Below are 56395 nucleotides of genomic sequence, written 5' to 3'. Positions count from 1 at the left end.
GGGCGGCACGGGCCCGGAGGGCCGGGGGCCCGGGTCCGGCGGCACGGGCGACCCGTTCCCGAGTCTGCGGGCGACCCGTGCCCGGGCCGCCGGTCCGGCCCGGGGCCGGTCAGATCGCGCGGGCCGCGGCCCGGCCCGCCGTACGGCCGGAGAAGAGGCAGCCGCCGAGGAAGGTGCCCTCCAGGGAGCGGTAGCCGTGCATTCCGCCGCCGCCGAACCCGGCGGCCTCCCCCGCCGCGTACAGCCCGGCGAGCGGCGCGCCGTCCGCGTCCAGCACCCGGGAGGACAGATCGGTCTCCAGCCCGCCGAGCGACTTGCGGGTGAGGATGTTCAGCCGTACGGCGATCAGCGGCCCGGCCGCCGGATCCAGGATCCGGTGCGGGGCGGCGGTGCGGATCATCCGGTCGCCGAGATAGCCGCGGGCCCCCCGGACGGCTGTGATCTGGAGGTCCTTGGTGAAGGGATTCCGGATCTCCCGGTCCCGGGCGACGATCTCGCGGCGCAGCTCCGCCTCCTCGATCAGCGGCTCCCCGGTGAGCGCGTTCATGCCCCGGACCAGCGCGGCGAGATCCCGCTCGACGACGAAGTCCGCGCCCCGGTCCATGAACGCCTGGACCGGTCCCGGCACCCCGGCGCGGGCCCGGCCGAGCACCCCGCGGACGGACTTGCCGGTGAGATCGGGATTCTGCTCGGAGCCGGAGAGGGCGAACTCCTTGCCGATGATGCGCCGGTCGAGCACGAACCAGGTGTGCTCGTGGCCGGAACGCAGGATGTGTTCGAGGGTGCCGAGGGTGTCGAAGCCGGGGAAGAGGGGGACGGGGAGCCGCCGGCCGCGCGCGTCGAGCCAGAGCGAGGAGGGCCCGGGCAGGATCCGGATGCCGTGCCGGGCCCAGATCGGGTTCCAGTTCTCGATGCCCTCGGTGTAGTGCCACATCCGGTCGCGGTTGATGTGGCTGGCGCCCGCGCGCTCCGCGATGCCGAGCATGAGCCCGTCGACATGGGCGGGGACGCCGGAGAGCAGCTTGCCGGGCGGGGAGCCGAGGCGCTCGGGCCAGTGGGCGCGGACGAGGTCGTGATTGCCGCCGATGCCCCCGGAGGTGACGATCACCGCCTGGGCGCGCAGTTCGAAGGCCCCGGCGACCTCCCGCCCGCTGGCCGCGCCGCGCGGCGCGGCGGAGGGTTCGAGCACCTCGCCGCTGACGGTGTCGAGCACGCCCGAGGTGCGGCCGAGGCCGGTGACCCGGTGCCGGAACCGGAGCTGGACCAGCCCCCGGGCGACTCCCTCGGCGACCTTGCGGGCGAAGGGGGCGACGACGCCGGGGCCGGTGCCCCAGGTGATGTGGAAGCGGGGGACGGAGTTGCCCTGGCCGCGGGCGTCGTGGCCGCCGCGCTCGGCCCAGCCGACGACGGGGAAGAACCGTATGCCCATCGCGTGCAGCCAGGCCCGTTTCTCCCCGGAGGCGAAGTCGACGTACGCGTTCGCCCAGCGGCGGGGCCAGCCGTCCTCCTCGCGGTCGAAGCCGGCCGTGCCCAGCCAGTCCTGGAGCGCGAGGTCGTGGCTGTCGCGGATCCGCAGCCGGCGCTGCTCGGGCGAGTCGACGAGGAAGAGACCGCCGAAGGACCAGTGGGCCTGGCCGCCCATGGAGTGCTCCGGCTCCTGGTCGACCAGGATGACCCTGCGCCCGGCGGCGACCAGCTCCGCCGTGGCCGCGAGTCCCGCCAGGCCTGCCCCGATCACGATCACGTCAGCGTCGTACGCCATGCCTTGTTCCATCCTTGTCCGGCGGGGTCGGTGGGGGCCGGGCGGGCGCGTGACGGTGCGACTCCGGCCGGTCCGGCGGTCCGATCTTCCGTACGCGGCGGTAACCCGTCAACGGTCCGGACGGACGGAGCCCGCTTCCGTCCCGGCCGGGCCTGATGGAATGGCGTGATGAGCGCCGACGAGATTCTCGATGTCGTGGACGAGCTGGACCGGGTCGTGGGCCGGGCCCCCCGGGGCGAGGTCTATGCCCGCGGGCTGCGCCACCGCTGTGTGTTCGTGCTGGCCAGGGATGGGCTGGGCCGGGTCTTCGTCCATCGCAGAACGGCGTCCAAGCCGGTCTTCCCCTCGCTGTACGACATGTTCGTCGGCGGGGTCGTGGGGGCGGGCGAGAGCTATGACGCGGCGGCGCTGCGGGAGGCGGAGGAGGAGCTGGGCGTCTCGGGCCTCCCCCGGCCGACGCCGCTGTTCCGTTTTCTGTACGAGGAGGCCGGGGCGGACGGCGGGGCCGCGCGCTCCTGGTGGTCCGCGGTGTACGAGGTCCGCTGCGAGACGCCGGTGAACCCCCAGACGGAGGAGGTCGCCTGGCACTCCTTCGTCCCGGAGGCGGAGCTGGAGCGGCGGCTGGAGGAGTGGGAGTGGGCGCCGGACGGGCTGGCCGCGTACCGCCGTATGAGGGACTTCCGTCCCTGATCCTATGATCGTTTCGCGGGTAGGGTGCGAAAGGTGAAGGAGATCGCACGGAGCCTGCGACTGTGGTTCGCGCCCCAGCGGGTGCGCGAGGAGGGCGAGACGCCCGACTACCGGTTCTCGCTGGCCAATGAGCGGACCTTCCTGGCCTGGCTGCGTACGGCGCTGGCGCTCATCGGCGGCGGTTTCGCCGTGGACCAGTTTCTGCCGGACCTGCGGTGGGGCGTACGGGCCGGAATGGCGCTCGGGCTGCTGGCGGCGGGTGTGCTGTGCGCGCTGCGGGCGGTCAACCACTGGGTGCGGTGCGAGCGGGCGATGCGGCGGGGCGAGGATCTGCCGGTGTCCCGTTTTCCGACCCTGTTGAGCCTGGTGATCGCGGCGGTGGCGCTGGCGATGGTGGTCGTGGTGCTCTTCGGCTGGGAGGGCGGCCGGTGACACCGCCGGCGGCCGCGGCCCCCGCGCGGGACCCGGGGCTCCAGCCGGAGCGGACCCGGCTGGCGTGGCGCAGGACGACGCTGACCTTCACGGTGGCGGCCGTGCTCGCGGGCCGCCAGGCGCTGAGCGGGCCGATGGACGCCGTGGCGACGGTCGCGGTGGCGCTGAGCGCGCTGGTGTGGCTGGGGTTCCTCCTGGTGGCGCATCGACGGGTACGGGCCCTGGGGGCCGCCGCCGAGCCCGGGGTGCTGCCGGAGCGGGTGGCGCTCGCGGCGACGCTGTGCACGGTGGGGCTGGCGGCGTTCGCGGTGGCGGCGCTGGTGTGAGTCCGTGCAGGTCTCCCGCACGTCTCGGGGCCGGTACGGGACCGAGCCGCACCGGGCGTGGGGGGCGGTGCGGGACCGAGCCGCACCGGGTGTGGGCGGCGGTGCGGGCTCCGAGCGGTACCGGGCGTGGGCGGTGCGGGGCCTCGGCGCTTCCCGGCCCGCCCTGCCGCGGGCCCGCGCTACCGCAGGCCCACCGGGCCGCCGGGCCGCCGCGGGCTAGCCTGGAAGTACAGATCCCCACACACCCGACATAAGGCGTACGCCATGTCCTCAGCCCTCCATCAGACCCACGCCCCGCACCACCACACCCACGGCCCGGACTGCGGCCACACCGGCGTCCCGCACGGCGACCACGTCGACTACGCGCACCACGGCCATCTCCACCGCGAGCACTCCGGCCACTGGGACGAGTGCGAGCCGGGCGGACATCTCACGCACAGCGGCCACGCCCATGAGCACGGGCCGGGCTGCGGCCATCCGGCGGTGGAGCACGGCGACCACGTCGACTACGTCCACGACGGCCACCGGCACGCCGCCCACGGGGGCCACTGGGACGACCACTGAGCCCGGCCCCGCGCGGCTCGGGGCGAACGGACGTGCCGTCGGGGTCGTTCCGTCCGGCGGTCGGGCGCGCTAGCGTGCGTGGCCATGACAGACGGTCCGTACCGAGGGAGCCCGATGAGCCTGTCCAGACGGGGACTGCTGGCCGCCACCGGAGCCGCGGGGGCGCTGGTCACGGGCGCCGCGCCGGGCGCGGCGGCCGGAACGGGCCGGCGCGGCCGGGTCCGCACCGGCTTCGACCGGCTCGCCGCGGGCGGCTACGCCCAGCTGGCCGGGCAGCGCGTCGGCGTGGTCACCAACCCGACGGGGATCACCTCCGACGTCCGCCATGTGGTGGATGTGATGCACGCCGACCCGAGGGCCGATCTGATCGCCGTCTTCGGCCCCGAGCACGGATTCCGCGGCACGGCCCAGGCGGGCGGCTCCGAGGGCCGGTACGACGACCCCGCGACCGGACTGCCGGTGTACGACACCTATCTGAAGAGCGGTCAGCCGCTCGCCGATGTCTTCACCGCGTCCGGCGTGGACACGGTCGTCTTCGACATCCAGGACGCCGGGGCCCGCTTCTACACCTACATCTGGACGCTGTACGACTGCATGAAGGCGGCGGCGCTCGCGGGGAAACGATTCGTCGTGCTGGACCGGCCCAATCCGGTGACCGGCCGGGCCGCCCTCGGGCCGGTGCTGGAGCGACCCTTCGCGACCTTCGTGGGCCGCGAGCCCATCGCGCAGGCCCATGGGATGACGGTGGCCGAGCTGGCGCGGCTCTTCAACGCCGAGTTCCTCGCCGACCGTCCGGTGGAGCTGGAGACCGTACGGATGTCGGGGTGGCGGCGCTCGGACTTCTTCGACGAGACGGGGCTGCCGTGGGTGCCGCCGAGCCCCAACATGCCCACGCCCGAGACCGCGCTCGTCTACGCGGGCACCTGTCTCTTCGAGGGCACCAATCTCTCGGAGGGCCGGGGGACGACCCGCCCCTTCGAACTGCTGGGCGCGGAGGGCGTGGACCGGCGCTGGGCCCTGGCGGCGAACGCCGAGGAGCTGCCGGGGGTGCGCTTCCGGGAGGCGTACTTCACCCCGACGTTCTCCAAGTTCCAGGGCAGGACGGTCGGCGGGGTGCAGCTGCACGTCCACGACCGGGACGCGTTCGACCCGGTGCGCACCGCCGTCGCCCTGCTGGTGACGGCCAAACGCTCCTGGAGCGGCTTCGCCTGGCGCTCCGACCACTGGATCGACAAGCTCACCGGCTCGGTGAAGGTCCGCACCCTGATCGACGCGGGGGCCGGGACGGACGACGTGGTGGGGGCGTGGCGGGACGAGCTGGCGGCGTTCCGCGCCGTACGGAAGCGGTATCTGCGCTACTGACGCGCCCGGCACGGGAGCGATGCCCGCGCCGCCGACGCCTCACGGGAAAGCGGTGCGCCCGCGCCGCCGACGCCTCACGGGGAAGCCGTGCGCCCGCGCCGCCGACGCCTCACGGGGAAGCCGTGCGCCCGCGCCGCCGACGCCTCGTACGGAGGAGTCCCCGGGGGAGAGCCCGACCTCCGGAGCGGGGGCGGACGCCACCGCGCGCACGGGCGGCAGCCGGATGGCCCGGTCCCCGCCGGGCCGACAGCCTTGATCCCATGGACCTCTCACCGGACACCCCCCGCCCGCCGCGCCGTCGGACCCTGCTGACCGCGCTCGCGGTCGGCTCCCTCACGGCGGCCGGGGCGGCGGGACCGGCCGCCGCCGCGCCCGCCGCGCGTACCGCGCGCACCGCCGACCCGGTGCGCGCGCTGGCGCGGGCCGCCCGCCCGCTCGCCGGTCTCCGCCCGCTGGAGCGGATGATCGGCGACGCGACGATCGCCGGTTTCGGCGAGGCCACCCACAGCTCCCGCGAGTTCTTCCGCGTCAAGAGCCGGATCTTCCGGCACCTGGTGGAGCGCAAGGGCTTCACCGCCTTCGCCCTGGAGGCCCCCTGGAGCGCCGGGCTGCGGCTGAACGACTATGTGCTGCACGGCAGGGGCGATGTCCGGCGCGTCATGCGGGAGGAGTTCCAGAACTCCTATCTCCTGTGGCACACCCGGGAGTATCTGGATCTGCTCCGCTGGATGCGGCGGTACAACCAGGGCCGGCCCGAGCGGCCGGTGCGGTTCCTCGGCAACGACCTGGCCCACGCCGGGCCGGAGCTGTTCGACACCGTGACGGGGTACGTCGCCGAGCGGCGTCCTGAGCTGCTCCCCCGGGTGCGGGAGCTGTACCGGGCGTCGCGGCCGACGGGCTCGGTGGACGAGACCATGACGCACAACCTCACCCGGCCGCTCGCCGAGCGGCGGGCGATGGCGGCCGACACGGCGGCGGCGCTCGAACTGCTGGAGCGGCTGCGGCCGGGGCCCGACCGGGAGCGGCACGCCTGGATGCTCCAGCACGCCCGCTCGATCGCGCAGGTCGGCGCGGGCTGGGCCTTCGACTTCTTCGATCAGGACCAGCTCGGGCAGGCGATGCTCTACCGGGACCGGGTCATGGCCGAGAACACGGTGTGGTGGCAGCGGCAGACCGGCGACAAGGTGCTGCTCTCCGCGCACAACGGACATGTGGGATACGAGACGACCGACCCCGTCCACTATCCGAAGCTTCAGGGCGCGTTCATCCGGGACATGATCGGGGACGCCTATGTGAGCGCCGGATTCACCTTCGGCCGGGGCTCGTTCAACGCCAAGGACCTCGGCGACCCGCCGGCGGAGCCGGTCCGCGAGTTCTCGGTGGGCCCGCCGGAGCCCGGCGGCAATGAGGAGACGCTGGAGCGGGTGGCGCGCGAGGACTACTTCCTGGATATGCGCACCGCTCCCCGGGCCGCCCGGGAATGGCTGAATGTGGCCAGGACGACCCGGAACATCGGCAATGCCTGGCCCGCCGATCCGGAGCAGGTCCGGCTCGGTACGAGCTATGACGTACTGATCCATCTGCACCGCGTCACCGCCGCCGACCGGCTCTGACCGCGCCCGCCGGGCGCTCCCGGCGGACGGCTCGCGAGCGCCGCCGGGCCCGATCGCCCACGTCACGGGTCTGGCCGTGCCCGCCTCGACACCGGATCCTGGAGACAGAGGCGGATGTGTCGGGGAGGGGCAGTCATGCCGGACATGAGCGCGGGACCGTACCGGGACATCCGCTTCGGCGAGGACGGCGATCTCGACGGCGCGGGGCTGGACCCGCTGCTGCGGCTGGACGTCACCGATCTGGTGATGTTCGCCCATGGCTGGAACAACTCCCCCGCCACGGCCGCCCGGCTGCACGCGGCCTTCTTCGCGCCCTTCCCGTCACTGGTGTCGCCCCGGGTGCGGCTGGGGTACGCGGGGATCCGCTGGCCCTCGATGCGCTTCCCGGACGAGCCCGCGCCGGGATTCGGCCCGCCGGAGCCCGCGCCCCCCGGCCGCGCACCGGAGCCGGGGCAGGGGCTGGACCTCGCGACCCGGTCGGCGCTGAACGGGCTCTTCCCCGGGCACCGGGCCACCGTGGCGCGGCTCTCCCTCCTGCTGGGGACGCGGCCGGAGTCGCCGGGGGCGTTCACCGAGTTCGGCCGGCTGGCCCGGCAGCTGGCCCAGGCCCCGGCGGGCGGACTGGAGGCCTGCTTCACCGACGATCTGCCCCGGGACGAGCAGGGGCCGCCCGCGCTGCTGTACGAGGACGCGCTGACGCTGTGCCGGGCCTTCACGGCGGCGCTGGAGCGGACCGAACCGCCCTCGCCGCCCGGACCCCCGGGGCTGAACGGGGTGTGGCGGGGGGCCAGGGAGCTGCTGCGCCAGACCACGTACTACGCGCTCAAACGCCGGGCGGGGGCCGTCGGGGAGCTGGGGCTCGGACCGCTGCTGGGCCGGCTGGCCCGCGGCCGCCCCGGGATACGGGTGCATCTCGTCGGCCACGGCCAGGGCGCCCGGCTGGTGGCCTTCGCGCTGCGCGGGCTGCCCGACGGGGTGCACAGCGTGAAGTCGGTGACGCTGCTCCAGGCGGCCTTCTCCCAGTACGCGTTCGCGCCCAGCCTGCCGCACGCCGCGCAGAACTCGGGCGCGCTGCGGGCGATGGAGCACCGGGTGGACGGTCCCGTGGTGGCCTGCTACTCCCGCCACGACAGCGCGCTCGGGGTGATCTATCCGCTGGCGTCCCGGCTCGCCGGGGACGACCGGCGTCCCGGCGGGCCCGATCCGCGCTGGTGGGCGGCGGGGCACGGCGGTCTGCGGTCGGCCGGGCCGCCGTCCGTCCGGCTGACGCTGGAGGAGGCGCTGACGCGGGGTCTGCCGCGCGCGGGGTGTGTGAGCCTGGACAGCGCGTCGGTGGTGCGGCGCGGCGGGCCGCCGACCGGGGCGCACAGCGACATCTGCCACCGGGAGCTGGCGCGGGTGGTGGTGGCCGCGGGCCGCATCGGACGCTGATCCGGTCGGCCCCGGCCGGTCGCCGGCATCTGACGCACCCTTGTGACCTGCGATGTTCCAAGGAACATGCCGTAGTCCCGCGAAGGGCATTTTCAATGGAGCCGGATCGGGCAGTCGTACGTCCAAACACCAACGCTCGATGGACGAGCGACGGAGGTGGCAGTGCGATGGCCGGTTTCCGGAGTCTTGCGAGACAGGTGCGCGACGCGCGGTGTGATCTGGCGCTGAGGCGTTACTCCCTGCGCAAGTGCTTGGAGAGATTCGCCCCTTACGGACATAGGGCGACCTGGGATCACCTGTGTGTGCGGCACGGGATCGAACCCGAGGACAGGGCGCCCGATCCGGCGCGGCTGGTGGCCGCGCTGGAGGAACTGGAACGCGCGCGGGCCGTGTGGCTCGCGTACGAGGAGAGCTTCGCGGACCGCCGTAAACGCGAGAAGCACGACGGGCTGCGGCGGCCCGGGTCCGTCGACGACTGGCACCGGCGCACCTGGGGCGGGCACGGGGTGGCGCGCTGCGACCATCCGTCGTGCCACCCGGCGGCCCCGCTGGACGAGGTGCTGCGGCGGCTGATCGGCGCGCTGGAGGACGAACCGGGCGATTCCTGTCCGGTCTGCGAGGCCACCGGAATCGTGTGGCGACAGGATCTGACGAACGAGCCCTGGACCGGACCGGTGTGCACGGGCTGCGGCATCGTGGTGCCCCGGCCCGTACTGACCTCCCAGGCCGTGGCGTCGGCCAAGGAGGCGGGCCGCCGGGGGCTCGCGTCGGTGGCCTGAGCGGCCGCCGGGCGCGGCCCGGCGATACGAGGTGAGCACGGGCGCGAGGCCCGGGGCGGGGCGGCGCCGGAGAACCGGGAGTTCCAGGACCGGGGAGCCGGAGGAGGACCGCCACCCCAGGGGGGGCCGGGCGTCCGGGGTGGTCCCGGGTCCTGATTCGGGCCGGGATCCGGTACGGGGCCGACGCGGCGGGCGCCCGTACGCGGACGGGGTTCAGCCCCCGGCCGTACGGCGGACGGGCTCGGCCCGCGCTCGTACGGGGCGGACACGGTCGGCGGTCGTTCGGACGGGACGGACCCGGCGGCCGGACAGGCGCGATCGCCGCCCCTCACGGCGGGCGCGGTCAGCCGTCGTCCTTGTAGCGGACCGGCATCAGCCGGGAGCCGGCCATCTGGCGGCCGAAGGCGTCGTCGGGGTTGGAGAGCACGCAGGTCTCCAGCGAGAGACAGCCGCAGCCGATGCAGTCGGTGAGGTGGTCGCGCAGCCGCCCGAGCTGTTTGATCCGCTCGTCCAGTTCCTTGCGCCAGGCGTGGGAGAGCCGGGCCCAGTCGTCCCGGTCGGGGGTGCGCTCCTCGGGCAGTTCCGCGAGAGCGTCCCGGATCGTGGCGAGCGGGATGCCGACCCGCTGGGCGGCGCGGACGAAGGCCACCCGGCGCAGGGTGTCCCGGGAGTAGCGGCGCTGATTGCCGGTGGTCCTGCGGCTGGTGATGAGCCCTTTGGACTCGTAGAAGTGCAGGGCGGACACGGCCGCGCCGCTGCGCTCGGAGAGCTGACCGACGGTGAGCTCGTGAGTCTTCTCGGGAAACTGAGGCACCCCTCGAAGCCTAGCGGGTCCTCGTTGACAGAAACACGCCCGCCCAGCATGCTGAGCAAGCGCTTAGGCCCTGGCCGGGAGGCCGGGCCGGCCGGGACGCCGTACGCCGACGAGAGTCAGGGAGCAGGGAGATGGCCGAGCCGAGGATCTTCACCTCAGCCGAGGAACTGCGCGCCGCGGTCGGCGAACCGCTGGGCCCCGGCGACTGGCTGGAGATCGACCAGAAGCGGATCGACCTCTTCGCCGAGGCGACCGGCGACCGGCAGTGGATCCATGTGGACCCCGCGCGCGCGGCGGACGGCCCCTTCGGGACGACCGTCGCCCACGGCTATCTCACGCTCTCGCTGCTGCCGGTCCTGGTGCCCGGGGTGATGCGGGTCGAGGGAATGCGGATGGGCCTCAACTACGGCACCGACAAAGTCCGTTTCCCCGCGCCGGTGCCGGTCGGCTCCCGGCTGCGGGCCACGGCCGTACTGCGCGAGGTGACCGGGGCGGCGGACGGCGGGGTGCAGGTGGCGACCCGGGTCACGATCGAGCGGGAGGGTGGGCAGAAGCCGGTCTGCGTGGCCGACTCGCTGTCCCGCTACTACTTCTGAGCCTCCGCCGCCGTTCCCCCCGCGCGCGTCAGCGGGGGGCCGAGACCATCCGCAGCACGAGGTCGGCGTAGAGCGCGCCGACCTCTTCGGGGGTGCGGCGGCCCTGGACGTTGAACCAGCGCGCGACGTCGACGCAGAGCGAGAGCACGGCCAGGGTCGTCCCCGGCACATCGGGGACGTCGAACTCCCCGGCCTCCACGCCGTCGCGGAGGATCCCGCGCACCACGGCGTCGCTGCGGCGGCGCAGCGCCACGATCTCGGCCCGGTGCTCCTCGGAGAGCGCGTCGAGTTCGTACTGCACCACGCGCGCGGTGTCGTGGCGTCCCGCGTGCCAGCGGACGAAGGAGCGGACGGCCTCGGCGAGGCGCTCGCCGGGGGTGCCGCCGCTCTCGGAGGCGGCCGTCAGGATGCGCAGCGCGCGGTCGTGGCCGATCCGGCTGATGCGGTGGAGCAGCTCTTCCTTGGTCTTGTAGTGGATGTAGAGGGCGGCGGGGCTCATTCCGGCCCGGCCCGCGATGTCGCGGGTCGTGGTGGCGTGATAGCCCCGCTCGGCGAACGCCGCGACGGCGGCCACGAGCAGCTTTCTCGCCGCCTCGGGCGCGACCTCGCCCCACGGCGGGTTCTCGCCGTTCGTCTCCTCGGCCGCAGTCATGGCTCGCCTCTTCTCTTCCCAGCAGGAGGAACACCATACCCCGAAGGTGAGCAAGCGCTTAGCTCCTGGACGGCAAGCCGGGCCGGGGATCCTCGGCGGCGCCGGCGCTCCCCGGCCCGGGCCGCCGCCGGGACTCGCGGACTCGCGCGAGGACCCTCCGCCCGCCGGCCCGGCGTCAACCGACGTGACTCCGAGGCCCGTTGACGCCGACCGGGCGCGCGGCCGCGCATCGGCCGACCCCGCTGGTCCGGCCCTACGATGGGCTCCATGGCCCGACCGCGCAAGCCGCTTCTGAGCAGAGAACGCATCGTCGAGACGGCGGGCGCGCTGGTGGACGCGGAGGGGCTGGAGGCGGTCTCCACCCGGCGGCTCGCGGCCGAACTCGGGGTCAGCGGCCCCTCCCTCTACAACCATTTCCGCACCAAGGGCGAGATCCTCGACGCGGTCGCCGACCGGGTCAGCGCCCGGATCGATCTGTCGATGTTCGCGCCGGACGACGGCCGGGAGTGGGCCGCGGCCCTCCACGACTGGGCCCTCTCCTACCGGGCGGCGCTGACGGCCCATCCGCACATCGTCCCGGTCCTGGCCCGGGGCCCCGGCCGCCGCCCGGCGGGGCTGCGGGCGGCCGACGCGGTCTTCGACGCGATGGCCCGCGCGGGCTGGCCGCCCGCCGAGGCGGCCCGTATCGGCGCACTGCTGGGGTACTTCGTCACCGGCTCGGCCCTGGGGTCGGCCGCCGGCCCCGGCTCCGTGCCCGCCGAGGAGGCGTACGGCTCCCGTCCCGGCCGGGAGCGCCCGGAGGCGACCGACGAGGGGGCCTTCGCGACCGGCCTGCGGGCGATCCTCGACGGGCTGGCCGTGCGGTACGCCGCCGTACGCCGCTGACCGCGCCCCGGCGGTCCCGGGCGCGCGCCGGGGGCGGCCGGGGTCCGCGCGCTCCCGGCCGGAGGGTCCGGGCCGCCCCGGGCTCCCTCCTTCACGTATCGGGGCCGAGCAGCTCGGCGGGGGCGGGACAGACCCGCCGTCCGTGGCGGTCGAAGACATAGAGATGCGCCAGATCGACCAGCAGCGGCACCTGCGCGCCGCGCTGGAGCCAGAGGCTGGGAGGAGTCCGTACGACCAGCGCGCCCGCGCCGACGGGCTGGGGCGTCGGATCGTAGGAGGCGTACGGGTTGTAGGGGAGGCGCTGTGTGCCCCCGAGGCTGACGGTGGAGCCCGGCAGCTGTGCCACCGCGCGCTCCTTCAGCCGGTCGAGGACGCCCGGCCGGGGTCTGGCTCTTCGGCGGCGCGCGGGCCCGGCGGGCCGGGGTGACTCCAGATCGGTGACGGCGGCGGGACGGGAGCCGATGTCGACATAGACCAGCGCCTCGTGCCCCTGGTAGTCGGTGTGCCCGACGATCCCGGTCAGCGGGACCTCCCCGGGCCGGGCCTGGCTCGGCAGGGCGATCCTGGTGGCCTCGGAGCGCAGTCCGACGATGATCGGCCGCCCCTGCTGGATACGGAGCAGCTGATGGTCGACGCTGAGCGGTTCGGGCAGGGGGAGCCGCTGGCTGCCGAGGTCCAGGGACATCCCCTCCTGGGGCGGGGCGTGGACGACGGCCTGGATCAGATTGATCCGGGGGGTGCCGATGAACGCGGCGACGAAGATGTTCTCGGGGAGGGCGTAGATGTCGCGCGGCACGCCCACCTGCTGGAGCACTCCGCCGCGCATGACCGCGACCCGGTCGCCGAGCGACATGGCCTCGGCCTGGTCGTGGGTGACATAGACGGTGGTGACTCCCATCTCCCGGGTGAGCTGGGCGATTTCGGAGCGCAGCTGAATGCGTAACTTGGCGTCGATGTTGGAGAGCGGTTCGTCCATGAGAAAGACGGACGGCCGCCGGGAGATCGCCCGGCCCATGGCGACGCGTTGGCGCTCACCGCCGGAGAGCTGGCTGGGGTAGCGGTCCAGGACGTCCTCGATACCGAGCTTCCGGGCAGTGGCGTCGACCCGGGGGCCTCGGTCCTCTCGCGGGTTCTCCACCCGCAAGGGAAAGCCGATGTTGTCGCGATTGGTCATGTTCGGATAAAGGGCGAAGTTCTGGAAGACCATGGCCATGTCTCGATCACCGGGCGGCACGTCGTTGGCGGGCTGCCCGTCCAGGCGCAGTTCACCCTCGGTGATCGCCTCCAGCCCCGCGATCATGCGCAGGACGGTGGATTTTCCGCAGCCGGAGGGTCCGAGGAGCACCACGAATTCTCCGGGCTCGACCGCGAGGGAGAATCGATCGACGGCGCGTGGTGCCCGTCCGTAACGCTTGCTGACGTTGTGCAGGGAAATCGCGCGAGTCATGTGGGGGTCCCGCCGGGTCAGATGGGGATCGGCTGAGACGCTCGAAAATAGCTGATTATCTCCGGTCGGGGAATCGTCCCGGCGGATGTTTATCCCGACCTTTTTCCATTTCGTCGGTCAAAGTGCGGTTCTGGCACTGGCGATGATGAAAGCCTTCTAATTTGCCGTGAGTGATTTTGCCACGGCCCGGACCCGGTCACCGCACTGCGAAATACATCAAGCACGACAAAAGGGAGCCGCCCCCGGCTTGACGCCGGGGGCGGCGGTGGTGGTGCGCGGCGGGCGGGGCCGGCCGGACGGGCGCGCGCGGGTGCTCCCGGGTGCGTCCGGATGCCCGCGGGACGCCCGCGAGCGGGTCAGACGATGCCGAAGACGACCGAGGCGGCGAGCACCACGAGGGAGGTGAGCGCGGCCCATTTGACCGTGAAGCGGGTGTGGTCGCCGAACTCGACCTTGGCCATGCCCACGAGGACGTAGACGGCGGGGACGAGCGGGCTGGACATGTGGAGGGCCTGGCCGACGAGGGAGGCGCGGGCGATCTCCACCGGGGAGACTCCGTGGGCGGCGCCGGCCTCGGCGAGGACGGGCAGCACACCGAAGTAGAAGCCGTCGTTGGACATGAAGTAGGTGAGCGGGAGGCTCAGCAGACCGGTGACGATGGCCATGTGCGGGCCCATGCCCTCGGGGATGGCCCCGACGAGCCAGTCCGCCATGTGCTTGACCATGCCGGTGCCGGTGAGGACTCCGGTGAAGACGGCGGCGGCGAAGACCATGCCGGCGACGTTGAGGACGTTCTCGGCGTGTGCGCCGATCCGGGCCCGCTGGTCCGACATCTTGGGGTAGTTGACGGTGAGGGCGAGGGCCGCGCCGAGGATGAAGAGGACCGGGATGGGGAGCAGCTCCATGATCATCGCGGTGAGGAGGGCGATGGTGAGCCCGGCGTTGAACCAGTAGAGCTTGGGGCGGAGCGTCTCGCGGTTCGGGTCCAGGCCCTGGAACTCCTCGGTGTCGCCCGGACCGGCGGCCGCGCCGGAGCCGGAGCCCGAGGCGTCGGAGCCGGAGCCCGAGGCGTCGGAGCCGGAGCCCGAGGCCGAGCCGGAGGCCGTACCGGACGCGTCCTTCGCCCCGGAGCCGCCGGCCTTCACCAGCACGGTCTCGCTCTCCGGCTCCAGCGCCTCCTTGAGGGAGAGATAGCCGAGGCGCTTGCGCTCCCGCATGCCGAGCACGTACGAGAGGATGAAGACGAAGAGCAGGCCGACGGCGAGGGCCGGGATCATCGGCACGAAGATGTCGCCCGCGTCCAGCTTCAGCGCGGTGGCGGCACGGGCGGTGGGGCCGCCCCAGGGCAGGGTGTTCATGACGCCGTTGGCGGTGGCGGCGACACCGGTCATCACGACCAGGCTCATGCCGAGCCGCTTGTAGAGCGGATACATCGCCGAGACGGTGATCATGAAGGTGGTCGAGCCGTCGCCGTCGAGCGAGACGATCGCGGCGAGCAGCGCCGTACCGACCACGATCCGCATCGGGTCGGCCTTGCAGAAGCGCAGGATGCCCCGGACGATCGGGTCGAAGAGCCCGACGTCGATCATCACACCGAAGTAGACGATCGCGAACATCAGCATCGCGGCGGTGGGCGCGAGATTGCCGACGCCTTCGATGACGTAGTCCCCGAGATGCGCGCCCTTGCCGACGAGGACACAGAAGAGCGCGGGGACGAGGACCAGCGCCGCGATGGGCGACATCTTCTTCATCATGATCAGGACCAGGAAGGTCGCGATCATGGTGAAGCCGAGGATAGTCAGCATGGGCTACCTAACGTTCATCCTTGAACTCCCACCAGAGGCGGCGGTCCGGATGACGTTAGGTCCCGTCAAAAGCTGTTAACAAGATGTTGACGTGTGAGCAATACGAGCAAAACCCCAGGTCAACGTAGTAGTGCAGGTTTCGGGGGCCATCACTCCCCGACAGAGCCCCCGCGCGGCCCCGCCCGGCCCCCGGTCGCGCCCGGATCCGGGGGCCGGGACACGCCGCCCCGCGCCCGCCGTTTGGCGTTGACGGACCGCCCCCACAATCCTACGGTGACCCATAGGATTCCTTTCGGCTTTCAGTACCGGGAGCGGCGATGAGCGGCAGCGAGCAGCAGGCCATGGAGCGGGCGCGGAAGACGGCGGAGACCCTGGGGCACTCCCCCGGGTTCGGCAACGAGCACAGCTCGGAGGCCGTCCCCGGCGCGCTCCCCGTCGGCCGGAACACCCCCCAGCGGGCCCCGCTGGGGCTGTACGCGGAGCAGCTGAGCGGTTCCGCCTTCACCGAGCCCCGGGCCCGCAACCGCCGCACCTGGCTGTACCGGATCACGCCCTCGGCCGCCCATCCCCCCTACCGCCGCGCCGACAACGGCCGGCTGCGCACCGCGCCGTTCACCGAGACCGTCCCCGACCCCAACCGGCTGCGGTGGAATCCGCTCCCGGCGCCGGAGCCGGGCACCGACTGGCTGGCCGGGCTCTGGACGCTCGGCGGGAACGGGGACGCGACCCGGCGCACCGGCATGGCCGTGCACCTCTACCACGCCAACGCCTCCATGACCGACCGGGTGTTCGGCGACGCCGACGGCGAGCTGCTGATCGTCCCCGAGCTGGGCGGGCTGCTGCTCGTCACCGAGCTGGGGGTGCTCGCCGCCCGGCCGGGCGAGGTCGCGCTGATCCCCCGGGGCGTCCGCTTCCGGGTCGAGCTGCTGGACGAGCGGGCCCGCGGCTATGTCTGCGAGAACTACGGACAGCCCTTCGAGCTGCCGGACCTCGGCCCGATCGGCGCGAACGGCCTCGCCAACGCGCGGGACTTCCTCGCCCCGACCGCGGCGTACGAGGACCGCGCGGGGCCGGTGGAGGTGATCAGCAAGTTCTGCGGGAACCTCTGGGCCGCCGTCCACGACCACTCGCCGCTCGACGTGGTCGCCTGGCACGGCAGCCATGTCCCGTACGTCTACGATCTGCGCCGCTTCAATGTCATGGGCACCATCTCCTACGACCACCCCGACCCGTCGATCTTCACCGTGCTGACCTCCCCGACCGACACCCCCGGGCTCGCGAGCGTGGACTTCGTGGTCTTCGCGCCGCGCTGGCTGGTCGGCGAGGACACCTTCCGGCCGCCGTACTTCCACCGCAATGTGATGAGCGAGTACATGGGTCTGATCGAGGGCGCGTACGACGCCAAGGCCGAGGGATTCGTCCCCGGCGGCGGCTCGCTGCACAACATGATGTCGGCGCACGGGCCCGACCGCGAGACCTTCGAGCGGGCGAGCGCGGCCGAGCTGCGACCGCAGAAGATCGACGACGGCCTCGCCTTCATGTTCGAGACGCGCTGGCCGGTGACGGCCACCGCGCAGGCGGCCGGCGCAGACCATCTGCAGAGCGGCTACGACAACGTATGGCAGGGTCTTGAGCGTCATTTCACGCCGTGATGAGCCCTGACCCGGAGAGACGGAGCCCGCCGTGACCTCCTCCTTCGCCCCCGACTCGCTGGTCCTGAACCGCAAGCTGCCGCTGTGGTACCAGGTCTCGCAGTCGCTGCGCGCCTCGATACTCGGCCGCGCCCCCGACGCGTCGCTGCGACTGCCCACCGAGGAGCGGCTCGCCGCGCACTACGGCGTGAGCGTGCTGACCATGCGCCAGGCCCTGAAGGAGCTGGAGGAGGAGGGGCTGATCAGCCGCCACCGGCGGCGGGGCACCTTCATCGAACCGGGCGCGCGGCGCGGTGCGCCGAGGCGGCTGCTCGGCTCCATCGACGCCATCGTCGCCCAGCAGTCGGGCGAGCTGACGACGATCCTGGACCACGGCCCGGAGCCGGTGCCCGGGGAGCTGGCCGAGCACTTCCCCGATGTGCCGGAGATCGTCGCCTACCGCAGACTGCGCTCCGACGGCGAGAGCGGCGAGCCGACCAACTGGGCGGAGAACGCCGTCCGCCCGGACGTCGCGGAGCGGCTGGAGGTGGCGGATCTGGAGCGCTGGCCCATGACGAAGGTACTGCGGGACACGGCGGGCGTGCGGATCAGCAGGATCACCGACACCGTGGAGGCGCGGCTCGCGGACCCGCGGACGGCCGAGCTGCTGAAGGTGCCGCTGCTGAGCCCGATCCTGCACTACACGGGGGTGACCTACGACCGGGACGGGCGCGTGGTGGACGTGGCCCGGATCCGCTACCGGGGCGACCGGTTCGCGTTCTCGGTGACGGTCGAGGCGGAGTGAGCCGTCCGGCCCCGGCGCGGGCCGGCCAAGGTCTCCGTACCGGACGCGTCGGCCGAGTGGGCGGGCGGGGCGTCCGCCGCGCCGCCGGACGCGCGGCGGCGGGCCGCCGGCCGACAGGGGGGCGGTGGCCGGGACCGCCCGCGCACGGCCGGGCAAGGGTGGACACGGCTGGGCGTGGCGGCGGATGCGGCCGGGCATCCGCGGCTCGCGGCGTGTGACCGGTGGCGGGAGAGGGACTCACCGGCGGGATCGCCGAGGGCGCCGCCGCCCCCGATCACCCTGTCGGGCGGACCGGAGGCGCGCATGGGCGCGGCGCCCGCGCTGGGCGGGCACGCGAACGCGCCGCTGAGGTCGCCGGGAATGACGGACGGCGACGCGTCAGCCGCGCCGCGCCGGGACGGCGTGATCGCCTGAGCGCGGGGCCACGCAGGCGGTGACACGGGAGCGGGTGGGCGCTGCCCGCCGGGAGCGGGACTCCCGGGCGGGGGCGGGGATCAGTGGCGGCTGCCGAAGAGCGTGCGGCGCAGCCTCCGCAGCGGCGCGAAAAGCGAGACGCCGCCCTTGCCCCGGTCGCGGTCGTGCGTCACATCGCGCGAGGTCAGCTCACGCATCAGCGAGGTCGCCTCGACCGTCTCCCGCTGGGGCACGGCGGGACCGCCGAGCACCGACAGATGTCGGTCGAGGCGCGAGCTGGTCGCGCTGTTCCCGCAGACGATCGCGGGCACACGCGCCCTGCTGCGCACTGTTATCTGTTCCATGTCACTCCCCACCCGTACGACGCACCCGGCCCGGGCAGGTTAACCCTATCGCCCCACCAGGACACCCATGTATCCCACCCACAGGATTCACCGCACGCGTACGCGAGTTGACGTCGACGCTACGAATCCGGTCTTTTCCAGGGCGAGTTGGACAGATTCGAGTCTCCACCCACTCATTCTTCCCAGCGGCCCGGCGACGCACGCGCACCGTGCGGAACTCTTTGCTCACGCGTCCGTACTCACCGCTCACCGGCCGTCCGCGCGGCCGCCCGAAATGGCCGGGAAGCGACCGGCACGGGGTGGGCGCGACGGTCGTTCCCGGCCGGAATCAGCGGTGTGATCTCCGCCACCGGGCCCTTGGCCGCCGGTCGCGGCGGGCCCTTCCGCCGGGCCGCCGCCGCCCGCCGCGGCCCGGGTGCGCGCGGGGCGCGCGGACCGACGGCGGGCGGACCGACGGCGGGCGGACCGGCCGTCGCACCCGGACCGGCGACCCGCGCCAGGCGCCCGCGCGACCGACGACCCGCGACCGACGGGCGGGCCCGTGACCCGCGCCCGACGGGCGGCGACCGGCCGGCGACCCGCGCGATCCGCGCGCACCCGGGCCCGCAGCCGGGGGTGCTTCAGACCTGGGCGTTGAACGCGGCGAGGTACCCGCCGGACTGCCCGGCGGCCGTGGGGTGGTACGACTCGCCGATATTGGCCAGGTTGACGCTGTGCAGCCAGGACGCGCCGGAGCAGATCTCGTGCCCGGTGAAGGCCGGCCTGACATCCGCGAAGGCGAACCCGTGGTCGGCCGCGCGCTTGGCGAGGGCCGCGTTGAGATGGTCGGCCGCGCCATTGATCGCGGACCGCTCCCGCTCGGTCAGCCCCGCGACACAGGTGCCGCTGAGCTTGTAGAAGCGGGGATAGCCGAGGACGACGACCTCGGCGGCCGGGGCCCGCGCGTCGATCGCGTCGTACACGGTGTCGAGCCTGCCGGGGAGGGTGCTGTCGACGTACGCGCGGGCCTGGTTCACCCGGTTGACGCAGGCGCTTTCGGACTGGAGGACGCAGGTGGTCATGACATCGGCGAACCCTGCGTCATTGCCGCCCACGGAGAGGGAGACGAGGTCGGTGGAGGCGTTGAGCGGGGCGAGCTGGCCGGAGACGACATCACTCGTACGAGCGCCCGAGCACGCGGTGAACGCGAAGGAGGAGGGTGAGTTCGCGGCGGCCCAGAGCTTGGGGTAGGCCCGGTTGCTGCGCTTGCACGCGCCGGCGGCGCTGTCGTAGGAACCGGCGCCGAGGCCGGAGGAGTAGGAGTCGCCCAGCGCCACGTAGTCGAGGGCGGCGGCACGCTCCCCGGCCTGCGCCTGGCCCGCTCCGGTGAGAGCGAGCGCGGCGGCGAGAAGGAGTGAGGAGGACGTTGCCGCGAGTCGGGACAGTTTCATGGAACCTCCCTCTAGCAGGATCTCTGCCCCAACTTTCTTACCAGTCAGTAGACTTAACCGGAAGTGTCCATGCCAAATGTATTACCCATCGGCTTGACGGAGGCCCGGCCGCCGCACAGCATGAGTGGTCGGCAGCGGGCGCCCGAGGGATCGGATTCAGCCATGGAGAGCACGACGAGCCGGCCCTCCGGCATCCGGTCGGATCTGCTGTGGGCCCTCGCCGGGGCGGTGTTCGCGCTCGCGGCGACCGGATGCGCGCTGGCGATCACGGACGCGGACTCCTCGCTCCGCGCGCCCCTGGCGCTCCTCTTTCTCTTCACCGGCCCGGCGGGCGGTCTCTACGCGGTCACTCGGGGGCTCGATCCGGCCATTCGCGCGACCGCCGCCGGAACGGGCGCCACCGGGACCCTTCTGCTGGCCTCCTGGCTCCACACGGCCACCGGACCGGCGTCGGCCACCGGGGGAATCACCCTGGTCGCAGCCGTCACCGCACTGCTCTTCGCCGCGACGGCCGTCCGCCACAGGCGCGGCGAGCGGCCGAAGGGCGAGACCGATCGCACAGACGGCCGAGGGTGAACCCCTACCACCGGCTCTCTAACAGCTGACTGTTGAACAGTTATCAAATATGTAAAAACTAAGGGCAGTTACCCAGTCTTGCCCTAGAGTCACCGACATCAACACCGTCGTACACCCACCCGCAACGGTTCATCATGCAGGCGGCTCAAGGGGAGGGCTCAAGCGTCGCGATGAACTCCGCGCGCGCGTGGCAGGGGGGTGCCGTGGCCGGTTTTCGTGCTCATACCGAGCCGTAACACGGCGCGGCCAGTTCCGCTTCTCATCCGACCGGCCCGGAGGTTGTTCCGCCATGGGCGGGTGAGAGGCGAACCCCCTTTTCGAACCGGAAACTCATCCGGACCGCCCGGGGGCGGGCGGTCCACCGGTGGAGAGGGAAGAGAAACCCATGAGTTCAGTCCTGCACCCGGCCGCTCCGGGGCAAGATCCGTCGGTCCCGGCGCGAGCGTCGCTCGACGACACCGGTCGCACGGCGGCCGGCTACCGGCCCATCTCCTCGCATCTGGCGATCACCCCGCCCGTGAGCGTCGTGATCCCCGCCATGAACGAGGCCGCGAACCTGCCGCACGTCTTCAAGACGCTCCCCGACTGGATCCATGAAGTCGTCCTGGTCGACGGGAACTCCACGGACGACACCGTCGAGGTCGCCCGTGCGCTGTGGCCCGGCGTGAAGGTCGTCAGACAGGTGGGCAAGGGCAAGGGAGACGCCCTCATCAGCGGCTTCGAGGCCTGCACCGGCGAGATCATCGTCATGGTCGACGCCGACGGCTCGGCAGACGGCAACGAGATCGTCTCTTATGTCTCCGCCCTCGTCTCCGGCGCCGACTTCGCCAAGGGATCGCGCTTCGCCAACGGCGGCGGCACCGATGACATGACCTTCGTCCGCAAACTGGGCAACTCGGTCCTGTGCTCCATCGTGAACACCAAGTTCGGGGCCCGTTACACCGATCTCTGCTACGGATACAACGCCTTCTGGAAGCACTGCCTCGACAAGATCACCCTGGACTGCACGGGCTTCGAGATCGAGACCCTGATGAACATCCGCGTCGTCAAGGCCGGACTGCGCGTCCAGGAGGTCCCCAGCCACGAGTACAACCGGATCCACGGCGTCAGCAATCTCAGCGCGGTCCGCGACGGCATCCGGGTGCTCAAGGTGATCCTCCAGGAGAAGGGCGTCGGACGCGCCGAGCGCCGCCGCGGCGGGGCCTCGGCCGGCGTCCGCGTCCCCCGGGGAGAGATGTCTTGAGCGACCGCCGCTTCTCGGTGGTGATCTGCGTCTACACCGAGGACCGCTGGGACGACATCCTCGCGGCCGTCGCCTCGGTGCGCGACCAGTCGTCGCCGGCCCTGGAGACCCTTCTGGTGGTCGACCACAATCCGGCGCTGCTCGACCGGCTCGCCCGCCGGTACGCGGACCACGGCCCGGCGGTGCGGGTGCTCGCCAACGCGGGCCCCCGGGGGCTCTCCGCCGGACGCAACACCGGAATCGCCGCCGCCCGGGCCGAGTTCATCGCCTTCCTCGACGACGACGCCGTGGCCGAGACCGACTGGCTGCGCTGGTTCGCCGAGGGGTACGACGATCCGCGCGTGATGGCGGTCGGCGGCCGGACCGCCCCCGCCTGGGAGTCGGGGCGCAGGCCCGTCTGGTTCCCCGAGGAGTTCGACTGGGTCGTCGGCGCCTCCTACCGGGGCCAGCCCCCGGGCCGGGTGCGGGTCCGCAATGTGCTCGGCGGGAACGCCTCCTTCCGGCGCACCGCGTTCGACGCCTCGGGCGGCTTCGCCACCGGCATCGGGCGCGACGGCGACAAGCGCCCGCTGGGGTGCGAGGAGACCGAGCTGTGCATCCGGCTCGGCGCGGCGCTCCCCGACGCCGTGCTGCTGATCGACGACCGCGCGGTGATCCACCACAAGGTCCCGGCGGTGCGCGAGCGGTTCGCCTACTTCCGTACGCGCGCCTACGCCGAGGGGCTCTCCAAGGCGCTGGTGGCCAAGAGCGTGGGGGCGGGCAAGGGACTGGAGTCCGAGCGCCGCTACACCACGCGGGTGCTGCCGGCGGGAGTGGTGCGCGGGCTGCGGGACGCCGTGCTGGGACGGCCCGGCGGCGTGGGCCGCGCGGGCGCGATCCTCACCGGGGTCGCCGCGGCCGCCGGCGGCTATGCGATCGGGACCGCGCGGGCCCGCCGGGGCGCGGTGAGCTTCTCCTCCGGGCCCATCGCCCCGCTGCCGGCGGCGCACCCCGGAAACGGGAACGCCGGAGCCGCCGAGGCCGCCACCGGGCCCGGGACCACCGGGACCACCGGGACCACCGGGACCCCGAGCGGCACACCGGTCACACCCGACACGTCCGCCGCACCGGCCATATCCGTCACCCCGGCCACGTCGGTCACCCCGGTCGCCTCGGGGAGTGAGACCCGGTGAACGAGCCCGTACCCGTACTGATGTACCACGCCGTCGCTCATCAGCCGGCCCGGGCCACCCACGGTCTGTCGGTCTCCCCCGGCGCCTTCGCCGAGCAGATGGCGCTGCTGGACGAACGCGGTTTCACCCCCGTCACCACCGCCCGGCTGGGCGAGTGCTGGCGCTCCGGCGGAAGGACGCCGCTGCCGCGCAGACCGGTGCTGATCACCTTCGACGACGGTTACGAGGGTGTGCACCGGCACGCCCTGCCCGTCCTGGCCCAGCACGGCTTCGCCTCCACCCTCTTCGTCTCGACCGGCTGGCTGCGCGGCGCGCACGAGGAGGGCGGCGCGCTCGACACCATGCTCGACTGGGACCAGGTGCGGGAGCTGGCGGAGGCGGGCACGGAGATCGGCGGTCACACCCACAGCCATCCGCAGATGGACCAGCTGGACGACGAACGGCTGCGGTACGAGACGGTCCGCTGCCGCGACATCATCGCGGACGAGGTGGGCGAGCGGCCGCTCTCCTTCGCCTATCCCTTCGGCTACTCCAGCCGCCGGGTGCGCGAGACGGTCCGGGAGGCCGGCTTCGCCCAGTCCCTCGCGGTCGGCAACGCGCTCGCCCGGCCCGCCCAGGGCCCGTACGCCATCAACCGGGTGACCGTGCGGCGCGGCACCGGCGCCGAGGAGTTCGCACGGCTGGTGGAGGGCCGGGCGATCGGCCGCGCCTTCGCCCGGGACCGGGCCCTCACCAAGGGGTACGCCATGGTCCGGCGGACCCGGCGGGCGCTGACCGTGGTCCGGGGCGGCGTCCGCTGAACGAGCCGTCCGGTGGCGCGCCCCCGACCCGGGGCGCGCCACCGGGCAAAACTCCGTGCGCCCGAGGGGCCGGTGCCGGATCATGGCCCCCATGTCAGCCGTACAGCCTCAGATGGAGCGCATGTCTGCCGCAGCCGCACAGCCTCAGGACACCCTGCCGATCCGGCTCAACGTCGATGACAGCGACTCTCCGTCGGACGTCATCGACGCGCTCTTCCTCGGCCGCTTCGCGACCGGGGAGCAGCCCCACGCCCACGCCCATCAGATCGAGCGCGTCAAGCACGGCTTCGATCTGCTGCCCGAGGGGGCCAGGGTGCTGCGGTCCGCGCGCGACGACGACCGCCGCGCGGTGCTCGCCGAGGGCGACGGCTACACCGTGCTCGTCTCCCACTGGAATCGCGGCGCCGATGTCACGGTGACGGCGGTCAGCGCCGAGCTGGCCGAGCGGATCGTCAAGGAGTCGACCGCCGAGGCCGCCGACGATCCGGAGCCGCAGCCGGAGAATGTGACGATGGGCTTCTGGTACGTCTCCCCCCGGCGCGGCCCGCACCGCACCACGCGCCAGATCGGGGCCGGCACCTGGGAGGAGGTCCGGCCCAACTACACGGCCCCGGTGGCCGACGCCATGGACCGGCTGATGAAGGTCACCCCGGACGACATCTCGGGCCGGCTGCTGCTGCTCCACGGCCCGCCGGGGACCGGCAAGACCTCCGCGCTGCGCACGCTGGCCCGCTCCTGGCGGGACTGGTGCCAGGTGGACTGTGTGCTCGACCCGGAGCGGCTCTTCAACGACGTCGGCTATCTGATGGACATCGCCATCGGCGAGGACGAGGGGACCGCGAAGGGCCGCTGGCGGCTGCTGCTCCTGGAGGACTGCGACGAGCTGATCCGCGGCGAGGCCAAGCACACGGCGGGCCAGGCGCTCTCCCGGCTGCTGAATCTGACCGACGGGCTGCTGGGCCAGGGCCGCAATGTGCTGGTCGGGGTGACGACCAATGAGGATCTGGAGCGGCTCCACCCGGCGGTGGTGCGCCCGGGCCGCTGTCTGGCCAGGATCGAGGTCGGGCCGCTGACCCGTGAGGAGTCGGTGGGCTGGCTGGGCGCCGAGGAGGGCGTGGGCCGGAGCGGCTCGACGCTGGCGGAGCTGTTCGCGCTGCGCCGGGGCAGCGGCCCGGCCGCCATCCCCGACCAGCCCAGCGGGTCGGACGCGGGACTGTATCTCTGAATCCCCCGTCACCGTCCGGGAGCGGGCGCGCCGGTCGGCCGCCGTACGCGGGCGGGCCGGCGCGCGCACGGCGTCGTGCGCGGGGGCGCCCGGGGCCTTCGTACCCGTACGCGGAGATCAGCCGTCGTACGCCGCCCGGGCCGCGTCCCGGGCCGCCGACAGCGCCTCCTCGCGGGTGACGCCGAGCCGGTGCGCCCGCTCGGCGAACGTCCGCGCGGCCTGCGCGAGTTCCCGGGCGGCCGCGTCCGCCGCCGCGGCGACGAAGGTGCCGTTGCGGCCGCGGGTCTCGATCACACCGTCGGCCTCCAGCGCGCGATACGCCTTGGCCACCGTGTTCGCGGCCAGACCGAGTTCCTCCGCGAGGCCCCGGACGGTCGGCAGCCGGTAGCCCACCGGCAGCGCGCCGGAGCGCGCCTGTCCGGAGATCTGCGCGCGGAGCTGTTCGAAGGGGGCGTCGGCCGACGCGGCGTCGATGGCGATCTTCAGGGTCACCCGGCGATTCTCCCCCATCGGGCCCCGCGCGCCGCGGAGAAAACCCGGGGCGGCCCGGCCGGTCCGCCGCATACCGTCGTGACCATGACGGTTTCTGTGGAGATACGGCTGGTCAAGGCGGGTGTCACCAAGATCCGCTACCCGGCGGAGCTGGTGGCCGACGACGGCGTCCGCGCGGTGGTCCGCGCGCCCTGGGCGGGCGAGGGGGTGCGGGACTTCGGGTTCGTCCGCTTCGAACCGGGCGATGTGTTCACCGAGCACTACTGGCGGGACCGGTGGTACGCGGTGAAGGAGGTGCGCACCGGGGAGGGCGCGCTCAAGGGCTGGTACTGCGACATCGCCCGGCCGGCCCGGCTGACGGCCGGGGAGCTGAGCGTGGAGGACCTGGACCTGGATCTGTGGGTGTCGGCCGACGGCTCACGGGTGCTGCGGCTGGACGAGGACGAGTTCGCCGCGAGCGGGCTCCCCGAGCGGGACCCGGAGGCCGCCGCGCGGGCCGTGGCCGCCCTGGACGAGCTGGAGGCCCTCGCCCGGGGGCGGGGCCTGGCGGAACTGCTGCGGTAGCGCGAACAGACGGGCACCCTCCCCGCGGTCGGACCGGCGGGGAGGGTGCTCGGGGGTCACGCGGAGACGTTGCGGCGGCGGTCGATCGACTTCTTGATCAGGGGCCAGGCCAGCAGAATCGCGATGATCACGTAGATCGTCACCGAGAACGGCGTGTTGACCAGGCCGCTGACGCTGCCGTCGCTGATCTGGAGGGCACGGCGCAGCTGCTGTTCGGCGGCCGGGCCGAGGATCACACCGATGACGGCCGGCAGCACGGGCAGGCCGTAACGGCGCATCCCGAAGCCGAGCAGACCGATGATCAGCAGGATGACCAGGTCGAGGGCCTCGCCGCCGACCGCGTACGCGCCGACTCCGGCGAAGAAGAGGATTCCCGCGTACAGGTAGGGGCGGGGGATCTTCAGCAGCTTCGCCCACACCGGCGCGAGCGGCAGGTTCAGGGCGAGCAGCAGGACCATGCCGACGAACAGCGAGGCGATGAGGCCCCAGACCAGGTCCGGCTCGCGCTCGAAGAGCAGCGGTCCGGGCTGGATGCCGTACTGCTGGAAGGCGGCCAGCATGACGGCGGCCACGGCGGTGGTCGGCAGGCCGAGGGTCAGCATGGAGACCAGGGTGCCCGCGGCGGAGGCCGAGGCGGCCGACTCGGGTCCGGCGACGCCCTCGATGGCGCCCTTGCCGAATTCCTTCTTGTTCTTGGAGAGCCGCTTCTCGGTGACGTAGGAGAGGAAGGTCGGGATCTCCGCGCCGCCCGCGGGGATCGCGCCGAACGGGAAGCCGATGAACGGTCCGCGCAGCCAGGGCTTCCAGGTGCGCTTCAGGTCGTCCTTGCCGAGCCAGGGGCGGCCGACCGGGATGGGCGGGGCCGAGTTGCGGCGGAGGTGGGCCGCGACCCAGAGCGCCTCGCCGATGGCGAAGAGTCCGACCGCGACGATGACGACGTCGACGCCGTCGGCGAGGTGGAGCGAGCCGAAGGTGAGCCGCTGCTGTCCGGTCATCTGGTCGAGACCGACGAGGCCGATGGTGAGACCGATGAGCAGGGAGGCCAGACCGCGGATGCGGGAGGAGCCGAGGACCGAGGTGACCGCGATGAAGGCGAGCACCATGATGGCGAAGTAGTCGGGCGCGCCGATGTCCACCGCGAGTTCGGCGACCGTGGGGGCGAGCGCGACCAGCAGGATGGTGCCGATCAGACCGCCGGCGAAGTGACCGACCGCGGCGGCGGCGAGGGCTTGTGAGCCCCGCCCCGACTTGGCCATGGGATTGCCCTCGATGGCGGCGACGACCGCCGCGCTCTCACCGGGGGTGTTGAGCAGGATCGAGGTGGTGGAGCCGCCGAACATGGCTCCGTAGTAGATGCCGGCGAACATGATGAACGCGCCGGTCGGCTCGAGTCCGTAGGTGACGGGCAGCAGCAGGGCCACGGCCATCGCGGGCCCGATGCCGGGCAGCACTCCGATGGCGGTGCCCAGCAGGACGCCGATCACCGCCCAGAGCAGGTTGATCGGGGTCAGCGCGGTGCCGAATCCGTCGATCAGCGAATTGAGAGAGTCCATCGGCTAGAGCACCCCCATCAGCGGGCCACCGGGGAGCGGAACGCCGAGCAGATTGTTGAAGAGGTAGTACGTGACCAGCGCGAGGGACGCGGCGATCAGTGGATCACGGTGGAAGTGCCGGCTGCCGAGGGCGAAGGCCGCGCCCCAGAAGAGCAGCGCTCCGGCGATGGGGAAGCCGAGCGGGCCGATGAGAACGGCGAAGCCGAGGAAGACTCCGGCGAGCAGCAGCACGGTGCGCCAGTCGCTGGGCTCGGCCAGGTCGACGTCCTCGCCGGCCTCCGCCTCGCCGTGGCCGCCGCGGACGACGTCGACGGCGAGGAGTACGGCGATCACGAGCAGGCCGAGGCCGACGGCTATCGGCACGGTCTTGGGGCCGACGGGTCCGCGCTGGGAGATGTCGACTTCCATGGTGAGCGCGTCCGTGAGGACGAGCACGCCGATCAGGAAGAGCAGGACGCTGACGCCGATCTCGGAGTGCTCGCGCAGCCAGGACCGGGTGCCGCCGGGGCGGGCGGAGGTGTCTGCCGAGTGCGTCGCGGGGGATTCCTGTGAGTTCACAGTCCGAGCTCCTTCAGCACCGAGTCCACGCGCTTGTCCTGTTCCGCCAGGAAGTCACCGAACTTGTCGCCGGTGAGGAAGGCGTCGCTCCAGCCGTTCTTCTTGAGCGACTCCTTCCACTCGTCGGAGGCATGCAGTTCCTTGATCAGGTTGGTGAGCTTGTCGCGCTCGGCGTCCGAGATGCCGGGCGGGGCGACGATTCCGCGCCAGTTGGTGAACTCGGTGTCGAGTCCGGCCTCGCGCAGGGTGGGGGCGTCCAGTCCGGGCACCCGCTCGGGTCCGGTGACGGCCAGCAGCCGCAGCTCGCCGGACTTGATCTGGTCGAGGTACTCGCCGACGCCGGAGACGCCGAAGGCGACCTTGTTGCCGAGGATGGAGGCGAGCAGCTCGCCGCCGCCGTCGAAGGGGATGTAGTTGACGGTCTTCGGCGCGATCCCGGCGGCCTGGGCCATCAGCATGGGCGCGAGGTGGTCGGGGCCGCCCGGGGAGGAACCGCCGCCGACCGGCAGCTTGCCGGGGTTCTTCTTCCAGGCGGTGAGGAGGTCGTCGATCGTCTTGTACGGGGAGTCCTTGCCGACGACGACGATGTCCTGCTCTTCGGTGAGCCGGGCGATCGGGGTGGTGTCGGCGAGCGTCTTGGGCGTCTTGTTGGTGTGGACCGCGCCCACGACCCCGAGACCCATGGACATGGCGAGCTTGCCGTTGCCGTGCTCGCCGATGAGCCGGGTCAGTCCGACGGTGCCGCCGGCACCCGGGAGGTTGAAGACCTCGATGTTGTGGGTCAGGCCCGCGTCCTCGGCGTTCTTCGCCGCGGTGCGGGCGGTGATGTCGTAGCCACCGCCCGGAGTGTTCGGGACCATGAACCGCAACCCGGGAATCTGCGTTCCGGTGTCGGAGCCTTTGCCCTCGCTGAGCAGTGGCGGCCCCACGAACACCAGCAACGCCGCCCCGAGCAGGGCGAGGGGAGTGCGCAATCGCACGTGAGCCGCCTTTCGGTAGGGGAATGTGTGAAGTGGCCCACATGTTGCCGGTGCGTTAAGAAAGTGTCTCTCTTCCGGAATCAACGGACGTTGTGGTCATTGTGGTCACGGCTTAGCGTGTGGCGGGTGATGAAAGTGCTGGTAGTGGACGACGACTTCATGGTCGCCAAGCTGCACAGCCGCTATGTGGCCGCAGCCGAGGGGTTTCGGGTGGCGGGTGTGGCGCACAGCGGCGCCGAGGCTCTGCGTGCGGCTGAGCGGCTGCGGCCCGACCTGGTTCTGCTCGATATCTATCTGCCCGATATGGACGGGTTGACGGTGTTGCGCGAACTGCGGGCGGCGGAGGAACGCGACGAGTCGCGGGCGAGGGTGGACGCGCTGTTCATCACGGCTGCCCGGGACGCGGGGCTGGTGCGGGCGGCGCTGCGTGCGGGCGCGCTGCACTACCTGATCAAACCGTTCAACCAGGCTTCGCTGCAGGAGCAGTTGAGGCACATGGCGGCGATGCGATCGCGGTTCGAGCGGCTGGGGCAGGCGCGTCAGGAGGATGTGGATCAGATCTTCGGGGCCCGGCCGCCGGGCTCGCGCGGGCTGCCCAAGGGGCTCGCGGCGCATACGGCGGAGCTGGTGGAGCGGATTCTGCGGGAGCGGGGCGGCGATCTGTCGGCCACCGAGTGCGCGGAGGCGGGATCGCTGTCGCGAGTGAGCGCCCGGCGGTATCTGGAGTACTTCGTGGAGACGGGACGGGTGGAGGTGACCCTGCGGTACGGCGGCACGGGCCGCCCCGAGCGGCGGTATCGCCTGGTGGGCGGGGGCTGAGCGGCGAGCGCCGAGGGGCGGGGCGACGTCCGGCGGGCGGGCCCGGGCGGAGGGGCGCGGCGGCGGAGGGCCGAGGGGCGGGGGCTCGGCGGCTTCCGGGGCCGGTCGCCGGGCTGCGGGCTGCGGGCTGCGGCGACGGGGTCCGGCGCGTACGCCCGGATTCGCTTCCGCACACACGGGTGCGGGCGGGCGGCGGGGCGGGTCAGACCCGGCCGAGGTCCGCGCTGTTCCAGCGCTGCGGGCGCATGTGGATGATGACCTGCTCGCCCAGCTCCTTCTCCGCGAACTCGACATAGGAGGCGACCTTGCGGGCGGGCAGATAGCGGGCGGTGATCTCGACCAGTTCTCTTCGGGTCGCGGGAGTCGTCGCCACGACCGGCCCCTCGACGGACACGTACCGCACACTGGGCTCCAGCCGGTCCACCAGGATGGAGAAGCGGCCCGCCCGGGCGATGAGCCGCTCCTTGCGGGAGCCGAGGCCCGTCATGATCCAGATGTCGCGGCCCGGCGCGTACTGATACCAGACCGGCACCGTGAGCGGGGCCCGGTCGTCCTCCTCGGCGCTCACCGCCAGGGCCGCGATATGCGGTTCGGCGAGAAACTGCTGACGTTCTTCACGGGTCAGGGTCACGGATGACTCCTTCGCTCGGTCCGCCGGTTGTGCCGGTCCGGGCCCGGATCTGACGGACGGCCGGAAAGTGGTCGGCCGACGGGACGAAGTTACAGCTCCCGGGCCGACGGCACCTCCTACTTGACCGGTCCGCGGGCCGTCGGTTGACCGCTTTTGTCCGGTCGGGGGAAGCGGTGCGGCCGCGGGCGGACGGCGGCCCGGCGTCCCGGCCGGTCGCGGCGGGCGTCGAAGCCCGTCCGGACGCGGGCCCGAGCGGACGCCCGGGGGCGCTCCCGGGGCGGCCGGGGCGCGGGTCGCGGCCGGGCCGGAGCGGTGGCCGGGAAGCGCGGCCGGCCGACCGCCCCACCCGGTGGATCAGGCAGTACGTCCGTACTCCCGCCGCCCGGACCCCGGCTTCCGGGCGCGCCGGGCCGCGCCCCGGGAGCGGCGGACGACCGCCCGGTCCACGCGGACGCGGAACGCCTCGCCGGTACGCACCGGAGCGCGGCGCCGCCGACCGGCTCTCGGGCTGTGCGCGGGTAGGTGACGAACCGTCAAGAGTTGGCCGGGACGGGTTCATTCGATCGGGTGAGAGTGATCTCCGCGCGGCGCTGACGTCCGCGAGGCGTTCCGGCGAACGGGGGACCCGGGCGGGCCGCCGCGCGGCACATGGCCGGGACCCGTACGGCGGGGCGCGGCTCGCGCGCGTACACGCGCGCGGAAGCGCGGGGGCGGGGAGGTGCGCCGGCTCCGCGACCGCTCCCGCCCGTCGGCCGACGGCGCGACCCGCCCGGGCGCGGGCCCGGCCCGGCCCGGGGGGACGGGACCCGGCGCGGGGGATCCCGGCGGGGCGTACACGGCGCCGGGCGTCCGGGCCCGGGACGTACGCGGCGCGGGACGCCTCCGGGCGGGGCCGTCCGCGCGGGCCGCCGCGCCGCCGGCGTACCGCCCGGTCCGTTGACACGAGACACCCCGAGCCGCTCGGATCCGGACCCGCCCGAGGGCTCCCCGCACCCCGCGCACCGGCCCCCGCCGCCCCGGCCGCCGCCGACGCACCGTGACGCGCGGCATTACCTTCGCGAACGCTTCGGAATCGGATATGTCCCCCGTTGCCCGCGCCCCCGCCCCTTGTACGGATCGGCCCCCGCACCCCTCCCCCACCGCCGGGCCCCGGCGGCCGCCCAGGGGCCCGACCTGGGCGGGAACACCGTGCCCGGCGTACGCAGGCACCGGCGCGGGACGGCAGGGCCGAGCGGTCCGCACCCCGCCGGGGAGACCGTGCGGCGATCGCCCCGGAGCCGGGCGGGACGCGATGATCGACTCACGGAGAGTCACCGCCGGCCGCCTTCGCCGCCCCTCGGAGGGCTCTTCCTGAGCCCCCTCTTAGCGCTTCCTTAAAGCAAGGATAAGGATCAACCACCTGCCCTTCTCAGGGGCGATTTCGAGGAGGTGAACAGCTAACTTGGCGTTCGCCGGGGCCGGTTCGAACGACAGCACCGCAGACGGTCGGAGCCGCACCGTCTGTGTGGGCCGGCCCCGGATCCCCCCACCGCCCACTGAGGAGAACGTCAAGATGACCGCTCGCCGCAAGGTCGCCATGGTCGCCGCTCTCGCCGTCGCGCCCATCGCGCTGACGACCCTGACCGCCACGCCTGCCGCCGCCCACGGTTCGATGCAGGACCCGGTCAGCAGGATCTCGGCGTGTTTCGCCGAGGGCCCCGAGAGCCCCGACACGGCGGCGTGCAAGGCGCTGGTCGCCGCGGGCGGCACCCAGCCGCTCTACGACTGGAACGAGGTCAACATCGGCGACGCCGCGGGCCGTCACCGCCAGATCATCCCCGACGGCCAGCTGTGCAGCGTGGGCCGCGCCAAGTACAAGGGGCTCGACCTGCCCCGTACCGACTGGCCCACCACCAAGCTGGCCTCCGGCAACCACACCTTCCGCTGGCGCGCCACCGCCCCCCACCGGGGCACGATGGAGCTGTTCATCACCAAGCAGGGCTACGACGCGTCCAAGCCGCTGAAGTGGTCGGACCTGGAGGCGCAGCCCTTCGCCTCGATCCCCGACCCGACGCTGGTGAACGGCTCCTACGTCTTCGACGCCACCGTCCCCAAGCGCACGGGCCGCCACCTGATCTACTCGATCCTCCAGCGCTCGGACTCCCCCGAGGCGTTCTACACCTGCTCCGACGTGGTGATCGGCTCGGAGAGCGGCGGCGGCGCGCCGGTCGCGCAGGCCCCCTCCGAGGGTGAGATCAAGCAGGGCACGGAGAACTCGACGGTGGACCACGGCGGCCACGGCGGCGACACCTCGGCCGAGCAGAAGGCGAACGCCGAGCACGTCGCCCAGCAGACCACCGCGAAGGTCGCCCAGCAGGCGACGGCGAAGCAGGACGGCAACGCCGCCGAGGCCCAGGGCGGCTCCACCAAGGTCGCGGTCGGCGGCGAGAACCTCGCCGAGACCGGTGGCGACAGCAGCACCACGTACATCGCGATCGGCGGCGCGGCCGCCCTGGCGCTCGGCGCGGCCGCGATGTTCGGCACCGCCCGCCGCCGCGCGGCCACCGGCCGGAGCGGCCGCTGAACACGGCCTGAGCGAATGAACCGGTGATGATTGCGCGCGCCCGTCGGTCTCCGACGGGCGCGCGGGTCGTTTCCGCCCCGGCGCACGGGCCGCGCCGGGCCCGGCGTCAGCCATTCGGCCGCGTACCGCCTGCGTGACGGGCGACCGGCACGGAGCGTGGGGCCATGACGCGGACATCCAACGGCGCTCCCCCCGGCCCGCCCCCGGCGGACCGCGACGGGTCCCAGGGCTTTCTCGCCGAGGTCAAGGACGCGGTGAGCGTACGGGCCGCGGTGCTGGTCTTCGGGGTGCTGGCGCTTCAGCTCGCCTTCATCACCTCGTACATCGGGGCCTTCCACAAGCCCGAGCCGCACCGGATCCCGCTGGCCGTCGCCGCGCCGTCCGCGCGGACCGCCGAGCAGACCGCCGACCGGCTGTCGGCGCTGCCCGGCGATCCGCTCGATCCCCGTACGGCGGCGGACGAGGCGAGCGCGCGGCGGCAGATCGAGAACCGCGACGTCGACGGGGCGCTGATCGTCGTCCCCGGGGGCGCGCCCGACCGGCTGCTGGTCGCCAGCGCCTCGGGGGCCTCGCTGGCCGACGCCCTGGTGGAGACCGTGGGGCGGGCCGAGGAGGCGGAGGGGCGGTCGCTGGAGGTGGTGGACGTGGTCCCCGACGCCCCCGGCGACGCCCGCGGGCTGTCCTCGTTCTATCTGGTGGTCGGCTGGTGCGTCGGGGGCTATCTCTGTGCGGCGATCCTCGCGATCAGCGCGGGCGCGCGGCCGGCCAACATCCACCGGGCCCTGATCCGGCTGGGCGCGCTGCTGCTGTACTCGATCGTCACGGGGCTGCTGGGCGCGGTGATCGCGGGCCCGGTCCTGGACGCGCTGCCCGGGAGCGTGCCCGCCCTCTGGGGGCTGGGCTCGCTGCTGGTCTTCACCGTCGGGGCGATCACCCTCGCCCTCCAGGGGCTGGCGGGCATCGTCGGCATCGGGCTGGCGATCCTGCTGGTGGTGGTCCTCGGCAATCCGAGCGCGGGCGGGGCGTATCCGTATCCGCTGCTGCCGCCGTTCTGGCGGGAGATCGGCCCGGCGCTGCCGCCGGGCGCGGGCACCTTCGCGGCGCGGTCGATCGCGTACTTCCGGGGCAATGGCGCGGGCGGGCCGATGCTGGTGCTGGCCGGGTGGTCGGTGGCGGGCGCGCTGATCACGGCGGTGTGCGCGCTGCGGCGGGACGCGCCCTCCCCGGCGGACGCGCCGGAGTCCGGCCCGCCGTCGGCGGCGGGCCGGACCGATGGGTGAGGCGGTCAGCCGATCTGCGCGCCGACGGCCCGGAGCACCTCCGGCACGGGCTGGAAGAAGGTCGTGCCGCCCGAGGAGCAGTTGCCGCTGCCGCCCGAGGTGAGGCCGACGGCGGACTCGCCGGAGAAGAGCGAGCCGCCGCTGTCGCCGGGCTCGGCGCAGACGTCGGTCTGGATCAGACCGTTGACGATGTCGCCGTTGCCGTAGTTCACCGTGGCGTCGAGGCCGGTGACCGTGCCCTCGTGGAGCTGGGTGGTGGAGCCGCTGCGCTGCACCGGCATGCCCACGGTGGCGTCGGCCGCGCGGGTGATCCGCTGCGCGGAGCCGTCGTGGAGGTCGACCTCGCTCGGCTGGGCGCCGGCGGAGCCGTACTTGACCAGCGCGTAGTCGTTGCCGGGGAAGCTGGAGACGGTCATCTGCCCGACCGGTGCGCCGCCGGCCGTCGCGGACCACTGGCTGCCGGTCGCGCCGCAGTGTCCGGCGGTGATGAAGTGCGGCTGACCGCCCTTGACCACGTTGAAGCCGAGCGAGCAGCGTCCGCCGCCGGAGTGGATGGCGTCGCCGCCGACGAGGTACGGGGTGAAGGCGCCGGCCGACTTCTTCAGCTCGGCCCGGTCGCCGAGGCTCCTGACCACGGTGTCGAGCCGGGCGAGTTCGGCGTCCGTCACCGTGCGGTCGGCGGTGACGACGACCTTGTTGGCGACGGGGTCGACGGCCCAAGAGGTGCCGGGTATCGCGGCCCGGTCGGCGAGGGTCTTCCGGGCGCCGTCCAGCTCGTCGGCGGTGTTCGCCACGATCCGGGCCCGGGCGCCCTCCTCGCGGACGGTGTCGGCGGCCTTCCGGTCGACGACATTGACCACCAGGGTCCTGGCGCCGGCGTCGTAGTGCGCGCCGGCCGCGCTGTCGCCGAGCCGGCCGCCGAGGGCGGTGGCGAGATCGCCGGCCGCGCTCGCGGAGAGTTTCTTCGTCGCGGGAGGCGCGTCGTTGTCCGTGGCGACGGCGCTCTGCACGGTGAGTCCGCCGACCGCCAGTGCGAGGACGGCGCCGCCGGCCAGCAGTGCTTTTCCGCCCGAGTTTCGTCGGTGCTTCACCTGGGACCTCCTGTGGGGGCCGTGTCCGGGCGGTGGGGTGCCGGAGGGACACGGAGGATGGGCCGCCCACTATTTCGGGGCCGACAGCGGGCACACAAGGACGGTTTCAGAACGGGCACACGACAACGCGGGGGCGTTCACCGCTTCTTCACCGCATACGTACGGCGCTTTGGCGGTAATTCCGGAAAGACGGCGTGAGCAGGCCCGGTCAGCGACCCGATTGGGTAGACGTCAGGGGGTGGGAATGCCTGAGGCTCAGACACCGGTGCATGGGGCACGGACAACGAAGGGAGCCGGCGTGCGACATCGGGTGCACGCGGGGGACGGGCGGCATCTGATGGTGGAGCGGCTGGGGGATCCGCGCGGCAGGCCGGTCTTTCTGCTGCACGGCACGCCCGGCAGCCGGCTGGGGCCCGCGCCGCGCGGCATGGTGCTCTATCAGCGGCGCACCCAGCTGATCGCCTACGACCGTCCCGGGTACGGAGGTTCGGACCGGCTGGCCGGGCGCAGTGTGGTCGATGTGGCCCAGGACGTCCGGGCCATCGCCGATGAGCTGGGACTCGACCGGTTCGCGGTGGTGGGGCGCTCGGGCGGGGCGCCGCACGCGCTGGCCTGTGCCGCGCTGATGCCGGAGCGGGTCACCCGGACCGCCGCGCTGGTGACGCTCGCGCCCCGGGACGCGGTCGGACTGGACTGGTTCGAGGGGATGGCGGCCTCCAATGTCATGGAGTTCACTTTCGCCTCGGACAATCCGGCGGTCCTCACCGAACGGTTCATTCTCCGTTCCGCGGAGATCAGGAAGGACCCCGTCAAACTCCTCAATGATCTGCGCCGGGAGCTGACGGAATCGGATCGGATGGTGGTGGCCGACGCAGGCGTCCGTTCGATGCTGCTGCGTAATTATCAGGAGGCGCTGCGGACATCGGCATACGGCTGGATCGATGACGCGCTCGCGTTCTGCAGCCCGTGGGGATTCGATCCGGCGGACATCAAGGGACCGGTGATGCTCTGGCACGGTGAGAAGGACGTGTTCTCACCCGTGGGGCATTCCCGCTGGCTCGCCCAGCGCATTCCGGGCGCGACGGCGGTGCTGGAGCCGGCGGCGGCGCACTTCGACGCGCTGCACGCGCTCCCCCGGGTGCTGACCTGGCTGCTGGACGACTGACGGCCGGGGGCCCGGGCCGGGGCTTGGTCCGGGTCCGGGTCCGGGTCCGGGACCTGGCCAGGGTCTGGGTCCTGCTCCTGCTCCTGCTCCTGCTCCCGGCCCGGTCTCCGCCCGGCCTCGGCGGGCGGAGACCGGCCGGTCAGACCGCCAGCGGCTCCAGGTCCCGGTGCGCCCTGCGCTCGTCCCGGGCGATTCTGGTGAGGGCGTGCTCCTCGCCGAGCTGGCGTACGAGTTCGGCCACCGTCTCCGCGCGCAGCCGGGCCGCCTCGTCCTTGCGTCCGAGCGCGCCGAGGGACACGGCGAGGTTGGACGCGACGCCGAGGACCTCGGGGTGGTGCGGTCCGAGGACCTCGCGCAGCCGGGCCACCGACCGCTGCTCGATCTCCAGCGCCTCGGCCGTGCTGCCCAGGTCCGCCAGGGCGTTGGCCAGGTTGATCGTGCTGTAGAGGAAGTGGGGGTGGCTCTCGCCGAGCACCTCCCGCATCACGGCGCTCACCCCCGACAGCAGCGCTTCCGCCTTCTCCGGGTCGCCGCAGCCCCACTCGAAGATGCCCAGGTTGTTGATGGCGGCCAGGGTGTACGGATGCCGCTCGCCCGGCACCATCATGTACTGGTCCACCACCTCCTGGGCGAGGTCGCGCGCCGCGACCGGCTCGCCCGCCGCGAACAGGTCGGCGGCGAGGTTGAGGTCGCAGGCGAGCGAGTCGGGGTTGGCCGAGCTGTAGCGGGCCCGGTAGCGGTTGCGGGTGGCGGTGGTGAGCCGGCGGGCGTCCTCCAGCCGGCCGGCCCGGCGCAGGGAGACGGCCAGGCTCTTGGCCGCGGCCAGGGTGCCGGGGAAGGTCCGGCCCAGCTGCTCCTTGTACAGCTCGTAGGTGCGGCTGAGCAGGATCACCGATTCCTCGTACCGTCCCACCTCGCGCAGGTCGCGGGAGAGCGAGGCCGCCGAGGAGAGGGTGTAGGGATGGTTCGGGCCGTGGACCTCGGTGCGCCGGTCGAAGACGTCCTGGTCGATCTCGCGGGCCCGGGAGTACTGGCCGACCATGCGCAGATTGAGCGCCAGGTTGTTGGCGGCGGCCAGGGTGCGGGGGTGCGACTCGTGGAAGATCTGGCTGAACCCGTTGTGGGCCTCGCGGGCGAGTTCCATCGCCCTGGTGTACTGGCCGAGGGTGCCCAGGTCCATCGCGAGTCCGCTGGTGGTCATGTAGGTGTGCGGATGGGTGGGGCCGAGGACGGCCCGCTGGCGTTCCAGGGTCTTCTCGTCCAGCTCCCTGGCCTCTTTGTAGCGGCCCTGGGAGCGGTAGAGGTTGGAGATGTGGAAGCAGAGGTAGAGGTATTGGAGGTCGTCGGTGCCGAGCATGGTGCGCCAGGTCTCGCGGGCCTCGTCGGCGACGGACCGGGCGGTGACCCAGTCGCCGCGCTTCCAGAGGTAGCGCACCCGGTCGATGAGGAGTCTGCGGGTCTCGGGCTCGGTGCAGTTCCGCGCCTCCGAGGTGGTCAGATGCGGCCAGATGGTGGCGAACCGCTCCCAGGTGGCGGGATTGTCGATGGGTTCGTCGTCGTCGGGCCGGGCGCCGGCGAGGACCCGGTGGACGGCGTGCCGGGCGTCGCGCTGCTCCTGTTCGGTGAGCTGGGCCCGGATGACGGCCTGCACCAGCCGGTGCACCTGGATGCTGTTGTTGACCTGGTCGACCTTGGCGAGGGCGAACCGGCCGATCTCCCGGATGACCCGGCCGAGCACCAGCTTCTCCTGGAGGGAGGCGTCGTACGGCTTGAGCGCGTCGATCATCTCCTTGCTGTAGAGGAGATTGGCGGAGATGGGCTCGGGGGCGAAGAAGGCGCAGAGCTGGAGCAGGCGGACGGCGGCCGGTGAGCGCTCCTTGAGCTTCTCGATGGAGACGTTCCAGGTCGCGGCGACCGGCTCGGGGTAGCCCGCGGGCTGGTTGAGCGCGAGGACGCTGGTGGCCTGCTCCCGGAGCCGTTCCAGATAGTCGGTGACCGGGGTGGCGGTCTCCGCGATCCAGGCGGCGGCCTGTTCGACGGCGAGCGGCAGGTCTCCGACGGCGGTGGCGACCTGGTCGGCGTCGGCGGCCGTCAGTCCGCGGGCCCGGCGCTGGAGGTGTTCGACGGACTCCTCGCGGGTGAAGACGTCGATGGGGAGCGCGTCGCCGTACTGGGACCAGGTCTGGTTCCTGGAGGTGACCAGGATGTGCCCGGGGCCCTGCGGCGGGAAGAACTGCTTGAGCTGCTCGGGGTCGTCGGCGTTGTCGAAGACCAGCAGCCAGCGGGAGTGCGGCACGCCCCGGCGCAGCAGGTCGACGGCTTCCCGGGAGGCCGCCGTCATGTCCTCGCCGACCTGGGCGCCGAGACGGGCGGCGAGTTCGGCGAGCCCTTCCTTGACGTCGTCGGGCTTCTCCGCCGACATCCACCACACGAGGTCGTAGTCGGCCATGAAGCGGTGGACGTACTCGGTGGCGACCTGGGTCTTGCCGACGCCGCCGAGTCCGTACAGGGTCTGCGGCTGGGGCAGGACCGCGGCCACCGACATACCGCCGCCGAGCCGGTCGCGCATCTGCTCCAGGGCGATCGAGCGGCCGGTGAAGCCGGGGTTGCGGGGCGGCGCGTTCCAGATCTTGGGCACGGTGCCGGGGAAGCGCGGGCCGGGCGAGCCGCTGTCGGGCAGCTGTACGGGGCGTTCCAGGGCGCGCAGCAGGGCGCTGGTGGCCTGGACCTCGTCCAGGCGGAAGAGGTCGATCGGATTGCGGTCGATGGCGGGGGTGGTGAGGCGGACGTCGCCCACCCGGACGGGCAGCAGATGGTGGCGGACTCCGCCGGAGTCCTCGGCGAAGGAGCGCTGCCAGAGGCTCATCGCCCGCGGGGACTTGAGATAGGCGCTGGAGAGCAGGACGACGGTGCGGGCCGCGTTCTCGGCGATCTGGCGGTCGTCGGAGGTCTCGCGCTCCAGGGAGACGTCGCGGGGGACGACCCGGAATCCGGCCCGGGTGAGCAGGGATTCGATCCAGTCGGCCCACATCCGGTTCTCGGCGACGTAGCTGAGGAAGAGGTCGGCGGGCAGCGCGGGGCGGCGGCGGGTGAAGGCGTCCTTGATCCGGAGCCGGATCTCGTCGCCGACGGCCGGCATCGAGGTGACCTGCTGTTCGGTGATGACGGCGGCGAGCCGTTCGAAGGCGGAGAGCAGGGAGTTGGTCAGTCCGGTTTCGTCGCCGAAGGTGGCGAGGGTCTCCTCGTAGGCGTAGTAGGGCCGGTACGGGATCTCGACCGCGCCCCAGTACGAGGTCAGCTCGTCGCCGGTGAGTCCGGTGGGGAAGCGGTCGAACTTGACCCGGGCCAGCGCGCGTCCGGCGTCCGCCTTCTCCTTCTCGCCCTCGTCGATCCGCATCGGGACGGGGTAGATCCTGATGCCGCGCCCGCCGTAGCGCTCGTCGATCTGGCGGGCGACGGAGGCCGCGCCGTCGATGGACTGGTCGCTGAGGGTGAAGCAGTCGACGAGGATGTCGGGGAGGTGGACGGTGCAGATGTCCGCGATGTCGCTGAGTCCGGTGCGGCTGTCGATGAGGACGTAGTCGTACGCGGCCTTCATGTCGTCGCGCAGCGCGTCGAAGAAGAGCCCGCCGCCGAGCCGGTCGTAGAAGTTGTCCCAGTCGAAGGTGGAGACGGTGGCGGAGTACTCGCGGTTCTGGCGGCCCGCGGAGACGAAGTCGAGGGTGCCCTTGCCGGGGAACTCCCAGCCGAGGTTCTCCGGGGAGAGGGAGACGGCGTGCGGCTGGATACGCGCGTAGTCCACGTGCCAGTCGTCGCGCCGGCCGGTGTCGGGGGTGATGGCGGCCCAGGCGTACTCGGTGATCAGATCGATGACCCCGGTGGTCGCGCCGAGCGTGGAGGGATCGAGGAAGGGGTGGAAGAAGCGGTGCAGTCCGGGGGCTTCCAGGTCCCAGTCGACCGCCAGGACCCGCTTGCCGTTGGAGGCGAGGATCCAGGCGGTGTTGGCCAGGGCCATGGTGCGGCCCGTGCCTCCCTTGTACGAGTAGAAGGTGACGATGCGTCCGTCACGACTGGCCGTCATCCGTGTCCTCCGCATCGGGGTCTGTGCCACGTGTGTGGGTGGAGCGGGGGTGGAGCGCGCCCCGGTCGTCCCGTGAGCGGTGCTCGCCGGGTCCGTAGCCGGGGGCGTGGGCGCCGGCCGGGCCGGGTGCGCCCGGCGCCGGGCCGGGGACGCCCATCGGGCCGCTGAGCCGGAATCGGGTGGGCCGGACGGCGCCGGGGGGCGGGGCGGGCGGGAAGACGGCGGCGTGCCGCAGATACTCCTGGGCCGCCGACTCCACGACCTGGGGCAGTATCTGGCCGAAGGCCTCCATGCTGAAGACGCCCCGGGCGGCGAGCCGGCAGGCGGGGCGGCCCTGGCTCATCTGGCGCGGCATGGTGCGTTCCAGTTTCCTCACCAGCTGGGCCTCGGAGAGTCTGCTCTGCGGATCGTCCCGGTTCCAGGCGACGACGAGGCTGACCCAGGGGCGCGGTTCGGCGTCGAAGGCCGCGAGCCGGGCGCAGCGGTCGTCGTCCTCCAGGGCCCAGCGGTCCACGAGCAGTATCTCGGGCCTGGCCGGCGGCTGGTCCGGTTCGGGCGGCGCCTCGTGGTCGAAGGAGGAGACGGTGGCCTGGTAGTTGAGGGAGCGGACGAGGTCCTGGGCGACATAGGCGAGCGGTCGGGCCGAGTCGGGGTGGTACGGATTCCAGTCCTGGGACTGTTTTCCGTAGTAGTCGGGGGCCCGGCCCTCGGGGAGGTCGTGGCGGGTGGGCGCGGCTATGGTCAGATGCATGGGGCGGGGTCCGCCGCTGGGCTTGCCGAAGGCGCTGGGCGCGTGCCGGTAGTCGACGGGGCTGCCGGAGGTGACCCGGGTGGTGTCGGCGACGCTGACGATGCGTTTGGCCAGCTCGTAGACGGCGGCCTCGTACTCCTCGGCGAACCGGCGGAGTTTGATGAGGCCGTAGAGGCCGTCGGTGACATAGCGGTCGCCGAGGGCGCCGTGGTTGAACTGGAGGCGCTCGGCGGGGCCGGGCAGCTGTTCGGGGGGCACCGGGACCCAGAGGGCGGGCACGATGGCCTCGGCCGAGCGGTTGCTCTTCGCCTGGTGGTAGATCGCCCGCTGGGCGAAGGCGTACCACTCCTTGCCGCACATCTCGCTGGCGAAGTAGCGGGGCGAGAAGAGCGGCACGAAGACACGGCAGGTGGAGAGCACCTCTCCGAGCCGCTCCGACCAGCCCTCGCCGGAGCGTATCTCCCGGTCCATGAACCCGGCCGGGGATCCGGCCGGCAGATCGGTCAGGGCCAGCACATGACCGCACAGATCCCTGAACAGCCGCTCCACCCACATGTCCGGGTCCGGTCCCCCCACCCCGTACCGCGGTGTGTGCGCGTAGCTCAAGAAGAAGTACGGCCGGTGGTCCGGCGTACGCTGCGCTGTTTCCGACACACGACCCCCGTCCTGTGTGAACACCCGCCTTCGCACCCTGTATCGACGCGAGACAAGAGCGAATTAATCATTCCGGAGCACGACACGCTCCATCCCCCCGCTATTCAGTCATATCAACGCCGCTTTTCGGTCATCCAGGCCACCGCGTGATCGACTGCCGCTCTGAGTGAGAACAACCGCGCGGTTCCGCCTCCCAGCTGCCCCTTCTGTTCCATGCCCCAGGTGAACGCCGCGCCGATCGCGTCGAAATCGCTCTCGTCCAGCCGGACGTCCTCGTACTCCGTCCATTTCTTACCCGCGTCGGGGCACAGAACTACACAACGGTACGACCTGAGGGGCGCATTGGTCCGGTACTCGGCGAGATGAAAGGCGGTGCAGACGTCGAAATCGACATTGATCATCAGAACTCGCGCCGAGGTGCGGTAGAGAGCGCCGAGCGGGGAGTTCTCACCGAGGTGGGAGGAGAGGGGGTGACACGAGAGCAATTCCCCGGCGCGGCGGCCGACGGCCGCGAACGAGGTCTGCGGATGGGTGCTGCGGACGGCTCCCGGGGCGGTGCGGACGGACTCGGCGAGCCGGCCCATGCCCTGGCTCGGTGTGGCGGCGGGGTCGAAGGCGGGCATGGCCCGCCGGAAGGCGGCGGCCTCCGCGGGCATCAGACCGGCCACCCGGGCGCGGTGGGCGTCGGAGGTGTCGGAGTTGGCCTCGGTGAAGGCGGGGACGACCAGGGTGCCGTCCGGGCCCAGTACGTCGAGGAGCGCGTCCCTGAGGGTGTCGGCGTCGAGCCCGGCGCCCCGCAGGGAGGCGTGCGCCAACAGCGTGTCGCCCGGCTCGACGCCCAGCTCCCGCAGGGACCGCGTCAGCCGCTCACGCTCCCGGGGGGCCGCGCGCCCGGTCTCAGCCACGGCGGGGGGCGGGGGGCGCGGACGACGTGACGGGGGGCGCCGCGATCGGGGCGGACACGGCGGCTCCGGCGACCTCCCGGGCCGCGGAGGTCCCGGAGGCCCGGGTGGACACGGCGGTCGGGGCGGACACGGCGGGCCCCTCGGCGCGGAAGGCCCCCGAGGTCTCCGCGTACCCCTTCAGCTCCGTGCGCAGCTCCTCCAGCAGCCGCCGCCCGGCGACCGCCAGTTCCGGCGCGCTCTCCAGCGTCTTCAGCGCGCGTACGGCCTGGTGCGCGCCCTCGGGGTCGAAGGGCGCGAGCCCCGCCCGCTCGCAGACTCCCGCCAGCAGTTCGGACACCGGAACCTCCCCCTCCTGCCAGGGCGCCGGATGACGCCACCAGCCGTCCTGCGCGTAGAGATCACTGACGTCGAGCAGAGCGTCCAGCCGGGCGCGCCGGAAGCCGCGCAGCAGCGCGACCGCCAGCTCCCGGGCGTCGTCGGGCAGGGCGAGGCCCAGCGCGCCGTAGCCGTGCCCGCGCACGGCGGGATCGGCGGCGGGGGCGGCGTACGGCCGGTGCGGCGGGGTATCCGCCGGGGTCAGGGTGGTCAGCGGGGTCAGGGCGGTGAGCGGGGTCAGCGTGGTGAGCGCCCCGGCCGCCTCGGCCGCCTGCTCGGGGGCCCTCTCGCGCAGCAGCGCCCACGCCTCGGTCAGCAGCCGGTCCCAGCGGTCCGCCTCGGCGGCGTCCAGCCTCGGCCGTACGGGGGCGGCGAAGCAGTCCCGGTGGTCGTCGAGGTCGTCCAGCCGCAGCCGGGGCGTCCCGTCGCGGCCGCCGATGACGCGTACGGGCAGCCAGTCGGCGGTCTCCGTGTCCAGCGGGACGTCCCGGGCCGGCCGGCCGTCCGCCGTCACGGCGAAGCCGCCCGGCCGGGCGTGGACGACGGCCTCGCCGCCGGCGCCGGGCGGACCGAGGCGGAGCCGGCCGAGGCCGGGCAGCGGGAGCACCCCGTTCTCGTAGCGGACGCGGACCGGGGCCGGGTCGCCCGCGGTGATCAGGGCGGCGGCGATCAGGGCGGGCAGCCGCAGGGCCTCGCCGACGGCCCCGGGCCGGCCGGCGGCGAGCGCGGTGAGGGTCCGGCGGAGCCAGGTCTGGGTGTAGGGGTGGCCGAGGAGGGCGTCGAGCGCGGCCCCGCCGGCGTCGAGGCCGAGGGCGAGCCGCCAGGCCCGGTCCCACAGCTCGCCGCCGCGCCCGGCCAGTTCGCTGTGGAGCGAGGCGAGCAGGGTGAGGGTGAGGTCCTGGTGTTCGGCGAGGAGGGCGGCGGGTTCGCCGACGGCGCGGGGCGTGAGGGCGGCGGACGCGCGCTGTTCGACGCCGCGGATCAGGGCTTCGAGGTCGCCGCAGTAGACGGAGGTGTTGTCGAAGCCCCGCGACTCGCTGTAGCGGTGGGTGTAGAGGCCGCCGCCGCAGGAGCGGACGACGGGGCAGGTGCGGCAGGTCTCGCCGACCCCGGCCAGGCCGAGCTGGCGGGCCCGGACCCCGGGGTGGCGGGCCACCTCGTCGAAGGGGTGGGCGAAGACGTCGAAGCCGGTGGCGGCGGCGCCGTCGTAGGCGCTCTTCAGGGAGTCGACCTGCTCCAGGGATCCGTCGGTCTCCACGACGACCAGATCGGTGGGGGCCAGACCGAGGGACTCGGTGAGACCGGGGCCGCCGGTGAGGGTGGAGTGCACCGAGGCGAAGAGCCGGACCGGGACCCGGCGGCCGCCGGCGTCCCAGCGGTCGTAGACGGCGAGCAGCCAGTCGGCGTACGCGGTGGGCGATCCGTCGGGGCGGGGCGGCGGGGTCTCCCAGGTGGCGTGCGGCAGCAGGAAGTCGACGAGCGGCGGGTCCAGTTCGGCGAGCGCGTCGTACACGGCGACGGGGTCGTTGGCGATGTCGACCGTGCAGAGCAGACCGAGGTAGAGGTGGCGGTAGCGCTCCTCGTTCAGCAGCCGGACGGCCCGCAGGACGAGCGGGTGGCTGGTGCGTCCGTCGGCGAATCTGCGGTGCCGGTCGTTGGCCGCGCGGTCGCCGTCGAGGGAGATGCCGACCTTGACGCCGAACTCGTCGAACAGATCGAGATAGCGCGGGCCGAGCTGCACCCCGTTGGTGTGGATCCGCAGGTCCAGCGCGGCGACGCCGTCGAGCGCGGCGGTCAGCTCCTCGCACACCCGGCGCAGCCGGGCGGGGCCCGCCAGCAGAGGCTCCCCTCCGTGCAGGATCACTGACACGGAGGGCAGGGCATGGCTCTTGGCATGCTCGGCCAGTCGCAGAGCTGTCCAGGAAATCGCCTCGTCGGTGATTGCCTTGGGGCGGTTACGCCAGCTGTGATCGGCGTGTTCGTAGATATAGCAGTGGTCACATGCAAGATCACATCTGCTGTGAACCTTCAGCACGATCTCGCGGAACGGGACCAGCGGTCCTTTCATTCCGCCATTCTAGGGCCAGACTAGAGCGCGGAGTTGAACGTGGAGGTGGTGACGGTGCGCTCGCCCGCGACGGGGAGAACCCGTGCGAGCCTCTTGGCGGCCTCTGTGCCCCGGACGTCGATCTGCGCCAGGGAGACTCGGTTCTTCTTCGCGGCGGCGAAGCTCGGGGTGGTGTGAATCGTCATGGGGGCCGTCCTTGTTCTGGTGTCCTAGCGCTGTTCACCACGCACCATTGCGGTGGTGGCGGCACGACTTTACTCTCATGGCCACTGTCGGCAACTCGCTCGGGGACAGGGAACAAAAGAGTTTCGTCACATTCTCACAGGCGGGTCCGGAACTGGTCATTCCGCCTAAAGAGTGAAGACATTTCGCAGTCAGGGGGACAGATGACCGGGTTTCCTGGCGCAACGGACAGCATCGTATTCCGCAACACCGATCTCCCCGCCCTCTTCCACCACACCGACGCGACGGCCGTAGCCCGCCAGCGGGAGGCCGTCGGCTCCACCCGTCTCTCGCTGCTGCTGCTGGTGGCCGGAGCGGCGGCGGCCGCGCTGCCCTCGTCCCTCACCGTGGGCGAGTCCTTCCAACTCCCCGGCGCGCTGGCCGCCCTGGCGTACGCCGGAGTGCTCCTGCTGGGCTACCGCGCTTCCCGGCGCCGGGCGAAATCGCAATGGCAACTGAACCGTTCGGCGGCCGAGTTCATCAAGTCCCTCTGCTGGCGCTATTCCGTGCATGGGACACCCTTCGACGTACGCCCGGGCGGCCCCGTCCCCGACCCCGTTCCCGACCCCGACGCCGTCTTCGCCGAACGGCTGGGGGACGGGCTGCGGGAACTCGCCAAGGTCGGCTGGGAGGATCCCCGGTCCGCCCTGCCCGAGCTGGCCGCCGCCGACCTCGTCACCCCGGCCATGCGCAGGCTGCGCGCCGAACCGTTCGGGGCGCGCAAGGAGACCTTCGTCAGGGACCGGCTCATCGAACAGCGCAACTGGTACCGCCGCAGCGCGGAGAACTCCCGGCGGGCGACGCGGGTGTGGTCGCTCTCGATCGGACTGCTCACCCTGGCCGCGCTCTTCCTCTCCCTGCTGCGCGCCTTCTCGCTCACCGGCTCCGCCGGCGGCGCGGGGGTGCTGTCGGCGGCGGCCGCCGGCTGTCTGGCCTGGAGCGAGATCCGGCGGCACCAGCCCTTGATCGCCGCGCACTCGCTGGTGGAGGAGGATCTGGCGGCGATGCACACCGCGATGGAGACCTCGGTCACCGAGGCGCAGTGGCCCTCCGCGGTCTACGAGACGGAGCGGATCGTGTCTCCGCAGCACACGGACTGGCTGGCGCGGCACCGCAGTTGAGGGGACCGGTCGTCGGGCGGTGCGTCGGGCGGCCCGCCCGTCGACCCGGGCCCGTCGACCCGGGCCCGCCCGACGACCCGCCGGACGCTCCGCCCGGCGGGTCACCCGCGCTCCAGGCCCTCGCGCCAGATGACGGTCACCGGAGTGCCCCGGTCGCGGGCGTAGCGGACGATGTCGGCCGTACCGCCGAGTCCGCGCGCCGGGCAGCCGTCCCAGACCGCGAGCAGCCGGTCGCAGTTGTCGGCGATGTACGCCCCGGCGGCGTAGTAGGCCTCGTCCGTGGAGTGCGGGAACGCGAGCCTGACCTCCCGGGCGGCCCGGCCCCTCAGCTCCTCGAAGCGGGCCAGCTCGGCGGGTTCGGTGAAGCCGTCCGCGTAGTCGCCGCTCGGGATCACGGCGGTCAGCTCGGCCCCGCAGGAGAGCGCGACGTCGGCGAAGATCTGGTCCGCGCCGACGGCGAGGCTGGAGAACGCCTGAAGCGCCCCGCCGTGCCCGCGCAGCGCCGCGCGCAGCCCGGCGCGGATATGGCCGTGGGCCTCTTCGGGAATGAACCGGTGGCCGGTGATGCCAATGCGTTTCACGTTACCGCCCCGTCTCTCCCGCCGCCGGAACACCGTCCCGGATCACGCCGTGACGCTGCTGGGGAGTATTCGACCGCCCGTCCCCCGGCGCAAGGGCGCGTTCCGGGGTCGTCCGGGTCGCCGGGGGAGGGCCCGGGGCCCTCCCCCGGCGCGCCGGCCGGGTCAGCCGCCGAGCGGAATGCGCTCGCCCGCCTCCACGGCGACCGGGAGGGTGTTCCCGGGCGGCGGGAAGGGGCAGATGAAGTGCTCGGCGAAGGCGCACGGCGGCAGCAGCGCCCGGTTGAAGTCGACGGTCACCGTGCCGTCCGCGGCGGGAGCCCCCGGCCGCAGGAAGCGGAAGCGGTAGCTGGTGTCCCCGCCGGTGGCGTCGGCGAAGACGGCCCACAGCGAGCCGTCGTCCTCCACGGCGGCGTGCAGGCCGTACTCCTCGCCGTCGAGGGAGAAGAGGATCTCGCCCGCGAGGCCGAGGCCGCGCTCGCGCCCGTCGGCGTTCTCGACCCGGACGCTGCGGTGCTCCGGATAGGGGCGGAAGCGCCCCGGCAGCGCCCAGCGGGGATCGTAGGGGGTGGCCTCGAAGCCCGCGAACCCGGTGCGGGCCGGGGCGGCCGGATCGAAGTCGCGGATCGCCCAGAGCCCCTCGCGGCGCAGCACCACCAGTCGCCGTTCGCCGTGCGCGACCGGGGATTCGGGGATGGGTCCGTGGTGGGCGGCGAGCCGGGCCGTGCCGGTGAACGGCTCGCCGCCGAGGCTGAGCCCGTCGGCGGCGACGGCGGTGAGCACCACCTCGTCGCCGTCGGCCGTCCAGCTGCCGGGGACCGACGGGATCCGCCCCTGGGGGTGGTCGTCGAGCCAGTGGGTGCCGGTGAGCGAGAGCGGTCCGTACGGCGCGGTGATGGTCTCCACCCGCCGCCGGTGCCACTTCCGCCAGCCTTGCGACCGCTGTCCGCCGGGGCCGTCTCCGGCTGTCTGCTGTGCGTCCGTGGTCATGTGCTCAACCATTCCACACCGGCTCGGCCAGCCCCAGATGGGAGCGGAGGGTCGTGCCGGAGTACCGCTCGCGGAAGGCGCCGCGCTCCTGGAGCAGCGGCACCACCCGCTCGACGAACTCGTCGAGGCCGCCGGGGGTGAGATGCGGTACGAGGATGAATCCGTCGACCGCCTCCAGGTCGACAAAGCGCTGCATCTCCTCGGCGACTCCCTGAGGGGTGCCGACGAAGGACTGCCGCCCGGTGGTCTCGATGACGGTCTGCCGGATCGAGAGTCCCTTCGCCTCCGACAGGGCCCGCCAGCGGGCCGCGGTCTCGAACGGGTCCCCCGCGCTCACCCGCCCCTGGGCGAGGGTGACGGCGGGGTCCGGATCGACGGCCGGGAGCGGCCCGTCGGGGTCGTACGAGGAGAGGTCCCGGCCCCAGATCTGCTCCAGGGCGAGGATCGCGTTCTGCGGGGAGATCTGCTGCCGCCGGATCTCGGCGGCCCGCTCCTGCGCCTCGGCGTCGCTCGCGCCGAGGACGAAGGTGACCCCCGGCATGATCTTGAGGTCCTCGGGGCGGCGGCCGTACGCGGCGAGCCGGGACTTGACGTCGGCGTAGAAGGCGCGGCCCGCCTCCAGCGTGCCGTGCCGGGAGAAGACCACGTCCGCCGACGAGGCGGCGAACTCGCGCCCGTCGGCGGAGTCGCCCGCCTGGATGACGACCGGGTGTCCCTGGGGGGATCTCGGTACGGTGAACTCCCCCGCGATGGTGAAGTGGTCGCCCGTGTGGGCGACGGGGCGCGCCGTGCCGTCGGGGGTCCAGGAGTCCCACAGCGTCCGGGCGGCCCGGACGAACTCCTCCGCCCTGCGATAGCGGTCGGCCCGGTCCAGGAAGCCGCCGCGCCGGAAGTTCTCGCCGGTGAAGGCGTCGGAGGTGGTGACCACGTTCCAGCCGGCCCGGCCGCCGCTGAGATGGTCCAGGGAGGCGAGTCTGCGGGCCAGTTCGTAGGGCTCGTTGAAGGTGGCGCTGACGGTGGCGGCGAGTCCGAGTCGGTCGGTGACGGCGGCCAGCGCGTTCAGCACGGTGATCGATTCGGGGCGGCCGACCACGTCGAGATCGTGGACACGGCCCTTGTGCTCGCGCAGCCGCAGGCCCTCGGCGAGGAAGAAGAAGTCGAAGAGGCCGCGTTCGGCGGTGCGGGCGAGATGCTCGAAGGAGGCGAAGTCGATCTGGCTGCCGGAGCGGGGGTCGGCCCAGACGGTGGTGTTGTTGACGCCGGGGAAGTGGGCGGCGAGGTGCAGTCGCCGTCGTAAGGCGGTCATGCGGGTCCTCCGGTGGCCGCGGTGGCGTACTGGTTGACCGGCCGGGCGAGCCCCAGATGCTCGCGGAGGGTCCCGCCGGGGTGGAAGGTGCGGAAGAGGCCGCGGTGCTGGAGGAGGGCGACGGTGCCGTTGACGATGCGCTCCAGATCGCGGTGGGGGGCGATGGGGGCGAGGTGGAAGCCGTCGGCCGCGCCGCCCCGGTGCCAGCGGGCGAGGAGTTCGGCCAGCTCGACCGGGCCGCCGCTGAAGTGCGCGGCGGGGGCGGCGAGACGGCGGCCCGCGCCGAGGCCCGGATGCGGGACGGACTCGCTCTCGCCCAGGTCGACGGCGAGCGAGACGAGCACCCGCAGGCTGCCCGGGTCCCGGCCGTGGCCCGCGGCCTCGCGGCGCAGCAGGGCGCGGGTGCGGGCCGCCTCCTCCGGCGAGGCGGCCCGGACCAGGACGACGTCCGCGTGCCGGGCGGCGACCCGGCGGCCGGGCTCCCCCGTGCCGGTGAGGTCCACGACGGTGATCGGGCGGCCCTGGGGCGGCCGGGGCACGGTGGAGGGGCCGCGCACCCGGAACGAGGCCCCTTCGAAGTCGACATGGTGAATCTTCTCCCTGTCGATGAATCGGCCTGTCTCCGCGGAGCGGATCTCGGCGTCGTCCTCCCAGCTGTCCCAGAGCCGGGCGACGACGTCGGCGACCTCGCCCGCCTCCCGCCAGAGCGCGCCGAGGGGCGCGGCGGGCCGCCGCCCGAAGAGCCGGGCCTCCGCCTCGGTGGCCGAGACCCCGACGGACCAGCCGGCCCGGCCCCGGCTGACCCAGTCGAGGGTGGCCACGGCGGTGGAGACGTGGAACGGCTCGGTGTGGGTGGTGGTCACCGTCGGCACGAGACCGATCCGGCGGGTGCCGGGGGCGATCCGGGCGAGTACGGCGAGGGCGTCGAGCCCCGGGCGGGCGAAGGAGTCGCCGAGGGTGACGAAGTCGAGCGCGCCGCGCTCGGCGAGCCCGGCCAGTTCGGTGTAGTGCTCGGCGCCGCAGTGCGCCGGGCCGTCGAGGGCGACGGCCAGATGCAGGGGACGGGTGGCGGACATGTGGGCCTCTCAGGGGGTCGGTCCCCGGCGGACGGTCGTTTCCGCGGAGGACGGGTGGGTACGGGCCCGGCCGCGGCGGCCGGGCCCGTGGTCGGCGGGCCGGGCCGCGGCGCGGCGGACGAATCGGTCGGTCGGGCGGACATAGGACGGTGCGGCGGTCGGTCGGGCGGTGGTCGGACGGACATAGGACGGTGCGGCGGTCGGTCGGGCGGTGGTCGGACGGACATAGGACGGTGCGGCGGTCAGGCGGTCAGGCGGTCAGGCGGTCAGGCGGTCAGGCGGTCAGGCGGTCAGGCGGTCAGGCGGTCAGGCGGTCAGGCGGCTGATGGTCGATCGGCCGGCTGATGGTCGGTCGGTCGGCTGGCGGTCCTGTGGCGCGGGCGGTTCGGGGCCCGGGGTCGGGGCGCTGGGGTCAGGAAGCGGGGCGGCTCCGGTGGGAGAGTTCGCGGAGGAGGGTGAGCGCGGCACGGGCGGTGGCGTCGTTCTGCCGGAAGGCCGGTCCGCCGGTCCTGGGCCGGGTGAACGCCCCGCTCGCCCGGCCGTCGGTGTGCGGCCCGAGCGCGAACCGGCGCGGATGGGGCGCTCCGGCCCGGTCCAGGACCCGGCCGTCCGCCGGGTCGACGGCGAGCAGGCCGGACGGGGTGGCGGCGGCCCCCTCCTCGTACAGCGCGCGCAGCAGCGGGCTGGCGGTGCGTTCCAGGGTCGGTTCGGGCAGCCGGGCCTCGATCAGCGTCCGGGCCTCGACGAGGGGGCCGGGCAGGGCGGAGCCGCCCGCGCGGAAGACTCCGCGCGCGTCGTCGGTCCCGACGGTGATGTCCGGGCCGAGGAAGCGGACGACTCCGGCGCGGGAGAGCGCGAGGAGCCCGCGCAGCCGGGGCCCGGGCGGACCGGAGGCGAGATGGCTGAAATAGCCGTGCCACCAGCCGCCGATGTCGCCGAGCGGGATGAGCTGTCCGTAGACGGAGAGCAGTCCGAGGAAGACGGCGAGGTCCGCGCTGTGGGCGGGGTCGTGGCGGCGGGCGAGGTCGGCTTCGACATGGGCGCGCAGTCCGCTCTGGAGCGCGTCGAAGGAGGCGAAGCGCCGGCCCGCCAGGGGCCGGTCCAGCGCGCGGGTGTCGAGCCGGTCGGCGGGGTCGGGCACCGCGGCGGCGACCAGGGCGCTCAGTTCGGGGCTGCCGGGCTCGGCGGCCGCGTACCGCTCCTCGAAGGCGCGCGGCCCGCCCGAGGTGCGCTCGGGGTGGGCGGTGAAGAGCCGGTGGTAGTGGGCGAAGCCCAGTTCCTTGTCGATGAGCGGCCAGACGTCGCGGCGGAAGTCGAGCGGCCCCCGGCTCAGTAACGCGGCGGTCTGCTCGGGTCCGAAGAAGCGCGGCAGCGGCGGGCGTTCGCCCTCCAGCTCGTAACCGATCTTCGAGCGGTACGGGACGCCGCGCCGCGATCCGGTGTAGATCACGGGCTCCCGGCCGGAGGGGATGTACTCGCCTCCCTCGTACCGTCCGCCGCGGCCCTCGGTGAGGAGGACCATCAGATCGACGAAGGCGAGTCCGAGGCCGCGGACGATGACGGGCTCGCCCGCGGGTATCCGGTCGAGATCGCTGTCGGCGGTGAAGTCGGGCGGCAGATGGAGGAGTCCGCGGCGGCGGGCGAAGGCGCCGAGGGCGCGCTGTTCGCCGTCGGGTGCGGCGTCGAGGTGGCCGAGGGTGAGCAGCACCAGGTCGGCGGTGAGCGGCCGGCTGTTTCCGGCCAGCCGGATCAGCTGCGGTCCGTCGCGCGGCCCGGTGACGCGCAGCGCGGTGGTGCGGTGCTCCCGCACGGTGACGGCGGGCGGGAGGGCGGCCACGGCCCGCTCGTGGAACCAGCGCAGATAGTCGCCCTGGCGGGTGCGGGCGGGGAAGGTCCGGCCGTCGATCCCGGCCCATTCGGCGAGGGTGGGGCCGGGTTCCGTCGGTCCGTCCTGCCCGACGGTGTCGTCGGTGAACATGGTGACGTCCTGGGCCATGGAGTTCATCCACAGCAGCGGGGACTGGTCGGCCCGCCAGACCCGGCCGGGGCCGGGCGGGTGGGGGTCGATCAGATGGATGTCGAGCGGGCGGTTCCCGTACAGCTCACGGGCGTTGGCGGCGAGCCGCTCCAGGAATCCGGCGCCGCGGGGCCCGGCTCCTATGACGGCGACGGAGGGCGGGGCGGCCCGGGCGGGGGGTGCGGGGCGGGCCGGGCGCGGTGGGGCCGGGTGTGGCGGGATCTCGCCGTCGGGAACGGTCGGCGCGGCGGGGCAGGCGGGGAAGGCGTCGGCGGGGGCGGCCATGGGAGGGCTCCGTGGATGCGGGATCGAACACGGGCTTGCCTTCACCGGGAGCGCCGGCGCCGTCCGCACCGAGGCGGTGGGGAGCGCGCCCCTCAGCACGATCCACTCTTGGAGGCTAGGCGGTCGGCGGGGGCCGCTGTCAAGGGTGTCCACACTGTGAGCCGTTCGTCTCAGGGCAGTTGACGCCCCACCGGATGCCTGTTCCACTTGGGCCATGTCTTCACAGCAGCCGCTGGTCAGGCGCTCCCACATCGACTTCGGTCGCGTGTGGTCCGCTTCCTGTTGACCTGACCGCGCTGCCTCGCGGGCCGTTTCGGCCCCTCGAAGCCCGGCCGTCGCGCCGGCGCTCTCCGCTCGGCGTCCCGCCGCCGGTCCGCCCGGACCGCCGGCCATCGGTGCGCCGCGCCTCCCGCCCTCACCACGGCACCGCTCTCACCACGCGCCGCGCCGCGCACCCCGTACCACTCCCCTCGCCCCACCGCCCCGGCCGTCTTCTCCGAAGGGTCCGTATGGCGTCACTCAGAACCGTGTCTCCCGAGCGGCCCCGGCTGCCGACTGCCGCCTGCCGGGGAGCAGCCGCGCCGCCCGGCCCCGGTGAGCGGGCGGCCCGTGCGGGCCGTCAGTCGCAGGGGCAGCAGCAGCCGTCGCAGGAGGAGCAGTCCGGGCAGTCGCAGCTGCGGCAGCAGCCCTCGCGCTTCTTGCGCGACCAGGGGCCCTCGTACTCCTTGGCACAGCAGATCTGACAGGTGCAGCAGAGCCAGGTGAAGGCGGCGCATCCGGCCAGGAAGCCGCGTGGGGCGGGCCGGTGCGGGCCGCCCTCGCCGGACGGGGGCGGAGGCGGGCCGTCCGGTCCGCCGGGCGCGCCCGGCGCGCCGAAGCCGTGGGGGTGTCCCGCGCCGTACTGACCGCCTCCCCCGTACGGGTGGTTCGGGCCGCCTCCCCCGGACGGTCCGGCGAAGGACTGTCCCTGGTGGGAGCAGCTTGTCGTACCGAAGGACCGGTCCACCGCCGTCGCGAGTTCGTGGGCGAGCAGGATGTGCGCCAGCCGGGCGTCGGTGAAGTGGGCGTCGCGCAGGGCGAGCCGCACTCCGTGCACGGCGTCGTCGGCGAGCCGGCGGGCCTCGGCGCGTGAGGTGCCGGTGGCGGTCAGCGGGTTCCAGGCGCCCGCGGCGGCGTCGGCGGTCTGGTCCTCGACGGCGTCCAGCAGATGGGCCAGCCGGCCGAAGAGCCGGCCCGCCTCGGCGAGCGGGGCGGCGTTCTCGGGCCTTCCGGCGAGGAGCGCGGTGTGGGCGAAGGCGGCCGCGGTGGCGGTCTCGGTGGGCTCGGTGACCGTCAGCAGCGGGGTGCCGGGCCCGGCGAGGGCCTCGATCCCGGTCTGCCGGCCGACCGCGTCGAGCAGGACGGCGGTGTCGAAGCCGACGCGCGCGCCGGCCCGGGCTCCGGCCCTGTCCCAGCCCGCGGCGACCCTGCGGGCCGCGGCGGCGACCGGCCGGCGGGCCAGCAGCCCGTCCCGGTCGGCGACGTGGTCGCGCACTTTCGCGGAGGCCAGCACCAGGGAGACGGCGGCGGCGAGGCGGGCTCCCTCGCCCCGGGCGACCGAGGCGGTGCGCATGGCGCGCAGCGGGCAGGGGCCCGCGGTGCGCCGGGCGGCGGGCGTCCATTCGGCCTGAGCCTCCGTCAGGACGGATATGATCAGACCATCGTAATGAGTGACCACCCGTGCGAATTGGCCGTGGTCGGCGCGGAGCGCCAGACAGAGGCCGCACAGATGTGCCGTCCATTCGGCCTTCAGGCCGTCGGTGAGCCGATGTCCGCAGGGCCGGACCATTCCGAACACGTCGTTTCCCCCGTGCGTCGTTCAGTTGTGCGGGACGCATCGTATCGATCGATCGCTCACCCGTACGCCCCCGACGTCACCCATCTGGCCCGACTTTCATATTTTGTGCGGATCACCACCCGCATACGGGAAGAAAGCTGACGAACCACCACATCATCTGCACCAGTCCCGTCACGAAACCCCTGCGCTGCGGCTATCCACTTGGCGCGCGATCCGCATGATGGACCACGATAGGGACAGGAAAGACGAAAGACCGCTAGTGAGCGGACCGCAGTGGAAGGAGGCGTCCATGGGATCTGTGCGCAAGGCGAGCGCCTGGCTGGGACTCGTCGAGGACAACGACGAGCGCTACTACGCCGACGAGTACGCCGAGTACTCAGAGGGTGCCGAGACGGGTGACGCGTGGGTCACCGATCCCCGCGTTCGCGTGGCCTCCGACTCCGCCCGGGCCGAGAGCCGCCGGATCGCCACCGTCTCCCCCACCTGCTTCCGGGACGCGCGCGGCATCGGCGAACTGTTCCGGGAGGGCGTCCCGGTCATCGTCAACCTCACCTCGCTGGAGTCCGGCGACGCCAAGCGCGTGGTGGACTTCGCGGCCGGGCTCACCTTCGGGCTGCGCGGCTCCATCGAGCGGGTGGCGACCCGGGTGTTCCTGCTCAGCCCCGCGCACACCCAGGTGGTCAACGGCGAGCCGCAGGGCCGCCCCCAGGACGGCTTCTACAACCAGAGCTGAGCGAGGCGCTCGCCGGCCGCCGCCCCGGCCCCCGGGCCGTCGGGCCCCGGGTCACCGGAACGCGTCGAGGCCGGTGAGCGCCTTGCCCAGCACGAGCTGATGCATCTCCACGGTGCCCTCGTACGTGAGCACCGACTCCAGATTGGTCGCGTGCCGCATCACGGGGTACTCCAGCGAGATCCCGTTCGCGCCCAGCACGGTCCGCGCGGTCCGGCAGATCTCGATCGCCTCCCGCACATTGTTCAGCTTGCCGAAGCTCACCTGCTCGGGGCGGAGCCGGCCCGCGTCCATCCGGACGCCCAGATGGTGGGCGAGCAGAATCCCCTTGTGGAGTTCCACCGCCATGTCGGCCAGTTTGGCCTGGGTGAGCTGGAAGCCGCCGATGGGCCTGCCGAACTGCTCCCGCGTCCGGGCGTACGCCAGCGCCGACTCGAAGCTCGCGCGCGCCGCGCCCATCGCGCCCCAGACGATTCCGTACCGCGCGTGGTTCAGACAGCTCAGCGGTCCGCCCAGTCCGGTGGCCCCGGGCAGCACGGCGTCGGCGGGCAGCCGGACCTCGTCCAGGACCAGTTCGCTGGTGACGCTGGCCCGCAGCGACCACTTGTGCCGGATCTCGGGAGCGCTGAAGCCCGGCCGGCCGGCCGGCGTCAGAAAGCCGCGGACGCCGTCGTCGGTCCGGGCCCAGACGACGGCGACATCGGCCGCCGAGCCGTTGGTGATCCACATCTTGCGGCCCGTCAGCACCCAGTCGGAGCCGTCGCGCCGGGCGTACGCGCGCATCCCGGCCGGGTCCGAGCCGTGGTCGGGCTCGGTGAGACCGAAGCAGCCGATGATCTCGCCCGCGGCCATGCCCGGCAGCCATCGCTCCTTCTGCTCCTCGGAGCCGAAGCGGTGGATCGCGT

General features: G+C 73.1%; 49 protein-coding genes (1 of these 49 only partly in view). 24 read left to right on the top strand and 25 right to left on the bottom strand.

Annotated elements, in window-relative coordinates; translation table 11 throughout:
• Positions 1-109: 109 nt before the first annotated feature.
• Positions 110-1762, bottom strand: a complete 1653-nt coding sequence (locus tag ACF089_RS02745; protein ID WP_392020830.1) for an FAD-binding dehydrogenase — start codon at positions 1760-1762, stop codon at positions 110-112.
• 165 nt (positions 1763-1927) lie between these two features.
• On the opposite strand from ACF089_RS02745, the gene ACF089_RS02740 reads away from it, so the two are divergent.
• The 8 genes from ACF089_RS02740 to ACF089_RS02705 all read left to right on the top strand — a co-directional run bounded on the left by ACF089_RS02740 (position 1928) and on the right by ACF089_RS02705 (position 8959).
• Positions 1928-2452: an NUDIX domain-containing protein gene (locus tag ACF089_RS02740; RefSeq protein ID WP_392020828.1), complete on the top strand. Its 525-nt coding sequence runs from the start codon at positions 1928-1930 to the stop codon at positions 2450-2452.
• Between the two features lie 33 nt (positions 2453-2485).
• Positions 2486-2884 (top strand): YidH family protein, encoded by a 399-nt coding sequence (locus tag ACF089_RS02735; protein ID WP_392020825.1) that lies wholly within the window; start codon positions 2486-2488, stop codon positions 2882-2884.
• Positions 2881-3210, top strand: a complete 330-nt coding sequence (locus tag ACF089_RS02730; protein WP_392020822.1) for a DUF202 domain-containing protein — start codon at positions 2881-2883, stop codon at positions 3208-3210. The genes ACF089_RS02735 and ACF089_RS02730 overlap by 4 nt, the downstream gene beginning before the upstream one ends.
• Positions 3211-3474: 264 nt before the next feature.
• Positions 3475-3774, top strand: coding sequence for a hypothetical protein (locus tag ACF089_RS02725; protein WP_392020820.1), 300 nt, complete (start codon positions 3475-3477; stop codon positions 3772-3774).
• A 114-nt stretch (positions 3775-3888) separates the two neighbouring features.
• Positions 3889-5136 carry an exo-beta-N-acetylmuramidase NamZ domain-containing protein gene (locus ACF089_RS02720; protein WP_392020817.1) on the top strand — a complete coding sequence of 416 codons (1248 nt, stop codon included), beginning with the start codon at positions 3889-3891 and terminating at the stop codon, positions 5134-5136.
• Between the two features lie 260 nt (positions 5137-5396).
• Positions 5397-6749 carry an erythromycin esterase family protein gene (locus ACF089_RS02715; RefSeq protein ID WP_392020814.1) on the top strand — a complete coding sequence of 451 codons (1353 nt, stop codon included), beginning with the start codon at positions 5397-5399 and terminating at the stop codon, positions 6747-6749.
• A gap of 144 nt (positions 6750-6893) precedes the next feature.
• Complete coding sequence (locus tag ACF089_RS02710; protein ID WP_392021596.1) at positions 6894-8180, top strand: serine-threonine protein kinase; 1287 nt, start codon at positions 6894-6896, stop codon at positions 8178-8180.
• Positions 8181-8347: 167 nt separating this feature from the next.
• Positions 8348-8959, top strand: coding sequence for a hypothetical protein (locus tag ACF089_RS02705; protein WP_392020811.1), 612 nt, complete (start codon positions 8348-8350; stop codon positions 8957-8959).
• A 343-nt stretch (positions 8960-9302) separates the two neighbouring features.
• Here ACF089_RS02705 and soxR read toward each other — a convergent pair whose 3' ends face one another.
• Entirely contained in the window at positions 9303-9773 is a 471-nt protein-coding gene (gene soxR / locus ACF089_RS02700) for a redox-sensitive transcriptional activator SoxR (RefSeq protein WP_392020809.1), read from the bottom strand.
• A 131-nt stretch (positions 9774-9904) separates the two neighbouring features.
• On the opposite strand from soxR, the gene ACF089_RS02695 reads away from it, so the two are divergent.
• Entirely contained in the window at positions 9905-10369 is a 465-nt protein-coding gene (locus ACF089_RS02695; RefSeq protein WP_392020806.1) for a MaoC family dehydratase, read from the top strand.
• Positions 10370-10397: 28 nt separating this feature from the next.
• Here ACF089_RS02695 and ACF089_RS02690 read toward each other — a convergent pair whose 3' ends face one another.
• The gene (locus tag ACF089_RS02690; protein ID WP_392020803.1) at positions 10398-11021 is read right to left on the bottom strand and encodes a TetR/AcrR family transcriptional regulator; all 624 of its coding nucleotides are present in this window, start codon (positions 11019-11021) and stop codon (positions 10398-10400) included.
• Positions 11022-11288: 267 nt separating this feature from the next.
• Between ACF089_RS02690 and ACF089_RS02685 the strand changes: the two genes are divergently transcribed.
• Positions 11289-11906 (top strand): TetR/AcrR family transcriptional regulator, encoded by a 618-nt coding sequence (locus ACF089_RS02685; protein WP_392020799.1) that lies wholly within the window; start codon positions 11289-11291, stop codon positions 11904-11906.
• 91 nt (positions 11907-11997) lie between these two features.
• Here the strand turns inward: ACF089_RS02685 and ACF089_RS02680 are convergent, their stop codons facing one another.
• Both ACF089_RS02680 and ACF089_RS02675 read right to left on the bottom strand, forming a co-directional pair.
• Positions 11998-13353: an ABC transporter ATP-binding protein gene (locus ACF089_RS02680; RefSeq protein WP_392020796.1), complete on the bottom strand. Its 1356-nt coding sequence runs from the start codon at positions 13351-13353 to the stop codon at positions 11998-12000.
• Between the two features lie 356 nt (positions 13354-13709).
• Entirely contained in the window at positions 13710-15158 is a 1449-nt protein-coding gene (locus tag ACF089_RS02675; protein WP_392020794.1) for a CitMHS family transporter, read from the bottom strand.
• Between the two features lie 317 nt (positions 15159-15475).
• Here ACF089_RS02675 and hmgA point away from each other — a divergent pair, with 317 nt between their 5' ends.
• Together hmgA and ACF089_RS02665 are read left to right on the top strand one after the other, a co-directional pair.
• On the top strand, positions 15476-16810 hold the full coding sequence (gene hmgA, locus ACF089_RS02670; RefSeq protein ID WP_392020791.1) for a homogentisate 1,2-dioxygenase: 1335 nt from the start codon (positions 15476-15478) through the stop codon (positions 16808-16810).
• Positions 16811-16841: 31 nt separating this feature from the next.
• The gene (locus tag ACF089_RS02665; RefSeq protein WP_392020789.1) at positions 16842-17594 is read left to right on the top strand and encodes a GntR family transcriptional regulator; all 753 of its coding nucleotides are present in this window, start codon (positions 16842-16844) and stop codon (positions 17592-17594) included.
• Positions 17595-18088: 494 nt separating this feature from the next.
• Here ACF089_RS02665 and ACF089_RS02660 read toward each other — a convergent pair whose 3' ends face one another.
• Together ACF089_RS02660 and ACF089_RS02655 are read right to left on the bottom strand one after the other, a co-directional pair.
• On the bottom strand, positions 18089-18352 hold the full coding sequence (locus ACF089_RS02660) for a hypothetical protein (RefSeq protein WP_392020787.1): 264 nt from the start codon (positions 18350-18352) through the stop codon (positions 18089-18091).
• Between the two features lie 620 nt (positions 18353-18972).
• On the bottom strand, positions 18973-19782 hold the full coding sequence (locus tag ACF089_RS02655) for an SGNH/GDSL hydrolase family protein (RefSeq protein WP_392020786.1): 810 nt from the start codon (positions 19780-19782) through the stop codon (positions 18973-18975).
• Between the two features lie 162 nt (positions 19783-19944).
• Here ACF089_RS02655 and ACF089_RS02650 point away from each other — a divergent pair, with 162 nt between their 5' ends.
• From ACF089_RS02650 to ACF089_RS02630, 5 genes are all read left to right on the top strand, one after another.
• The gene (locus tag ACF089_RS02650) at positions 19945-20358 is read left to right on the top strand and encodes a hypothetical protein (RefSeq protein WP_392020784.1); all 414 of its coding nucleotides are present in this window, start codon (positions 19945-19947) and stop codon (positions 20356-20358) included.
• Positions 20359-20743: 385 nt separating this feature from the next.
• The gene (locus ACF089_RS02645; RefSeq protein WP_392020780.1) at positions 20744-21601 is read left to right on the top strand and encodes a glycosyltransferase family 2 protein; all 858 of its coding nucleotides are present in this window, start codon (positions 20744-20746) and stop codon (positions 21599-21601) included.
• Positions 21598-22773, top strand: a complete 1176-nt coding sequence (locus tag ACF089_RS02640) for a glycosyltransferase family 2 protein (RefSeq protein ID WP_392020778.1) — start codon at positions 21598-21600, stop codon at positions 22771-22773. The genes ACF089_RS02645 and ACF089_RS02640 overlap by 4 nt, the downstream gene beginning before the upstream one ends.
• A gap of 20 nt (positions 22774-22793) precedes the next feature.
• Positions 22794-23573, top strand: coding sequence for a polysaccharide deacetylase family protein (locus ACF089_RS02635; RefSeq protein WP_392021594.1), 780 nt, complete (start codon positions 22794-22796; stop codon positions 23571-23573).
• Between the two features lie 112 nt (positions 23574-23685).
• Positions 23686-24798: a DUF5925 domain-containing protein gene (locus tag ACF089_RS02630; RefSeq protein ID WP_392021591.1), complete on the top strand. Its 1113-nt coding sequence runs from the start codon at positions 23686-23688 to the stop codon at positions 24796-24798.
• A gap of 117 nt (positions 24799-24915) precedes the next feature.
• On the opposite strand, the gene ACF089_RS02625 is transcribed toward ACF089_RS02630, so the two are convergent.
• Entirely contained in the window at positions 24916-25290 is a 375-nt protein-coding gene (locus ACF089_RS02625; protein WP_392020775.1) for a GntR family transcriptional regulator, read from the bottom strand.
• An 84-nt stretch (positions 25291-25374) separates the two neighbouring features.
• Between ACF089_RS02625 and ACF089_RS02620 the strand changes: the two genes are divergently transcribed.
• Positions 25375-25854 carry a DUF402 domain-containing protein gene (locus ACF089_RS02620; RefSeq protein WP_392020772.1) on the top strand — a complete coding sequence of 160 codons (480 nt, stop codon included), beginning with the start codon at positions 25375-25377 and terminating at the stop codon, positions 25852-25854.
• Positions 25855-25910: 56 nt separating this feature from the next.
• Here the strand turns inward: ACF089_RS02620 and ACF089_RS02615 are convergent, their stop codons facing one another.
• Genes ACF089_RS02615 through ACF089_RS02605 form a run of 3 tightly spaced genes read right to left on the bottom strand, consistent with a single transcriptional unit; the run spans position 25911 to position 28945 of the window.
• Complete coding sequence (locus tag ACF089_RS02615; protein ID WP_392020769.1) at positions 25911-27407, bottom strand: tripartite tricarboxylate transporter permease; 1497 nt, start codon at positions 27405-27407, stop codon at positions 25911-25913.
• A gap of 3 nt (positions 27408-27410) precedes the next feature.
• Complete coding sequence (locus ACF089_RS02610; protein WP_392020766.1) at positions 27411-27965, bottom strand: tripartite tricarboxylate transporter TctB family protein; 555 nt, start codon at positions 27963-27965, stop codon at positions 27411-27413.
• A complete protein-coding gene (locus tag ACF089_RS02605; protein WP_392020763.1) occupies positions 27962-28945 on the bottom strand; it encodes a Bug family tripartite tricarboxylate transporter substrate binding protein in 984 nt (327 codons plus the stop codon). The genes ACF089_RS02610 and ACF089_RS02605 overlap by 4 nt, the downstream gene beginning before the upstream one ends.
• 129 nt (positions 28946-29074) lie before the next feature.
• Here ACF089_RS02605 and ACF089_RS02600 point away from each other — a divergent pair, with 129 nt between their 5' ends.
• Entirely contained in the window at positions 29075-29764 is a 690-nt protein-coding gene (locus ACF089_RS02600; protein WP_392020761.1) for a response regulator, read from the top strand.
• A gap of 202 nt (positions 29765-29966) precedes the next feature.
• On the opposite strand, the gene ACF089_RS02595 is transcribed toward ACF089_RS02600, so the two are convergent.
• Complete coding sequence (locus ACF089_RS02595; protein ID WP_392020759.1) at positions 29967-30395, bottom strand: pyridoxamine 5'-phosphate oxidase family protein; 429 nt, start codon at positions 30393-30395, stop codon at positions 29967-29969.
• Between the two features lie 1552 nt (positions 30396-31947).
• Between ACF089_RS02595 and ACF089_RS02590 the strand changes: the two genes are divergently transcribed.
• Both ACF089_RS02590 and ACF089_RS02585 read left to right on the top strand, forming a co-directional pair.
• Entirely contained in the window at positions 31948-32958 is a 1011-nt protein-coding gene (locus tag ACF089_RS02590) for a lytic polysaccharide monooxygenase (RefSeq protein ID WP_392020757.1), read from the top strand.
• Positions 32959-33122: 164 nt separating this feature from the next.
• Positions 33123-34238, top strand: a complete 1116-nt coding sequence (locus ACF089_RS02585) for a DUF3533 domain-containing protein (RefSeq protein ID WP_392020754.1) — start codon at positions 33123-33125, stop codon at positions 34236-34238.
• Positions 34239-34243: 5 nt separating this feature from the next.
• Here the strand turns inward: ACF089_RS02585 and ACF089_RS02580 are convergent, their stop codons facing one another.
• Positions 34244-35329, bottom strand: coding sequence for a S1 family peptidase (locus ACF089_RS02580; protein ID WP_392020751.1), 1086 nt, complete (start codon positions 35327-35329; stop codon positions 34244-34246).
• 298 nt (positions 35330-35627) lie between these two features.
• On the opposite strand from ACF089_RS02580, the gene ACF089_RS02575 reads away from it, so the two are divergent.
• Positions 35628-36494 carry an alpha/beta fold hydrolase gene (locus ACF089_RS02575; RefSeq protein WP_392020748.1) on the top strand — a complete coding sequence of 289 codons (867 nt, stop codon included), beginning with the start codon at positions 35628-35630 and terminating at the stop codon, positions 36492-36494.
• A 139-nt stretch (positions 36495-36633) separates the two neighbouring features.
• Here ACF089_RS02575 and fxsT read toward each other — a convergent pair whose 3' ends face one another.
• From fxsT to fxsA, 5 genes are all read right to left on the bottom strand, one after another.
• Positions 36634-40575: an FxSxx-COOH system tetratricopeptide repeat protein gene (fxsT, locus tag ACF089_RS02570; RefSeq protein WP_392020745.1), complete on the bottom strand. Its 3942-nt coding sequence runs from the start codon at positions 40573-40575 to the stop codon at positions 36634-36636.
• Positions 40559-41980, bottom strand: coding sequence for a TIR-like protein FxsC (locus ACF089_RS02565; protein ID WP_392020742.1), 1422 nt, complete (start codon positions 41978-41980; stop codon positions 40559-40561). The genes fxsT and ACF089_RS02565 overlap by 17 nt, the downstream gene beginning before the upstream one ends.
• Before the next feature lie 113 nt (positions 41981-42093).
• Complete coding sequence (locus ACF089_RS02560) at positions 42094-42885, bottom strand: aminoglycoside N(3)-acetyltransferase (RefSeq protein WP_392020739.1); 792 nt, start codon at positions 42883-42885, stop codon at positions 42094-42096.
• The gene (fxsBH, locus tag ACF089_RS02555) at positions 42878-45328 is read right to left on the bottom strand and encodes a radical SAM/SPASM protein FxsBH, inactivated beta-hydroxylase extension form (RefSeq protein ID WP_392020736.1); all 2451 of its coding nucleotides are present in this window, start codon (positions 45326-45328) and stop codon (positions 42878-42880) included. The genes ACF089_RS02560 and fxsBH overlap by 8 nt, the downstream gene beginning before the upstream one ends.
• 20 nt (positions 45329-45348) lie before the next feature.
• Positions 45349-45513, bottom strand: a complete 165-nt coding sequence (gene fxsA, locus ACF089_RS02550; protein WP_392020733.1) for an FxSxx-COOH cyclophane-containing RiPP peptide — start codon at positions 45511-45513, stop codon at positions 45349-45351.
• 201 nt (positions 45514-45714) lie between these two features.
• On the opposite strand from fxsA, the gene ACF089_RS02545 reads away from it, so the two are divergent.
• Complete coding sequence (locus ACF089_RS02545) at positions 45715-46671, top strand: DUF4231 domain-containing protein (protein WP_392020730.1); 957 nt, start codon at positions 45715-45717, stop codon at positions 46669-46671.
• Between the two features lie 101 nt (positions 46672-46772).
• On the opposite strand, the gene ACF089_RS02540 is transcribed toward ACF089_RS02545, so the two are convergent.
• From ACF089_RS02540 to ACF089_RS02515, 6 genes are all read right to left on the bottom strand, one after another.
• On the bottom strand, positions 46773-47252 hold the full coding sequence (locus ACF089_RS02540) for a hypothetical protein (RefSeq protein WP_392020727.1): 480 nt from the start codon (positions 47250-47252) through the stop codon (positions 46773-46775).
• A 162-nt stretch (positions 47253-47414) separates the two neighbouring features.
• On the bottom strand, positions 47415-48239 hold the full coding sequence (locus ACF089_RS02535; protein WP_392020725.1) for a DUF1684 domain-containing protein: 825 nt from the start codon (positions 48237-48239) through the stop codon (positions 47415-47417).
• 4 nt (positions 48240-48243) lie between these two features.
• Complete coding sequence (locus tag ACF089_RS02530; RefSeq protein WP_392020722.1) at positions 48244-49545, bottom strand: NtaA/DmoA family FMN-dependent monooxygenase; 1302 nt, start codon at positions 49543-49545, stop codon at positions 48244-48246.
• On the bottom strand, positions 49542-50621 hold the full coding sequence (locus tag ACF089_RS02525; protein ID WP_392020719.1) for an LLM class flavin-dependent oxidoreductase: 1080 nt from the start codon (positions 50619-50621) through the stop codon (positions 49542-49544). The genes ACF089_RS02530 and ACF089_RS02525 overlap by 4 nt, the downstream gene beginning before the upstream one ends.
• A gap of 412 nt (positions 50622-51033) precedes the next feature.
• Positions 51034-52923 carry an FAD/NAD(P)-binding protein gene (locus tag ACF089_RS02520; protein WP_392020716.1) on the bottom strand — a complete coding sequence of 630 codons (1890 nt, stop codon included), beginning with the start codon at positions 52921-52923 and terminating at the stop codon, positions 51034-51036.
• A gap of 619 nt (positions 52924-53542) precedes the next feature.
• A complete protein-coding gene (locus tag ACF089_RS02515; RefSeq protein ID WP_392020713.1) occupies positions 53543-54760 on the bottom strand; it encodes a DUF5685 family protein in 1218 nt (405 codons plus the stop codon).
• A gap of 289 nt (positions 54761-55049) precedes the next feature.
• On the opposite strand from ACF089_RS02515, the gene ACF089_RS02510 reads away from it, so the two are divergent.
• The gene (locus ACF089_RS02510; RefSeq protein ID WP_392020711.1) at positions 55050-55493 is read left to right on the top strand and encodes a cell division protein SepF; all 444 of its coding nucleotides are present in this window, start codon (positions 55050-55052) and stop codon (positions 55491-55493) included.
• Positions 55494-55544: 51 nt separating this feature from the next.
• Here ACF089_RS02510 and ACF089_RS02505 read toward each other — a convergent pair whose 3' ends face one another.
• Positions 55545-56395: the 3' portion of an acyl-CoA dehydrogenase family protein gene (locus ACF089_RS02505; protein WP_392020709.1), read on the bottom strand. 340 nt of this gene lie beyond the right edge of the window; only the last 851 of its 1191 coding nucleotides appear in the window; its start codon lies off the right edge, out of view; its stop codon occupies positions 55545-55547.

The organism is Streptomyces sp. NPDC014894 (assembly GCF_043080985.1).
Taxonomy (GTDB): Bacteria; Actinomycetota; Actinomycetes; order Streptomycetales; family Streptomycetaceae; genus Streptomyces.
The sequence above is the reverse complement of the archived record's forward strand: the minus strand, read 5'-3'. Positions and strand labels throughout refer to the sequence as shown.

What these genes read in the sequence shown, in the direction of transcription:
- ACF089_RS02745 (WP_392020830.1), bottom strand. Translation starts at nt 1,762, where the DNA reads ATGGCGTACGACGCTGACGTGATCGTGATCGGGGCAGGCCTGGCGGGA.
- ACF089_RS02725 (WP_392020820.1), top strand. Translation starts at nt 3,475, where the DNA reads ATGTCCTCAGCCCTCCATCAGACCCACGCCCCGCACCACCACACCCAC.
- ACF089_RS02720 (WP_392020817.1), top strand. Translation starts at nt 3,889, where the DNA reads ATGAGCCTGTCCAGACGGGGACTGCTGGCCGCCACCGGAGCCGCGGGG.
- ACF089_RS02715 (WP_392020814.1), top strand. Translation starts at nt 5,397, where the DNA reads ATGGACCTCTCACCGGACACCCCCCGCCCGCCGCGCCGTCGGACCCTG.
- ACF089_RS02710 (WP_392021596.1), top strand. Translation starts at nt 6,894, where the DNA reads ATGAGCGCGGGACCGTACCGGGACATCCGCTTCGGCGAGGACGGCGAT.
- ACF089_RS02705 (WP_392020811.1), top strand. Translation starts at nt 8,348, where the DNA reads ATGGCCGGTTTCCGGAGTCTTGCGAGACAGGTGCGCGACGCGCGGTGT.
- ACF089_RS02695 (WP_392020806.1), top strand. Translation starts at nt 9,905, where the DNA reads ATGGCCGAGCCGAGGATCTTCACCTCAGCCGAGGAACTGCGCGCCGCG.
- ACF089_RS02690 (WP_392020803.1), bottom strand. Translation starts at nt 11,021, where the DNA reads ATGACTGCGGCCGAGGAGACGAACGGCGAGAACCCGCCGTGGGGCGAG.
- ACF089_RS02685 (WP_392020799.1), top strand. Translation starts at nt 11,289, where the DNA reads ATGGCCCGACCGCGCAAGCCGCTTCTGAGCAGAGAACGCATCGTCGAG.
- ACF089_RS02680 (WP_392020796.1), bottom strand. Translation starts at nt 13,353, where the DNA reads ATGACTCGCGCGATTTCCCTGCACAACGTCAGCAAGCGTTACGGACGG.
- ACF089_RS02675 (WP_392020794.1), bottom strand. Translation starts at nt 15,158, where the DNA reads ATGCTGACTATCCTCGGCTTCACCATGATCGCGACCTTCCTGGTCCTG.
- hmgA (WP_392020791.1), top strand. Translation starts at nt 15,476, where the DNA reads ATGAGCGGCAGCGAGCAGCAGGCCATGGAGCGGGCGCGGAAGACGGCG.
- ACF089_RS02660 (WP_392020787.1), bottom strand. Translation starts at nt 18,352, where the DNA reads ATGGAACAGATAACAGTGCGCAGCAGGGCGCGTGTGCCCGCGATCGTC.
- ACF089_RS02655 (WP_392020786.1), bottom strand. Translation starts at nt 19,782, where the DNA reads ATGAAACTGTCCCGACTCGCGGCAACGTCCTCCTCACTCCTTCTCGCC.
- ACF089_RS02650 (WP_392020784.1), top strand. Translation starts at nt 19,945, where the DNA reads ATGGAGAGCACGACGAGCCGGCCCTCCGGCATCCGGTCGGATCTGCTG.
- ACF089_RS02645 (WP_392020780.1), top strand. Translation starts at nt 20,744, where the DNA reads ATGAGTTCAGTCCTGCACCCGGCCGCTCCGGGGCAAGATCCGTCGGTC.
- ACF089_RS02635 (WP_392021594.1), top strand. Translation starts at nt 22,794, where the DNA reads ATGTACCACGCCGTCGCTCATCAGCCGGCCCGGGCCACCCACGGTCTG.
- ACF089_RS02630 (WP_392021591.1), top strand. Translation starts at nt 23,686, where the DNA reads ATGGAGCGCATGTCTGCCGCAGCCGCACAGCCTCAGGACACCCTGCCG.
- ACF089_RS02620 (WP_392020772.1), top strand. Translation starts at nt 25,375, where the DNA reads ATGACGGTTTCTGTGGAGATACGGCTGGTCAAGGCGGGTGTCACCAAG.
- ACF089_RS02615 (WP_392020769.1), bottom strand. Translation starts at nt 27,407, where the DNA reads ATGGACTCTCTCAATTCGCTGATCGACGGATTCGGCACCGCGCTGACC.
- ACF089_RS02600 (WP_392020761.1), top strand. Translation starts at nt 29,075, where the DNA reads ATGAAAGTGCTGGTAGTGGACGACGACTTCATGGTCGCCAAGCTGCAC.
- ACF089_RS02590 (WP_392020757.1), top strand. Translation starts at nt 31,948, where the DNA reads ATGACCGCTCGCCGCAAGGTCGCCATGGTCGCCGCTCTCGCCGTCGCG.
- ACF089_RS02585 (WP_392020754.1), top strand. Translation starts at nt 33,123, where the DNA reads ATGACGCGGACATCCAACGGCGCTCCCCCCGGCCCGCCCCCGGCGGAC.
- fxsT (WP_392020745.1), bottom strand. Translation starts at nt 40,575, where the DNA reads ATGACGGCCAGTCGTGACGGACGCATCGTCACCTTCTACTCGTACAAG.
- fxsBH (WP_392020736.1), bottom strand. Translation starts at nt 45,328, where the DNA reads ATGAAAGGACCGCTGGTCCCGTTCCGCGAGATCGTGCTGAAGGTTCAC.
- fxsA (WP_392020733.1), bottom strand. Translation starts at nt 45,513, where the DNA reads ATGACGATTCACACCACCCCGAGCTTCGCCGCCGCGAAGAAGAACCGA.
- ACF089_RS02545 (WP_392020730.1), top strand. Translation starts at nt 45,715, where the DNA reads ATGACCGGGTTTCCTGGCGCAACGGACAGCATCGTATTCCGCAACACC.
- ACF089_RS02535 (WP_392020725.1), bottom strand. Translation starts at nt 48,239, where the DNA reads ATGACCACGGACGCACAGCAGACAGCCGGAGACGGCCCCGGCGGACAG.
- ACF089_RS02530 (WP_392020722.1), bottom strand. Translation starts at nt 49,545, where the DNA reads ATGACCGCCTTACGACGGCGACTGCACCTCGCCGCCCACTTCCCCGGC.
- ACF089_RS02525 (WP_392020719.1), bottom strand. Translation starts at nt 50,621, where the DNA reads ATGTCCGCCACCCGTCCCCTGCATCTGGCCGTCGCCCTCGACGGCCCG.
- ACF089_RS02520 (WP_392020716.1), bottom strand. Translation starts at nt 52,923, where the DNA reads ATGGCCGCCCCCGCCGACGCCTTCCCCGCCTGCCCCGCCGCGCCGACC.
- ACF089_RS02510 (WP_392020711.1), top strand. Translation starts at nt 55,050, where the DNA reads ATGGGATCTGTGCGCAAGGCGAGCGCCTGGCTGGGACTCGTCGAGGAC.